General features: G+C 73.8%; 52 protein-coding genes. 15 read left to right on the top strand and 37 right to left on the bottom strand.

Going from position 1 to position 54714, the window contains the following annotated elements; translation table 11 throughout:
- The 3 genes from EF903_RS01185 to EF903_RS01195 all read left to right on the top strand — a co-directional run.
- On the top strand, positions 1-555 hold a 555-nt coding region (locus EF903_RS01185), incomplete at its 5' end, for a cytochrome P450 (RefSeq protein WP_125540722.1).
- A 49-nt stretch (positions 556-604) separates the two neighbouring features.
- The gene (locus EF903_RS01190; protein ID WP_125540723.1) at positions 605-1456 is read left to right on the top strand and encodes a hypothetical protein; all 852 of its coding nucleotides are present in this window, start codon (positions 605-607) and stop codon (positions 1454-1456) included.
- Positions 1453-1686, top strand: a complete 234-nt coding sequence (locus EF903_RS01195; RefSeq protein WP_125540724.1) for a hypothetical protein — start codon at positions 1453-1455, stop codon at positions 1684-1686. Before EF903_RS01190 ends, EF903_RS01195 begins: the two co-directional genes overlap by 4 nt.
- Before the next feature lie 19 nt (positions 1687-1705).
- Here EF903_RS01195 and EF903_RS01200 read toward each other — a convergent pair whose 3' ends face one another.
- The 4 genes from EF903_RS01200 to EF903_RS01215 all read right to left on the bottom strand — a co-directional run bounded on the left by EF903_RS01200 (position 1706) and on the right by EF903_RS01215 (position 5072).
- On the bottom strand, positions 1706-2209 hold the full coding sequence (locus EF903_RS01200) for a gluconokinase (protein ID WP_125540764.1): 504 nt from the start codon (positions 2207-2209) through the stop codon (positions 1706-1708).
- A gap of 32 nt (positions 2210-2241) precedes the next feature.
- Positions 2242-2592: a hypothetical protein gene (locus tag EF903_RS01205; RefSeq protein ID WP_125540725.1), complete on the bottom strand. Its 351-nt coding sequence runs from the start codon at positions 2590-2592 to the stop codon at positions 2242-2244.
- Between the two features lie 96 nt (positions 2593-2688).
- Entirely contained in the window at positions 2689-3072 is a 384-nt protein-coding gene (locus EF903_RS01210) for a VOC family protein (protein ID WP_125540726.1), read from the bottom strand.
- Between the two features lie 116 nt (positions 3073-3188).
- Complete coding sequence (locus EF903_RS01215) at positions 3189-5072, bottom strand: ABC transporter ATP-binding protein (RefSeq protein WP_125540727.1); 1884 nt, start codon at positions 5070-5072, stop codon at positions 3189-3191.
- Positions 5073-5309: 237 nt separating this feature from the next.
- Between EF903_RS01215 and EF903_RS01220 the strand changes: the two genes are divergently transcribed.
- The gene (locus EF903_RS01220; protein WP_125540728.1) at positions 5310-5732 is read left to right on the top strand and encodes a DUF350 domain-containing protein; all 423 of its coding nucleotides are present in this window, start codon (positions 5310-5312) and stop codon (positions 5730-5732) included.
- An 88-nt stretch (positions 5733-5820) separates the two neighbouring features.
- Here EF903_RS01220 and EF903_RS01225 read toward each other — a convergent pair whose 3' ends face one another.
- The 4 genes from EF903_RS01225 to EF903_RS01240 all read right to left on the bottom strand — a co-directional run bounded on the left by EF903_RS01225 (position 5821) and on the right by EF903_RS01240 (position 10311).
- Positions 5821-7041, bottom strand: a complete 1221-nt coding sequence (locus EF903_RS01225) for an acyltransferase (RefSeq protein WP_125540729.1) — start codon at positions 7039-7041, stop codon at positions 5821-5823.
- Positions 7038-8087: an alpha/beta hydrolase gene (locus EF903_RS01230; protein ID WP_125540730.1), complete on the bottom strand. Its 1050-nt coding sequence runs from the start codon at positions 8085-8087 to the stop codon at positions 7038-7040. Before EF903_RS01230 ends, EF903_RS01225 begins: the two co-directional genes overlap by 4 nt.
- A 140-nt stretch (positions 8088-8227) precedes the next feature.
- Positions 8228-8908, bottom strand: a complete 681-nt coding sequence (locus EF903_RS01235; RefSeq protein WP_125540731.1) for a response regulator transcription factor — start codon at positions 8906-8908, stop codon at positions 8228-8230.
- Positions 8905-10311, bottom strand: a complete 1407-nt coding sequence (locus EF903_RS01240; RefSeq protein WP_125540732.1) for a sensor histidine kinase — start codon at positions 10309-10311, stop codon at positions 8905-8907. The genes EF903_RS01235 and EF903_RS01240 overlap by 4 nt, the downstream gene beginning before the upstream one ends.
- A 120-nt stretch (positions 10312-10431) precedes the next feature.
- Between EF903_RS01240 and EF903_RS01245 the strand changes: the two genes are divergently transcribed.
- Positions 10432-10980: an HXXEE domain-containing protein gene (locus EF903_RS01245; protein ID WP_260614693.1), complete on the top strand. Its 549-nt coding sequence runs from the start codon at positions 10432-10434 to the stop codon at positions 10978-10980.
- Positions 10981-11185: 205 nt separating this feature from the next.
- Positions 11186-11581: a hypothetical protein gene (locus EF903_RS01250; RefSeq protein WP_185902488.1), complete on the top strand. Its 396-nt coding sequence runs from the start codon at positions 11186-11188 to the stop codon at positions 11579-11581.
- On the opposite strand, the gene EF903_RS01255 is transcribed toward EF903_RS01250, so the two are convergent.
- The 4 genes from EF903_RS01255 to EF903_RS01270 form a co-directional block, all read right to left on the bottom strand.
- Positions 11535-12467: a trypsin-like peptidase domain-containing protein gene (locus tag EF903_RS01255; protein WP_125540733.1), complete on the bottom strand. Its 933-nt coding sequence runs from the start codon at positions 12465-12467 to the stop codon at positions 11535-11537. The two genes, EF903_RS01250 and EF903_RS01255, sit on opposite strands and share 47 nt — an antisense overlap.
- 24 nt (positions 12468-12491) lie before the next feature.
- Positions 12492-14036: an FAD-binding oxidoreductase gene (locus EF903_RS01260; protein WP_125540734.1), complete on the bottom strand. Its 1545-nt coding sequence runs from the start codon at positions 14034-14036 to the stop codon at positions 12492-12494.
- Positions 14037-14169: 133 nt separating this feature from the next.
- Positions 14170-14880 carry a class I SAM-dependent methyltransferase gene (locus tag EF903_RS01265; RefSeq protein WP_125540735.1) on the bottom strand — a complete coding sequence of 237 codons (711 nt, stop codon included), beginning with the start codon at positions 14878-14880 and terminating at the stop codon, positions 14170-14172.
- 11 nt (positions 14881-14891) lie between these two features.
- The gene (locus EF903_RS01270; protein ID WP_125540736.1) at positions 14892-16436 is read right to left on the bottom strand and encodes an IucA/IucC family protein; all 1545 of its coding nucleotides are present in this window, start codon (positions 16434-16436) and stop codon (positions 14892-14894) included.
- Between the two features lie 122 nt (positions 16437-16558).
- On the opposite strand from EF903_RS01270, the gene EF903_RS01275 reads away from it, so the two are divergent.
- The 3 genes from EF903_RS01275 (at position 16559) to EF903_RS01285 (ending at position 20030) form a co-directional block, all read left to right on the top strand.
- Positions 16559-18118, top strand: coding sequence for an IucA/IucC family protein (locus tag EF903_RS01275; protein ID WP_125540737.1), 1560 nt, complete (start codon positions 16559-16561; stop codon positions 18116-18118).
- A gap of 122 nt (positions 18119-18240) precedes the next feature.
- A complete protein-coding gene (locus tag EF903_RS01280) occupies positions 18241-18498 on the top strand; it encodes a GntR family transcriptional regulator (protein ID WP_125540738.1) in 258 nt (85 codons plus the stop codon).
- Positions 18499-18713: 215 nt separating this feature from the next.
- Positions 18714-20030 (top strand): M28 family metallopeptidase, encoded by a 1317-nt coding sequence (locus tag EF903_RS01285; RefSeq protein ID WP_125540739.1) that lies wholly within the window; start codon positions 18714-18716, stop codon positions 20028-20030.
- 15 nt (positions 20031-20045) lie between these two features.
- On the opposite strand, the gene EF903_RS01290 is transcribed toward EF903_RS01285, so the two are convergent.
- The 3 genes from EF903_RS01290 to EF903_RS01300 form a co-directional block, all read right to left on the bottom strand.
- Positions 20046-20462, bottom strand: a complete 417-nt coding sequence (locus EF903_RS01290; protein WP_260614694.1) for a hypothetical protein — start codon at positions 20460-20462, stop codon at positions 20046-20048.
- Positions 20459-20662 (bottom strand): plasmid partition protein ParG, encoded by a 204-nt coding sequence (locus tag EF903_RS01295; RefSeq protein WP_114053686.1) that lies wholly within the window; start codon positions 20660-20662, stop codon positions 20459-20461. The genes EF903_RS01290 and EF903_RS01295 overlap by 4 nt, the downstream gene beginning before the upstream one ends.
- 121 nt (positions 20663-20783) lie before the next feature.
- Positions 20784-21989, bottom strand: a complete 1206-nt coding sequence (locus EF903_RS01300; RefSeq protein ID WP_125540740.1) for a DUF2092 domain-containing protein — start codon at positions 21987-21989, stop codon at positions 20784-20786.
- Positions 21990-22308: 319 nt separating this feature from the next.
- On the opposite strand from EF903_RS01300, the gene EF903_RS01305 reads away from it, so the two are divergent.
- Positions 22309-24195, top strand: coding sequence for a DUF11 domain-containing protein (locus EF903_RS01305; protein WP_125540741.1), 1887 nt, complete (start codon positions 22309-22311; stop codon positions 24193-24195).
- Between the two features lie 266 nt (positions 24196-24461).
- On the opposite strand, the gene tnpB is transcribed toward EF903_RS01305, so the two are convergent.
- From tnpB to EF903_RS01325, 4 genes are read right to left on the bottom strand one after another with little or no spacing between them, the layout of a single operon-like run.
- Positions 24462-25919: an IS607 family element RNA-guided endonuclease TnpB gene (gene tnpB, locus EF903_RS01310; RefSeq protein ID WP_125540742.1), complete on the bottom strand. Its 1458-nt coding sequence runs from the start codon at positions 25917-25919 to the stop codon at positions 24462-24464.
- Positions 25916-26500, bottom strand: a complete 585-nt coding sequence (locus EF903_RS01315; protein WP_125540743.1) for an IS607 family transposase — start codon at positions 26498-26500, stop codon at positions 25916-25918. Before EF903_RS01315 ends, tnpB begins: the two co-directional genes overlap by 4 nt.
- Before the next feature lie 26 nt (positions 26501-26526).
- A complete protein-coding gene (locus EF903_RS01320) occupies positions 26527-26742 on the bottom strand; it encodes a hypothetical protein (protein ID WP_125540744.1) in 216 nt (71 codons plus the stop codon).
- Positions 26743-26800: 58 nt separating this feature from the next.
- The gene (locus EF903_RS01325; RefSeq protein WP_114053681.1) at positions 26801-27811 is read right to left on the bottom strand and encodes a polyprenyl synthetase family protein; all 1011 of its coding nucleotides are present in this window, start codon (positions 27809-27811) and stop codon (positions 26801-26803) included.
- 367 nt (positions 27812-28178) lie between these two features.
- Here EF903_RS01325 and EF903_RS01330 point away from each other — a divergent pair, with 367 nt between their 5' ends.
- Positions 28179-30206, top strand: a complete 2028-nt coding sequence (locus EF903_RS01330; protein ID WP_125540745.1) for a CocE/NonD family hydrolase — start codon at positions 28179-28181, stop codon at positions 30204-30206.
- 74 nt (positions 30207-30280) lie between these two features.
- Here the strand turns inward: EF903_RS01330 and EF903_RS01335 are convergent, their stop codons facing one another.
- Positions 30281-31099, bottom strand: a complete 819-nt coding sequence (locus EF903_RS01335) for an HAD family hydrolase (protein ID WP_125540746.1) — start codon at positions 31097-31099, stop codon at positions 30281-30283.
- A 141-nt stretch (positions 31100-31240) separates the two neighbouring features.
- Between EF903_RS01335 and fahA the strand changes: the two genes are divergently transcribed.
- Both fahA and EF903_RS01345 read left to right on the top strand, forming a co-directional pair.
- Positions 31241-32464 (top strand): fumarylacetoacetase, encoded by a 1224-nt coding sequence (fahA, locus tag EF903_RS01340; RefSeq protein WP_125540747.1) that lies wholly within the window; start codon positions 31241-31243, stop codon positions 32462-32464.
- A gap of 166 nt (positions 32465-32630) precedes the next feature.
- Positions 32631-33224 carry a Uma2 family endonuclease gene (locus tag EF903_RS01345; protein WP_125540748.1) on the top strand — a complete coding sequence of 198 codons (594 nt, stop codon included), beginning with the start codon at positions 32631-32633 and terminating at the stop codon, positions 33222-33224.
- Positions 33225-33283: 59 nt separating this feature from the next.
- Here EF903_RS01345 and nuoN read toward each other — a convergent pair whose 3' ends face one another.
- From nuoN to EF903_RS01415, 14 genes are read right to left on the bottom strand one after another with little or no spacing between them, the layout of a single operon-like run.
- Positions 33284-34939 carry an NADH-quinone oxidoreductase subunit NuoN gene (gene nuoN / locus EF903_RS01350; RefSeq protein WP_125540749.1) on the bottom strand — a complete coding sequence of 552 codons (1656 nt, stop codon included), beginning with the start codon at positions 34937-34939 and terminating at the stop codon, positions 33284-33286.
- Entirely contained in the window at positions 34936-36528 is a 1593-nt protein-coding gene (locus EF903_RS01355) for an NADH-quinone oxidoreductase subunit M (RefSeq protein ID WP_125540750.1), read from the bottom strand. Before EF903_RS01355 ends, nuoN begins: the two co-directional genes overlap by 4 nt.
- A gap of 1 nt (position 36529) precedes the next feature.
- Positions 36530-38470, bottom strand: coding sequence for an NADH-quinone oxidoreductase subunit L (gene nuoL / locus EF903_RS01360; RefSeq protein ID WP_125540751.1), 1941 nt, complete (start codon positions 38468-38470; stop codon positions 36530-36532).
- A gap of 12 nt (positions 38471-38482) precedes the next feature.
- Positions 38483-38782 carry an NADH-quinone oxidoreductase subunit NuoK gene (nuoK, locus tag EF903_RS01365; protein ID WP_125540752.1) on the bottom strand — a complete coding sequence of 100 codons (300 nt, stop codon included), beginning with the start codon at positions 38780-38782 and terminating at the stop codon, positions 38483-38485.
- On the bottom strand, positions 38779-39591 hold the full coding sequence (locus tag EF903_RS01370) for an NADH-quinone oxidoreductase subunit J (RefSeq protein ID WP_125540753.1): 813 nt from the start codon (positions 39589-39591) through the stop codon (positions 38779-38781). The genes nuoK and EF903_RS01370 overlap by 4 nt, the downstream gene beginning before the upstream one ends.
- Positions 39588-40184: an NADH-quinone oxidoreductase subunit NuoI gene (gene nuoI, locus EF903_RS01375; protein WP_125540754.1), complete on the bottom strand. Its 597-nt coding sequence runs from the start codon at positions 40182-40184 to the stop codon at positions 39588-39590. Before nuoI ends, EF903_RS01370 begins: the two co-directional genes overlap by 4 nt.
- On the bottom strand, positions 40177-41547 hold the full coding sequence (gene nuoH / locus EF903_RS01380; RefSeq protein WP_125540755.1) for an NADH-quinone oxidoreductase subunit NuoH: 1371 nt from the start codon (positions 41545-41547) through the stop codon (positions 40177-40179). The genes nuoI and nuoH overlap by 8 nt, the downstream gene beginning before the upstream one ends.
- The gene (locus tag EF903_RS01385; protein WP_125540756.1) at positions 41544-44051 is read right to left on the bottom strand and encodes an NADH-quinone oxidoreductase subunit G; all 2508 of its coding nucleotides are present in this window, start codon (positions 44049-44051) and stop codon (positions 41544-41546) included. The genes nuoH and EF903_RS01385 overlap by 4 nt, the downstream gene beginning before the upstream one ends.
- The gene (gene nuoF, locus EF903_RS01390; RefSeq protein WP_125540757.1) at positions 44048-45397 is read right to left on the bottom strand and encodes an NADH-quinone oxidoreductase subunit NuoF; all 1350 of its coding nucleotides are present in this window, start codon (positions 45395-45397) and stop codon (positions 44048-44050) included. The genes EF903_RS01385 and nuoF overlap by 4 nt, the downstream gene beginning before the upstream one ends.
- Positions 45397-46155 (bottom strand): NADH-quinone oxidoreductase subunit NuoE, encoded by a 759-nt coding sequence (gene nuoE / locus EF903_RS01395; RefSeq protein WP_125540758.1) that lies wholly within the window; start codon positions 46153-46155, stop codon positions 45397-45399. The genes nuoF and nuoE overlap by 1 nt, the downstream gene beginning before the upstream one ends.
- The gene (locus tag EF903_RS01400; protein WP_125540759.1) at positions 46152-47477 is read right to left on the bottom strand and encodes an NADH-quinone oxidoreductase subunit D; all 1326 of its coding nucleotides are present in this window, start codon (positions 47475-47477) and stop codon (positions 46152-46154) included. Before EF903_RS01400 ends, nuoE begins: the two co-directional genes overlap by 4 nt.
- A complete protein-coding gene (locus EF903_RS01405; protein ID WP_260614695.1) occupies positions 47477-48172 on the bottom strand; it encodes an NADH-quinone oxidoreductase subunit C in 696 nt (231 codons plus the stop codon). Before EF903_RS01405 ends, EF903_RS01400 begins: the two co-directional genes overlap by 1 nt.
- On the bottom strand, positions 48169-48723 hold the full coding sequence (locus tag EF903_RS01410; protein WP_114053664.1) for an NADH-quinone oxidoreductase subunit B family protein: 555 nt from the start codon (positions 48721-48723) through the stop codon (positions 48169-48171). Before EF903_RS01410 ends, EF903_RS01405 begins: the two co-directional genes overlap by 4 nt.
- Before the next feature lie 14 nt (positions 48724-48737).
- Positions 48738-49097: an NADH-quinone oxidoreductase subunit A gene (locus tag EF903_RS01415; protein ID WP_114053663.1), complete on the bottom strand. Its 360-nt coding sequence runs from the start codon at positions 49095-49097 to the stop codon at positions 48738-48740.
- A 773-nt stretch (positions 49098-49870) separates the two neighbouring features.
- Between EF903_RS01415 and EF903_RS01420 the strand changes: the two genes are divergently transcribed.
- Positions 49871-50692, top strand: coding sequence for a C40 family peptidase (locus EF903_RS01420; protein WP_125540760.1), 822 nt, complete (start codon positions 49871-49873; stop codon positions 50690-50692).
- Between the two features lie 304 nt (positions 50693-50996).
- Here EF903_RS01420 and EF903_RS01425 read toward each other — a convergent pair whose 3' ends face one another.
- A complete protein-coding gene (locus tag EF903_RS01425) occupies positions 50997-52280 on the bottom strand; it encodes a geranylgeranyl reductase family protein (RefSeq protein ID WP_125540761.1) in 1284 nt (427 codons plus the stop codon).
- 96 nt (positions 52281-52376) lie between these two features.
- On the opposite strand from EF903_RS01425, the gene EF903_RS01430 reads away from it, so the two are divergent.
- Positions 52377-52928 carry a GNAT family N-acetyltransferase gene (locus EF903_RS01430; RefSeq protein WP_125540762.1) on the top strand — a complete coding sequence of 184 codons (552 nt, stop codon included), beginning with the start codon at positions 52377-52379 and terminating at the stop codon, positions 52926-52928.
- A 16-nt stretch (positions 52929-52944) separates the two neighbouring features.
- Here the strand turns inward: EF903_RS01430 and EF903_RS01435 are convergent, their stop codons facing one another.
- Together EF903_RS01435 and EF903_RS01440 are read right to left on the bottom strand one after the other, a co-directional pair.
- On the bottom strand, positions 52945-53856 hold the full coding sequence (locus EF903_RS01435) for a glutaminase (protein WP_125540767.1): 912 nt from the start codon (positions 53854-53856) through the stop codon (positions 52945-52947).
- A 34-nt stretch (positions 53857-53890) separates the two neighbouring features.
- A complete protein-coding gene (locus EF903_RS01440; RefSeq protein ID WP_125540763.1) occupies positions 53891-54583 on the bottom strand; it encodes a demethylmenaquinone methyltransferase in 693 nt (230 codons plus the stop codon).
- Positions 54584-54714 lie beyond the last annotated feature (131 nt).

The following is a 54714-nucleotide window of genomic DNA, read 5'->3' on the forward strand; positions in this document are numbered from 1 at the left end:
GCCCACCCCTGGGCACCCGTCCTCGACAGCGTTCCCGCGACCGTGCTGCGCACCCTGCTCCTGCTCGGCGCCCACCCCGCGGAGCAGGCGGCCGCCGCCGCCGAGGCCGCCGCCCGCCCGGACCCGCACGCACCGGCCCGGCTCCGGGCCTGCGTACGGGAGGCGCTGCGCCTCTACCCGGCGGTCCCCGACCTCGTCCGCACCACCCGCACCGAGACCGTGTGGCGGGGCGTGCACCACCCGGCCGGGACGCGCGTCCTGCTCCCCGCCCACTTCCACCAGCGCGACGCGGAACACGTCCCCGCCGCCCACGTCTTCGTCCCCGGACGGTGGAAGACGCCCGGGGCGGAGGAGGACCTCCGGATGGCCCCCTTCGGCCACGGGTCCGGCCGCTGCCCCGGCGAACGCCTGGGCCTGCTGATCACCACCGCACTGTGCGCCGAGGTGCTGCGCCGCAGCCGCATCACCGGCATCCGGCCGGTCCTCGACCCGCACGGGCCGCTGCCCGCGGTCCTCGACCCGCGCGGCATCCGGCTCACCCTCACCCGTCGCTGACGCACCGCCGGCGACGCCCTCCCCGCCACCGACTCCCCGCGAGGATCCCATGTCCGACGCCGTGACCTCCTCCGCGTCCACCGCACCGGACGCCGAGCTGCTGGGCGCCGTGTGCCGCGAACTCGCCGAGGCCGCCGACGCCGTCGCCGAGGCCGCCCGCTTCGCCACCGAACTCGCCCTGCGGCCCCGCTTCCCCGCCCGCCGGCCCGGCAGGCCCCGCACCGCCGGCGCCGGCCCCCGCAGGCCCGGCGGACACCGCCGGAGCCGGCGCGCCCGCCGCGCCCTGCTGCGCACCCTCACCGACCCCGCCGGCCTGGGATGGGCCCCGCGCGGCCGCGGCGTCGCCCGGGCCGGCTGGCTCGCGGGCGTCCTCACCGGCCGGGAGAGCCTCGCCGTCAGCCTCGCGGTCTGCGGATTGAAGGCCCGCATCCGCGCCGCCGGACTGGACCGCGCCGGACTGCTCGCCGACCCGGACGGGGCGGCCATCCTGCGCGCCGTGGACGAGGACCGGCAGGCGGCCGCCGTGCGGGGCTTCCGCCGCGTCATGCGGGAGCAGGGCGCGGAGCGGGCATTCGCGCTGCTGACACCCTCGTTCGCCGACCTGTTCGCGTGGAACGCGCTGACGGACGCGAACCCGTTCAACGACCACGCCGGCTGGCAGGTCGCGACCGGGCGCGCGGTGACCGCCGAACCGCTCCAGGGGCTCGGGGCCGCCGTACGCGCCTTCTTCGACCGCGGCGGCGGGCGCGCGAACGGCCCCCGGCGGGGGAGGGCGCGGCGCCGCCGCACCCCGGCCGGCGCAGCCGCGGCCCCCAGGTCGGGCCACCGCGGCTGCGTGCACACCCTCGGCCTCATCGGCACCGGCGGCCTGCTCCTCGTCCAGCCCTGGCGGGCCAGGTGACGGCCGCGCCCCGGCTCCGGGCGGCCGCACCGGACCCCGCCGACGGCCTGCGCGCCCACTGCGAGGCGCTGCGCGCGCACGCGGACCGGCTGCGGGCCGCCGCCGGGGAGCTGGAGCGGCAGGGGCCGCCCGCGGCGCCGTTCCGCGCCGAGGTCGCGGCCCTCGCCGAGCGCTGCTCCACCGCGGCGGACGGGCTGGCCCTGGCCGCGGCACGGCTCCAGGACCGCTGAAGGCTGCCGCCCAGGGAGTTCAGGAGGACCGGAAGCGGTCGCTCCACGCGGCGGCGAGCGCCGCCAGAGCACGGGCCGCCGTCTCCTCGGGGGTGCCGGAGACGTCGACGACGGCACCGGGCTCGTCCGGACCGAGCGGCTCCAGCGCCGCGAACTGCGAGTCCAGCAGGGCGGCGGGCATGAAGTGCCCGGTGCGCGCCGCCATCCGGTCCCGGATCAGCCGGCGGTCGCCGGCGAGGTGCACGAAGACGGCCTCGGGAACGGCCGCACGCAGCCGGTCGCGGTAGGCGCGCCTGAGCGCCGAGCAGGACACCACGGCGCCGGTGCCGGGGGGCCGCTCGCGCAGCCGGGCGGCGATGGCGTCGAGCCACGGCCGGCGGTCCTCGTCGTCCAGCGGGATCCCGGCGGTCATCTTCGCGACGTTCACCGGCGGGTGGTGGTCGTCGCCCTCCGCGAACGGGACGCCGAGCGCCTCCGCGAGGAGCCCCCCCACGGTCGTCTTCCCGGTACCGGCCACGCCCATGACGACCACGACGCGCCCACCGCCCGCCGTGCTCACCGGGCGGCCGCGTCCAGGGCGCCGGCCCGTTGCCGGAGGCCGGCGGCGAGGTCGTCCCGGTCGGGTCCGTGCAGGTGGAGGCTGTCCGCCGCCTCCCGCATCAGCGCCGGCTCGTCCGGCCTCCGGAGGAGGACGAGCCGGTACGCGAGGTTGCGGATCCGCACGGGCAGGTACCCGTCGACCAGGTGCGGGGAGAGCTGCCTCGGCATGTCCGGGATCGCCTCGGCGTCCGCGAACGTCAGCTCCTCGAGGAAGTGGGCCTCATCGTGCCCGCGGTCGCACGGCGGTGCCGCCCGGTACTCGTCCCGGAAGAGGCAGCGGGCATGTTCCGTCAGGGTGGTGTGCACGCGCCCGAGCGTACGGCGCCGTGCTCCGCCGGAGGAGTCGGGGCGCCGGCCCTGCCGGAGGGCCGGCGCCCCGAAGGCGCGCGCCGTGTCAGGCGCTCACCCCTGCGCCGCGGCGTTGCGCGGGGTGGTCTGCTGGACGGACCAGCGGTTGCCGTCCGGGTCGCTGAAGTAGACGAACGACCCCCAGGGCAGGTCCTGGATGCCGGTCGTCTCCACCCCGCGTCCCCTGAGGTCGGCGTGGGCCTCCTCGATGTCCTTGACGACGACCTGCAGGTTGTCGAGCGACCCCGGGGCCATGTGGGTGAGGCCCCGCCCCACCGCGATCGAGCAGGCCGACCCGGGCGGGGTCAGCTGCACGAACCGGATGTCGTCGCTGACCGTGACGTCGTGGTCGGCGTGGAAGCCGACCTGCTCGTAGAAGGCCTTCGCCCGGTCGACGTCGGTGACGGGGACGGCGACCAGTTCCAGCTTGATGTCCATCGCTCACTCCATGCGTGGGGGATCGGGGTCCTTGCGGCATCATGCGCCGCCGGCCGGCCCGCCGCCCGGCGGCGGGCCGGCCGGGGGGGCCGGGGGGCCCGCGGCCGCGCCGCCGGTCACACGGCGGCCGGGGCGCCCTCGCCCGCCGCGAACTGGGTCCGGTACAGCTCCTCGTACCGCCCGCCTTCCGCGAGCAGTTCGGCGTGCGTGCCGCGCTCCAGGATCCGGCCGTCCTCGACGACCAGGATCAGGTCCGCCGCCTGAACCGTCGAGAGCCGGTGCGCGATGACGACGGCGGTCCGCCCGGACAGCGCCTCGGCGAGGGCGTCCTGCACGGCGGCCTCCGAGGTGGAGTCCAGGTGCGCGGTGGCCTCGTCGAGGATGACCACCCGCTGCCGGGCCAGCAGCAGGCGGGCGATCGTCAGCCGCTGCCGCTCGCCGCCCGACAGCCGGTACCCGCGCTCCCCGACGATCGTGTCCAGGCCGTCCGGGAGCGCGGCGACCAGGTCGTCTAGCCGGGAGCGGCGCAGGGCCTCCCACACCTCCTCCTCGGTCGCGTCCGGCCGGGCCAGCAGCAGGTTCGACCGGACGGACTCGTGGAAGAGGTGGCCGTCCTGCGTCACCATGCCGACCGTGTCCCGGATCGACTCGGCCGTCAGGTCCCGGACGTCGGTGCCGCCGATGCGTACGGCGCCCTCGTCGGCGTCGTACAGCCGCGGCAGGAGCTGGGCGATGGTCGACTTGCCGGCCCCGGAGGAGCCGACGAGGGCGACCATGCGGCCGGGTTCGGCACGGAAGGACACCTCGTGCAGCACCCGGGTGCCGCCGCGGCTGTCGAGCGCCGCGACCTCCTCCAGGGAGGCGAGGGAGACCTTGTCGGCGGAGGGGTAGCCGAAGGAGACCCGGTCGAACTCGACGGAGACGGGCCCGTCCGGGACTGCCACGGCGTCCGGCTTCTGCGCGATGAGCGGTTCGAGGTCGAGGATCTCGAAGACCCGCTCGAAGCTGACGAGGGCGCTCATCACCTCGACGCGCGCCCCGGCCAGCGCGGTCAGCGGGGCGTACAGCCGGGTCAGGAGCAGCGCGAGGGCGACGACGCTTCCGGCGTCGAGGCTGCCGCGCAGGGCGTGGTAGCCGCCGAGCCCGTACACGAGGGCGAGGGCCAGCGCCGAGACCAGCGTGAGCGCGGTGACGAACACCGACTGGGCCATCGCGGTGCGGATGCCGATGTCGCGGACCCGGCCGGCCCGGGCCGCGAACTCCGCGGACTCGTCGGCGGGCCTCCCGAACAGTTTGACGAGGGTGGCGCCCGGGGCGGAGAAACGCTCCGTCATCTGCGTGTTCATGGCGGCGTTCAGCGCGGCCGCCTCGCGCTGCATCGCCGCCATCCGCGTCCCCATCCGGCGCGCCGGCACGACGAACACGGGCAGCAGGAGCAGCGCCAGCAGGGTGATCCGCCAGGAGATGCCCAGCATGACGGCCAGGGCCAGCAGCAGGGTGACGGTGTTGCCGACGACCCCGGAGAGGGTGTTGCTGAACGCCCGCTGCGCGCCGATCACGTCGTTGCCGAGGCGGCTGACGAGCGCGCCCGTCCGGGTCCGGGTGAAGAACGCGACCGGCATGCGCTGCACGTGGTCGAAGACGGCGGTGCGCAGGTCGAGGATCAGGCCTTCGCCGAGCGAGGCCGACAGCCTCCGGGCGAGCAGCCCGAGCCCGGCCTCGGCGACGGCGGCGACGGCGATGAGCAGGGCCGCCCGGACCACGGTGGAGGCTTCCCGGCCGTCGACGACGGCGCTGACGACCCTGCCGGCGAGGATCGGGGAGGCCACCGCCAGCAGGGCGGTCACGCTGCTGAGGGCGAGGAACAGGCCGAGCCTGCGGCGGTGCGGGCGGGCGAAGGCGGCGATGCGGCGCAGGCTCGCCCGAGAGATCCGGCGGCGCTCCTGCCGGGCGTTGACCATGCCGTGCATCGAGGTCCAGGCGGTGACTTCCATGTCCATGCCTCGAACGCTAGGACCTCGATCTGACTTGAGGTCGACGCGTGGTACCAACCCGGCCTGCACCGGGCCCCGTTGAGGTGCGGCGACCGGGGCCGTGCGGAGTCGGGCCCGGCCCGCTCCCCACCCCTGCCGACCTGCCCATGGTCCACGGCGGATGCGTGCGATAGATTCGGCCACTGCTCCGGCACCTGCCACCGGAACCGACGATCCCCCGACCCCGCGAAGACAGGCTTCTCAATGAGCGACATCATCGACGGACTCGGCCGCACCAGCGCCTACGGCGCGCTCGGCCTGGTCCTGCTGATCCTCGGCATCGTGCTGGTGGACGTGCTGACGCCCGGGAAGCTTCCGAAGCAGATCTGGGAGGAGCGCAACCGCAACGCGGCGATCACGCTCAGCTCGGCGCTCCTCGGCATCGGCGGCATCGTCTTCACCTCGATCTGGACGACGTACGACGACTTCGGCAAGGGCCTGATGTCCACGGCAGCGTTCGGCCTGCTCGGCCTGGTCCTGATGGCGATCGCGTTCGTCGTCCTGGACTGGGTCACCCCCGGCAAGCTCGGTGCCATAGTGGTCGACCCGGAGCCGCACCCGGCGGTGTGGGTGACGGCCTGCTGCAACCTGTCGGTGGCCGCGATCGTCGCCGCCTCCATCGCCTGAAGCCCGGCGGACCGCACGGGCAGAGCGCCGCCCCCGGCAGGGGAGCGGCGCTCTCGCACGTCCGGGCCCGCCCGCCGGTCCGGTGGCGTCAGGCCAGGCCCAGCGCGAACACCCCGAAGCCCGCCGCCAGCAGGGCCGCGGCCGCCCGCCACGCCGCCGACACCCGCGTCCACGGCTCCTCGAACCGCCGCGCGTACCGGGCGATCAACACCAGCAGCAGCGCGAACACCGGCAGCCACAGCGCCCGCGCCGCGATCCAGGCCACGCCGTCGGGGGCCGTCGTCAGCCCGGGCACCCCGCCCGCGAACGCCGCGCCGGGCACGGCCGCCGCCAGCATCGCCGTCTGGTGCCAGCACAGCACCGTCATGGCGCACAGGTTGACCGCCACCACCGGCGCCCAGAGGGCGGGCCGGGCCAGCAGCCGCGCCAGCCGCTCCCGCAGCAGCACCGCCGCACCGGACTGCGCCGCGGCCAGGGCGAGCACGAGAAGGGACGGCGGGTGCGAGTTCGTCCGCGCCGCCCCCGGCACGCCGACCATCGACACCGGGTAGTGGAAGACCAGCAGCAGCACCGCGAACAGCGCCGCCCCGCCGGCCAGCAGCAGCCTCGCGCCCCGCCGCCCGATCCGCCCCTCGCCCCACGCGACGCCCAGCTGGTAGGCGAACAGCCAGCCCGGCAGCACGTTCAGCACCGCCACCCAGCCGGGCACCGACGCGGCGAACGGCCCGTACCGCAGGAAGTCCACCACGGCCACCGAGGCGAGCAGCGGGGCTGCCGCCCACCCGCCGAGGCGCCGCGCGGCCCGCACGCAGTACGGGGTCAGCGCCGTCACGACCAGGTACACGCCGACGAACCACAGCGGCTGCACCACGAGCGTCGCCGCGGTCCGCAGCGTCGCCTCCGGCACACCGGCGGCGTAGAGGACCGGCGCGGCGACCGCCCACACGGCGGCGACCCCCAGCACCGGCCGCCCCAGCCGGGCGGCCCGTCCGCGCAGCCACGCCCCGCCCGAGCCCGGGCGCCGGCGGTACGACAGCACCGACGCGTATCCGCCGACCAGGAAGAAGACACCGAGCATCTGCAGCACCCAGCTCGCCGGCGCCAGCGCACCGACCGCCGACAGGGGGCTGGCGTTGTGCAGGCCGCCCTCCGCGTCGCGGGTGAACCCGCCGAGCAGCCAGTGCCCGACGGGCACGGCCAGCAGGGCCAGCGCCCGCAACCCGTCCACGGCCCGGTCCCGGTGCGCCGGCGTACGCCGGTCGATGCGCTCGGCGGCCCGCCGGAAGGCGGCCGCGGCGACCGGGCTCACCGGGCACCGCCCCGCGCGATCGAGGCGAACGCCGCCAGCGTGCCCGTACCCGGGACGAGGTAGCCGCTGTGGCCGCGGACGTCGCCGGCGGGCACCCGCCGGGCACCGAACCCGGCAGAGACCGGGTCGGCGCCGTGGCCCAGCCCGGCGAACCGGACGTTCGGCACGTCCGCGATCCAGTCGGACGGCCCCCGCGCCGCCCACACGCGGGCGCCGGTGCGCAGCCCCGCCGCCGACCCGGCGCGCAGCCCGGGAGAGCCGAAGACCACCACGTCCGCGGCGTCCGTGTCCCGCACCGCCAGGCCGCACACCACCGAGCCGTAGCTGTGGCAGAACAGCACCGGATCGGGCGCCCCGACCGCGTCCAGTCCCCGGGCGAACCGCACCAGCCGCGCCGCCCCCGCCTCCGCGAGCCGGCCGGTCGCCGCGTCCAGTCCCACCCCGACGGGCGTGGTGTACCCGACCCAGGCCACCACCGCCGTGTCCTCCCCGGCCGCCGCCCGCAGCGAACGGGCCATGCCGGCCGGGCCGGTGTACGGGGCCCGGCCCGCCTCGTCGTGTGTGGCGGCGTCGCTGTCGGAACCCGGTACCACCACGGCGACGTGCCGTGCCCGCTCCAGATCCCCGAACACCTCGGCGACCAGGCCGCGCCCGCGCGGGTCGAAGGCCAGCACCTGCCGCCGCGGCGACGCGAACGCCGCCCACCGGGCCTCGCCCGTCGCGAGGGCGGCCCGCCGGTTCGCCTCGTACCGCAGGGTTACGGGCGCCCCGTCGAGGTTGCCGAGCACCAGCGGGTGGCGGCGGAGCAGCTCCTGCCGTCCCGCCCCGTCCAGCCCGGCGAAGAACCGGGCCACCTCCTGCGGTGAGGCCGCCGCCGGATCCGGCAGTGCACGCCCCGACACCGTGTCGGCCCGCCAGGCGGAGGCACCCGGCGGCGGGCCGGAGACCACCGCCTGCCGGTCCTCGCCCGCGGCCCAGCCGGCGCTGCCCGCCACCACGGCCGACGCCAGTGCGGCCGCAGCCATGGTCCTCGCGAAGCGGCCCATGTCCCCATCCCCTTTCCTCGTGGTGCCGAGGAAGGTAGGAAGGAGGTGCCGGCGGGCACGTCAGACCGGGGAGCCAACCCGTATGTCATACCCCGGTAGGGGGTGGAGGAGGCGCCGGGGCGGCGGGACCGCCGGCGGGATCAGCGCGCGCCGCCCGGACGCACCAGTCCCGCCTCGTACGCGAAGACCACCGCCTGCGCCCGGTCCCGCAGGTCCAGCTTGGCCAGCACCCGCCCGATGTGCGTCTTCACCGTCTGCTCGGCCACCACCAGGCTCCCCGCGATCTCCTGGTTCGACAGGCCCCGGGCGATCAGCTCCAGCACCTCCGTCTCACGGGGCGTCAGCCCGTTCAACCGGAGTGCGGGGTCCTTCCGCGGCGCCGGCCGCTGCTGCACGAAATCCGCGATGAGCCGCCGCGTCACCGACGGCGCCAGCAGCGCCTCGCCGGCCGCCACCACCCGCACCGCCGAGATCAGGTCGGCGGGCGGCGCGTCCTTCAGCAGGAACCCGGACGCCCCGGCCCGCAGGGCCTCGTACACGTAGTCGTCGATGTCGAAGGTGGTCAGCATCAGCACCTTCGGCCGGTGCACCACCCCGGGCGGCGGATCGAGGATCTCCCGCGCCGCGCCGAGCCCGTCCAGCTCCGGCATCCGCACGTCCATCAGCACCACGTCGGGCCGCGTCGCCCGGGCCACGTCGACGCCCCGGCGCCCGTCCGCGGCCTCGCCCACCACGTCGATGTCGGACTGCGCGGACAGCAGGGCGGCGAACCCCGCCCGCACCATGGCCTGGTCGTCGACGATGATCACTCGGATGGTCAACTGGCTTCCTCGGTGGGCGCGTCAAGGGGCAGGCGGGCGGCGACCCGGAAGCCGCCGTCGGGCAGCGGACCGGTGTCCAGCGTGCCTCCCGTCAACCGTACGCGCTCCCGCATCCCCACCAGCCCGTGCCCCGTCCCGCCGCCCGAGTCCTCCACCGCCGCTGCGCCGCCCTCCGACGGCCCGTTGGCGACGACGACGAGCACCTGCCGGGCGTCGTGCGTCACCGACACCCGGGTCCGCGCCCCCGGAGCGTGCCGCACCACGTTCGCGAGGGCCTCCTGCACGATCCGGTACGCCGACAGGTCCACGGCCGGCGGCGCAGCCCGCTCCGCGCCGGCCGCCAGCGACAACTCCACCGGCTGCCCGGCCCGCACCGTCGCCTCCACCAGCTGCCGGATCCGGCCGATCCCCGGCTGCGGGGCCCGCTCCCCGTCCGCCCCGCCGCTGCCCGCCCCGTCGCTGCGCAACACCGACAGCAGCCGCCGCATCTCGCCCAGCGACTCGCGCGCACCGGCCGCGATCGCCGCGAACTCCTCCCGCACCGGCTCCGCCATGCCCGGCAGCCGGTACGGCGCCGACTCCGCCTGCACCGTGATCACGGACATGTGGTGCGCCACCACGTCGTGCAGCTCGCGGGCGATGCGCGCCCGCTCCTCCAGCAGGGTCCGCCGCGCCCGCTCCGCCTCGCTGATGCTCTCCTGCTCGGCGATCCGCCGCTGGGCGTCGCCGAGTCCGCGCAGCACCCCGGCCAGCGCGAGCAGGCACCCGGCCAACACGAACAGCAGGGCGGTGGTCTGGGACACCCCGTCCGGCGCCGCGAAGCCCAGCGCGACGCCGACGGCGCCGGTCGCCAGCCACACCCCGACCATGGTCCGCGCCGGTTCGCGCAGCCCGAGGAACACCATCAGCGCCAGATAGCCGACGACGGTCATCGGCGGCCACGGCCAGGAGTGGCCCGCGACCCGGTCGGCGCCCGTCAGCACCAGCGCCCCCACCGTGTCGGCGCCCAGGACCAGCGCCCACGCGGGCAGCGGCCGGGACACGGCCAGCAGCAGCGGCACCGTCTGGGCCACGCCGAGCGCACCCGCCCAGCCGCCGTCCAGCCCGTAGTCGCCGAGGAGGACGGTGATCGTCACCGGCAGCAGCGACGCGACGAACCCGGCGGCGACGGCGTACGGCAGCATCCGCTGCCACGCCTTCGGGGCCTGCGCGAACAGCGGCTCGCCGGGGCGGGCCGGCGCACGCAGCACCGCCGCGAACCGCCCCGGCCCGCGCGGCGGGGGACCGGAGCCCGGCCCGGAGCCCACCGCGGCGGGTTGCAGGAGGCGACGGGAGGGACGGGGGGTACGGGAGGTACGGGAGAGGCGGGAGGTGCTGCGTGGCTCGTCGTGGCGATCACTCATGGTCCGACCAGCCTATGCGCCGCCGCCCGCGTCTCGCGTGCGTCGCACCAGCCCCTGGGGACACGCCAGTTGTCCGAAAACACCACCCGTCCCAGCTCGCTGCCCGGCAGACTGAACCCCGTGAAGGAATCGAACACGGTGACGGCCTCCGTCACGCTCGGCCTGCTCGCCGCGTGGGCCCTCCACGACGCCGAAGAGGTCGTGGCGATGGGCCGCTGGTCCCGCGAGCACGTGCCCGTACTGCGCGAGCGCCGCCCCGGCCTGCTGCCCGACCGCGTCTGGGACCGCCTCGGCTCCGTGGACGGCCGCGAGTTCGCGGCGGCCGTCGGCGTGATGGCCCTCGTGGTCGGCGCGGCAGCGGCCGACGGCCACCGCACGGGCGGCCGGTCCGCCTTCTACCAGGCCTCGCTGACCGGCTTCGGACTGCACGGCCTCGTCCACCTGGGACAGGCCGCAGCCGTCCGCGGCTACACGCCGGGCGTGGTGACCTCGCCGCTGATCGTGGTCCCGTTCAGCCTGTGGGCCCGCGGCAGGCTGCGCCGCGCCGGAGTGCTCCGGCCCACCCGGCCCCGGGACGCACTGCGGGGCCTCGCGCTCGCGGGCGCCGCCGCCGCGGGCGCGAACATCGCGGGCCGGGTGCTGCTGCGCAGACTCCGCGCCACCCGCTGAGCACGGAGGGCCGGCCCTCGTCCGGACGGCTCCGGCACCCGGTGAGCCGCGCACTCGGCAGAGCCCGCCCGCGCGAGGAGCAGCTGCGGCCGATCGCTCCGGAGGCCGCGCCGGAGCACCGGAGGCCCGGCCGCGCCGCCCCGGCGCCGGACGATCCGGGGACCCCCGGTCGTTCCCCGGACCGGGGGACGCTCGTTGAGGCGGCATGGAGCAGTTGCCGATCACCGCGGCGCCCGGTGTCGGGGAGCGGGCCGACGCCGCGGCCGATGCCGCGTGCCACCTCTACGACGCCGTCGCGCCCTGGAGCGGCTCCGGGGCCGGCGGGTGGAGCCGTACGGCGGCCGAGGACGCCGCCGAGGCCATCGAGACGACCGCGCACGCGCTGGCACACGCCCACCCCCGTGCGGAGGTCATCCTGGCGCCCGTCCACGCCGCCCTCGCCGACCTGCGCCGGCAGCTCGCCCTGCCGCCCGCCGACCCGCTGATTGCGGAGCAGGCCCCGGCCCTGCCCCGCTCCGTCGGCAACCCGCGGCGGACCCGGTGGGTGCGGGTCGTCACCCCGACGCTGCCCCGGCAACCGCCTGTCGGTACAACGTCCTGACCTCCGCGCCGAAGTACGGGCTGTAGGAGGTGTCGGCGGTGTCCCCGCCGGTCTTCCAGCCGCCGATCACGCCCACCACGTCCCCGGTCTCGGTCCGCTTGTCGAAGCGCGTCAGGAACGGGCCGCCGCTCGTCCCGCCCGGGTAGCCGGTGCAGTCGATCCGCAGGAACGATCCGGGGATGCCCGGATCGGAGCTGGTGAAGCGCGTCGTGCGGTTCACGCACAGCCGGGGGCGCGCGGCGGAGGCCGGATAGCCGATCAGCGTCACCTGCGGGTGCGCGAACGGCCCGCCCGTCACCAGGCGGTTGCCGCCGACGACGTCCTCCACTTTGAAGCCGTCCGCGTCCGGCCCGACCTGCGCGAACGCCACGTCCAGCGTGGCCGCCAGGTCCGCGCCCATGCTCCGGTAGCGGGGGTCGATCCACACCTTCGACCGGCCCTGCGCGTCGCGGAGCACCGGGAACATGCCGTACGGCTGCGGGTTCTCGGCCGTGTACCGGGGGACGAAGGCCACCTGCCGGGCGTCCGTGCCGAGCAGGCAGTGGGCGGCGCTCAGCACGAGGTTCCGGCCGGGGGAGGAGACCACGCTCGCCGTGCAGAAGTAGGCGCCGCCTCCCTTCATGACGAACATGCGGCCGACCGACGGGATCCCGTCGAAGTCCTTGCCCGTGCCCGGTTCGGCCGCCGCGGCGGCCGCGGCCGGCCCGGCCGGGTTGACGGGGGCCGCCGACGCCATGCGGTCGGCCGTCCAGAACCGTTCCGCCTCCTCGGCGGACCAGCGGCCGGTCGCGGCGGGCCGGCCGCTGCCGGCCTCGGCCACGGGCGTCGGCCCGCCGGGCAGCAGCAGGGCGGCCACCAGCGCCGCCACCGTCAGCGTTCGTCGCATGCAGGACTCCTCGGTGCTCCTCGTTCAGACGGCCTGGGGGAAGCGGAACAGCCGGTCGGGGTCGCGGGCGCGCCGCACCGCCTCCAGCCGGGCGAGGTTCGGCCCGTAGTACGCCGTGCGCCAGTCCCGCAGCCCCGGGTCGGGGTAGTTCTGGTACGCGCGCCCGCTCGCCCAGGGGCGCAGGTCCTGCCAGAGGCGGTCGAGCCACGCCAGGTGGCGGGCCGTCTCGGCCGCGGCGGCGGTGGCCGGCCAGTAGGCGAGGTACTGGGCGAGGAAGGCGCTGTCGCGGTGGGCGAACGCGGTGGCGCCCGCCGCCGGCCGGTTCAGGGCGCCGCCGCACTCGCCGGTGAACTGCACGACCCCGGCACCGCCGGGCGGCACCCGGTCCGCGTACGACCGCACGGCGGCCAGCACGGTGGCGATGCCGGCGGCGGGCAGTCCGGCCGCGGGCCAGAAGTCCGAGCGGGCCCCGTACGACTCGCGGGCGACCCTGCCCGCGGGGGAGCGGCCCGGCAGCCTGCCGGGCAGCCGGCACTGCTCGGCGGTGTCCTGCCCGCAGCCGGACATCTCCCGCAGGGTGTCCCCGTATCCGCGCACGGTCGTGCGGACGTCCTGCGGGGGGCGGCCGACGAGGGCGGCGAGCCGGTCCAGCCGGCGGTCGAGCTCGGCGGGACCGTCCAGGCACAGGACGCGGACGGCCGGCGGCGCGGGCGGGCCGCCGTCGAGGAGGAACTCGATACGGCTCCAGAACGGTTCGGGCAGGTCCGCCAGCCAGCGCTGCCAGCCGTGCAGCAGCGCCGCGCTGTCGCCGTCCGCCCAGCGGAGCTCGGCGAGGGCGCAGTCGGGGGCCGGGTGGGCCGCGAAGCGGAACTCGGTGACGACGGCGAAGTTGCCGCCCCCGCCGCCGCGCAGGGCCCAGAACAGATCCGGGTCGGCGCCTTCGCCGACCTCCCGGACGCGGCCGTCCGGGAGGTCGGCGGTCGCGCCCGTGAGCCGGTCGCAGGTGGCCCCGTAGGCGCGGGAGGAGGGCCCGAGGCCGCCGCCGAGGGTGAGCCCGGCGATGCCGACGGTGGGGCACAGCCCGGTCGGGATGCCCAGGCCGCGCGCGGCCAGGGTGCGGTTCACGTCGCCGATGCGGGCGCCGGCCCCGATGCGGACGGCCGTCCCCTCGGCGGCGCTTCCCTCGACGGCGGTCCGGTCGAGGGCGCCGAGGTCGACGACGAGCCCGCCGGCGCGGGTCGACCACCCGGCGTAGCTGTGGCCGCCGCCGCGGGGGACGACGGGCACGCGGGAGCGGCGGGCGAAGTCCAGGCAGGCGGCGACGTCGCCGGCGTGCGCCGGGTACGCGACCGCGGCCGGGGCGATGCCGTCGTAGCGCGGCTGGAAGAGCTGCCGGGCCTCCGGGTAGTCCGGGTCGCCCGGGAGGACCACGCGGCCGTCGAGCCCGCGGGCGAGGGCCGCGCAGTCCGGGCCGCGGGAGGAGCCGGCCGCCGCGGGCCGGCCCGCGGCGACGGCCGCGAGGACCGCGGCGGGCGCGCTGCCGAGGAGCCGGCGTCGGTGGAGGGCCATTCCTCCTTCCTGCCATCGCCCGCGCCGATCCCGGCGCAGGCGGCCCCGGGCCCGCCGCACAGCCCCCCCGAACGGCCCATGCCGCGGCCGGTCGGGCGTACGGCGGCCCGCCGGCCGGGTCCCGTCCGGCGGATCAGGGACGCGGCCCCGGCCCGGATCCGCCGGACGGGGTCCGAGCGGCGGGGGAGGCCTTGCGGGCCAGGAGGAAGCACTGCGGGCAGTCCTCGCCGGCCTCGGGCTGCCGGACGAGGCGGGCCGACTCCGCCAGCCCGGCCTCGGACAGAAGTTCGGCGACCCGGTCCGGCTGCATGCGGTGGACGGTCAGGTCGACGGCGTGACCGTAGGCGCGGTCGAGGCGCACCAGGCCCTCGCCCGCCCCGAAGGCGAGCAGCAGGTGCCCGCCGGGAGCCAGGACACGGGCGAACTCGCCGAACAGGGACGGGAGTTCCTCCGGCGGGGTGTGCAGGGTGGAGTTCCATGCCACGGCCCCGCCGAGGGCGCCGTCCGCCGCGTCCAGGGCGCCCATCGCGCCCACCTCGAACCGCAGCCCCGGGTGGCTCCGCCGCGCCACCGCCACCATGGCGGGCGAGAGGTCCACGCCGAACGCCCGCACCCCGAGCCGGTTCAGGTACGCCGTGATCCGGCCCGGCCCGCAGCCGAGGTCCGCGACCGCCGGGCCCGCCGCCCCCCGCGGTGCCCCGGCCCGTACCGATTCGGCGAACGCCGCGAGCAGGGCCCGGTCGAGCGGTCTGCCGTCCAGGGCCGTCCCGAGCAGCCGGGCGCAGTCGACGGCGACGGCGTCGTAGGACGCCCGTACGGAGCTCAGGTACGCGGTCTCGCTCATGCCCCCGGAGACTAGCCCGCCCGGACTGCCCGCTCACCCCCCCCAAGGGGGTTGTCCAGGGCCGTCCACCGGTCGCCCGGGACCTCCGGGCTCAGCCGCATCAGGGTCAGGGCCTTCGCCGGCAGCGGGTCCGCCAGCAGCGCCGCCGTGTCGTCCGTGGCGGGCAGCTCCGGTGCCGCCGCGGCCAGGACCCGGCCGAGGGCCTCCGCCGAGCCGGCGGTCGCCGCGAGGGCGCCCGCGACGAGGGAGCCGAACAGCTTCCGGCGCAGTGCGACCGGGTCGTCGGTCACCAGCCGGCCCGCGACCGGCGGCGCCGCGATGCCGTGCCGGGCGAGCCGGGCCGGGCTGATCCGCACGTCGGCGAGGTCCCGGTAGACCAGCCGCAGCGGCTCCCCGCCGGGGGAGAGGACGACGAGCAGGTTCTGCCCGTGCGCCTCCAGGGCCACCCCCAGCTCCAGCACCCGCAGGCACACCGGCAGCGCGAGGCGCGCGAAGCGGGCCTGCCAGTGGGCCGATCGGGCGAACGGGGCGATGGCCAGTGCCGCGACCGGCACGACCTGCTCGCCGGCCGCGGCGTCCGCGTACGCCTCCGGGGGCTCGCGCAGCACCGCGGCCAGGTCCGGGCCGTGGGCGGTGACCGCGGCGAGCGTCCGGGTGAAGTGCAGCCGCCCGTCCAGCCGGGCGGCGAGCTCCTGGGCGAACGCCGACACCGCGGCGGCCGTCTCCACCGAGTAGCGGGAGATGTCCCGGACGGAGGAGGTGAGCCGGGTGCTCAGCGCGGTCTTGACGTGCGGCCCGCCGCCGACCGGGCTCAGGGTGCGCAGGGCCATCAGCGGGTGGTGGGCCGCGGCGCCCGGCAGCGGGACCCGGTCCGCCTGCTTCAGGACGTGCTCGGCCTGCCACGGGTGCACGGGCAGCAGGATCCGGCCGCCCTGGCGCAGCCGCGCCGGCCACTCGCCCGTGACCAGGCATTCCGCGGCCGGCACGGGCACCGCGGCGAGCTCCACGACCGGCCGGTGCTCCGGCGCGTACGCCAGCTGCTCGGCCACCGTGAAACCGGGACGGGATCGGCAGTTGGGGTGGTACGGGTGGCCGTCGACGATCCGCTGCTCCCACTCCCAAGCGGCCGCCGGTGCCTCCTCGGGCCCCTCCGGCCGGTCGGCCAGGGACAGCGCCAGCGAGGCCGTGCTGTCGTCCAGCTCCGCGGCGAACGCCTCGCCGTGCGGCACGCCCAGCGCCCTCACGAGCCGTCCCGCCTGCGAGAACACCGACCCGTCGAGGCGGAGCCCGGTGACGTGCGGCGCGGTGGCGTACGGGTCCGCCGGCGGGCCCTCCAGGCGCCGGCCGTCGGCGAGCAGCACGGCCGTGCCGCCGGGCCCCCGCTCGCGGCGCACCACCCACGGCAGGGGTTCGGCGGCCAGGGCCCGCCAGAGCCGGGTCAGCACGGCGGCCCGGGCGCCGCCGAGCGCCGCCCCGTACGCGGCGACCAGGTCGGGGCGCACCTCGGCCAGTTCGGCGGAGACGGCCTCCTCGGCCGGGGAATCGGGGAGGTTCATGCTGGGGTGCGACACCCTGTTCCTCTCACGGGACGTTGTGGTGATCACGTCATCATCGCGGATACTGAAGATCACGGCCGGGGACGCGCGCAGCGGACCTCCGGCACACAGGATGGACCCGAATGGAATCCGTGGACCTCAACGCCGCAGCCGACGAACTCTCCGCAGCCCCCCTGCTCAACTGCCTGCTCAGGGAGGCGGCCGACCCCGAAGGCGGAGGTGTCCACCGGCTGCGCGCCACCGGGCGGCTGCTGCGGGTCCGCGGCGGCCGCCGGCCCGTGCGCCCCGAGCTGCGCACGCCGGAGGGATGGCGGTGCCTCACCCACAGCGAGCTGGTGAAGCTCACCGCCGACGAGCTGTACCGGTACACGGGCGTTCCGAACGACGAGCTGCCCGTCGAGATCGCCGACAGCCGCGCCGCCGTGGCCGCGCTGCTGGCCGCCCGCCGGGCCGCCGAGCCGCCGCAGGACGCGTACGTCCGCTCCGAGCAGGCCCTCGTCATGGGCCACCCCCACCATCCGGCCCCCAAGGCCCGCGGCGGGGCGCCGGCGGCCCGCTGGCTGCCGTACGCGCCGGAGGCGCACGGCCGGTTCCCGCTCGTCTTCCTCGCGCTGCGCGAGGACCAGGCCGCCGAGGAGGGCGGGGCCGCCGCGGCCGGCGCGGTCGACGCGCTGGCCGGCCTCCTGGACGGGCCGCGCCCGCCCGCCGGCTACCGCCTGCTGCCCGCCCACCCGTGGCAGCTGGAGTTGGTCTCGGGGTCGCCGGCGGTGCGGGCGGCGTTCGCCGACGGGCGGCTGCTGCGGCTGGGCGAGAGCCGCCTGCCGGCGTGGCCGACCGCCTCGGTCCGCACCCTGTACGTGCCCGGGGGAGGCGGGCCCGGCGGCGGGCCCGGCGACCTGTTCGTGAAGTTCAGCCTCGACGTGCGGATCACCAACGACGTCCGCCGGCTGTGGCGGCACGACCTGGTGAAGCTGCGCCGCACGGACGAGGCCGCCCGGGCCGGGTTCGAGGCGCTGCGCCGGGCCGGCTCGTCGGCGGCCTGGCTGTCCGACCGCGGCTACCGCACCGCCGTGTTCGCCTTCGAGGAGCTGGCGGTGCTGGTCCGCGACGGGCTGCGGCAGCACCTCGTGCCGGGCGCGGCGCCGGTGCTCGCGGCGGCCCTCGCGGAGGGGTACGAGGGCAGTCCGCTGGCCGCCGCGGCCGACCCGGAGGCCTGGTGGCGGGCGTATCTGCGCCATGTCGTGCCGCCGGCGCTGGAGCTGTTCGCCCGGCACGGCGTCGTGCTGGAGGCGCACGCGCAGAACACCGTGGTCGCGTTCGACGCGCACGGCATGCCCGTCCAGGCCCTGTTCCGCGACGCGGAGGGCGTGAAGCTGCCGGCGGAGGGGGACCGCGCGGCCGCCTGGCAGCGGCTGGTCTACTGCCTGGTCGTCAACCACCTGGGCGGGGTGGGGGCGGCGCTCGCGGAGGCGCACCCCCGGGCTGCCGGGGCGGTGTGGCCGGCGGTGCGCGAGGAGTTCCGGAGGCAGGCGGCCGAACGGGGCCTGCCCGAGGCGGCGGAGCTGCTGACGGCGCCGTCCCTGCCGGCGAAGACCAACCTGCTGCTGCGGTGGACCCGCGCCGACGGCGCGGACGCCCGCTACATCCCGCTGCCGAACCCGCTGCTGGCGGAAGGGAAGTAGCAGGGCGGCGGGATCCGGCCAAGGTGGAGGCGGGGCCCCTCTCCCGCCTCACCAAGAGGTATAGACCAATGCTACGTTGGTGGGGACCGCGCAATCCTTGACCGACCGTCAGAGGAGAAGCCATGTCCTCGTCCCCGCGGGACGGCGGCCCGGCCGCCGTGCCCAAGTACCAGCGGATCGCCGCAGCGCTGCGGCAGGAGCTCCAGGGCGCCGCCCAAGGCCCCGGAGGCAGACTCCCCTCCGAGCGCGCCCTGGCCGCCCGGTACCGCGTCAACCGGCAGACCGTCCGCGCCGCGCTCCAGCAGCTGCGCGACGACGGCCTGATCGTCACCGAGCGCCGCGGCACCCGCTCGGCCGCCCCGGCGCCCGAGCGCGCGTAGGACGGCGCCTCCCGCGCCCCACGGCCCCCACGATCCCCGTCACGCCACCCGCGTGACGGGGATCGTCCGTTTTCCGAACGACCCTGACCGGATCGCGGTCTTGACGGATGGTCATACCCTCACTCAACATCGGGCTCGCACTGACGCACGACTGCTCACTCGCGCCATCCCCGCACGTTCCGTTCAATCCCCAACGGAATCCCCGGAGCCCCCACATGAGCCTGTCCGTCTCCAGGCGTCTTGCCGCCGCGACCGCGCTCGCGCTCGCCGGCCTGTTCGCCGCCACCGCGCCCGCCGCCCACGCCTCACCGACAGCGGCGGCCGCGGCCCCCACGCCGCCCGACATCCCGCTGGCCAACGTCAAGGCCCACCTGTCGCAGTTCCAGACGATCGCCACCAACAACGGCGGCAACCGCGCCCACGGCAGGGCCGGCTACAAGGCCTCGATCGACTACGTGAAGGGCAAGCTGGACGCGGCCGGCTTCACCACCACGCTGCAGACCTTCACGTACAACGGCACCACCGGCTACAACCTGATCGCCGACTGGCCCGGCGGCGACCCCGACTCGGTGCTGATGGCCGGCGCGCACCTGGACTCGGTCAGCTCGGGGCCCGGCATCAACGACAACGGCTCCGGATCCGCGGCCGTCCTGGAGGCCGCCCTGGCCGTCTCGCGCGCCCAGCTGCAGCCCACCAAGCACCTGCGGTTCGGCTGGTGGGGCGCGGAGGAGCTCGGCCTGGTCGGGTCGAAGCACTACGTCAACAACCTGCCGTCCGCCGAGCGCGCGAAGTTCTCCGGGTACCTGAACTTCGACATGATCGGCTCCTCGAACGCGGGCTACTTCGTCTACGACGACGACCCGGCGATCGAGCAGACCTTCAAGAACTACTTCTCCGGCATCGGCATCCCGACGGAGATCGAGACCGAGGGCGACGGGCGCTCCGACCACGCCTCCTTCAAGAACGTCGGCATCCCGGTCGGCGGCCTGTTCACCGGCGCCAGCCGCACCAAGACCTCGGCGCAGGCCCAGAAGTGGGGCGGCACGGCCGGCCAGGCCTTCGACCGCTGCTACCACTCCTCCTGCGACACCACCTCGGCCATCAACGACACCGCCCTGGACCGCAACAGCGACGCCATCGCCTACGCGATCTGGCACCTGGGCGCCTCCACCCCGGTCCCGCCGGGCCCGTCGTTCGAGAACACCGCCGACGTGAACATCCCCGACTACCCGGGCTCCGCGGCGAACTCGCCGATCACGGTGTCGGGGGTCGCGGGCAACGCGCCGGCCACCACCAAGGTGGACGTCAACATCGTCCACACCTACCGCGGCGACCTCGTCGTCGACCTGGTCGCCCCGGACGGCAGCGTCTACAACCTGCACAACCGCAGCGGCGGCAGCGCCGACAACCTCGTCGGGTCCTACACGGTCAACGCCTCCTCCGAGACGGCCAACGGCGTGTGGAACCTCCGGGTCAAGGACGCCGCCGCCCAGGACGTCGGCTACGTCAACAGCTGGAAGATCACCTTCTGACGCAGTCCCCCCGCTCTACGCCTCCCCGCCGCGCGGCCCCGGGGAGGCGTCGAGCGGCTCCCGGATGAGGGCGCGCAGCTCCTCGGCCACGGCACCGACGTCGGCCCGGCCCAGCTTCGCCGCCTCCACGAGGTCGCCGAGCTCCTCGGGCGAGGGCAGCTGCTTGGCCCCGGCGACGCGCAGGTAGGAGCGGGTGGCGGCGGCCGCGTAGAACTCGTTCATCGGCGATTCGAGCGCCGGGCACACCGCGAGGGTGTGCAGGAACGCAGCGGCCCGCCACGCGGTGTCCGGGGCGGGCTGTTCGGGCACCAGGACGAGGTCGTTCTGGTGGCGGGCGACGGCTGCGGCCACCCCTGAGGGATCCCACACGGCGGGATCCGACGGCAGATGGTGGGCCAGAGCGGTCCAGGCCCACTCCATGGTGATCTTCAATTGCCGAACCGCTCCTGGAAGTAGCCCCAGTGGACGGCGAACTCCTCTATTCCGGAGAGGAAGTTGCTCCGGTCCTCGTCGAGTTCCCGCTCCGTGACCTCGGTGATCAGCGCGGTGACCGTCGTCCCCATGGCCGCCGCTCGCGCCTTCAGGCGGTCGTGGAACTCCTCGTCCAGGCGGATGGTGACGTGTCTCGACATGCCTGACACGGTACAGCGGCCCCGCTGTACGCGGGACCGGAACGGGCCAGGGGTGGGCGGGGACACAGGCCCCGCCCACCCCCGGTGCGCGCCGCGCGGCCCGTACGGCCGCCGCTGCCGGCTACCTGTCGGCGTTCGCCGCCTTCAGCAGGGCGTCCTTGGTGACGGCACCGGCGTAGACGCGGCCGTCGTCGGTGATCAGGGCGTTGACCACGCGGGTGGAGAAGACGCGGCCCTCACCGAAGGAGCCCTTGACCTTGTCGCCCAGGGAGTCCAGGAACTGCTTGGCCTCCTTCGGCGCGTTCTTGTCGTTCTCGATGTCCTTCAGGCCGCGGCCCGCGCCGGTGTCGATCCGGGCGATCGCCGACCAGCCCTCGCCTATGACCTTCGAGGGGCCTTCGGCACCGGCGCCGCCGGTGACGGCCTCCAGGCCGGGGAAGGACTCCAGGCCCTTGAACTCCTTCTCACCGCCCGGGCCGCGGCCGCCGGGCGTGCCCTCGGTGACCTTGGCGCCCTTGGGCGCGGTGAAGGCGAAGGTGTCCGCGGCGGGCTTGGCGAAGTCGACCTTCGTGAAGCCGGCGTCCAGGATCGGCTTGCCGCCCTCGGCCGAGAGCACCTGGACGCGCAGCGGCACGCCGTTCTGCGCGTCGACCGCGATCTTGGCGGAGGAGAGGGTCGAGCCGCCGTGCTTGGGCTTGAGGACCAGCTGGTACGCGTCGCGACCGGCGACCTGGGCGGTCTCGCCGACGCTGACCTCGGTGGTCGGGCCGGCGGCCTCCAGCACCTCCTTGGCCACCTGCTGCGGGGAGGCACCGGCCCGGTCGGCCGTCTTGTGGCGGTCCCGGCCGGCCGCCCCGCCCGCCCCGGCGTCCTTCTCGTGCCAGACCTCGTTGGCCTTGCTGTCGTAGGCCCAGACCTCGGCGCCGTTGTGGATCAGGCTGTACTCGTCCTTGCCGTCGACGAACGTCAGCTTCTGGCGGTCGGGGCCGTCGGCCGCGACGCGCAGCGTGTGCGTGCCGTTCGCCAGCTGCGCGAGCTTCTCCTGCGGGTCGGCCGAGCCGCCCGCGACGCCCCCGCCGCCGCCGAGCAGGCCGCTCGCGAAGGACGGCAGCCCCAGGTCCGTGGTGATCTTCGCGCTGCCGGAGAACTGCTGCACATCCGACGCGGCGATCTTCTCGATCAGCTGCTGGGCCGTCACCTTCGGCAGCTCGGGGCTGCCGGCGTTCGCGAAGGCCGGGACCATCGCCACGGTCGCGGCGGCCACACCCGCCACCGCGACCGGTACGGCGTACCGGGCGGCCTTGCGGGTCTTGTCGTTCGTTGCCATGTCTGCCCTGCCTCTTCGTCTACGGGGGCTCTTCGTCGCTGCCGGTGGGGTGTCTCCATAGGACCAAACGGGCGGGGTCCGGGGCGTCACCCCTCGGACTCAACTACGCGTACGCCCAGGGGATGACACGGCGCGGGCTTCCCCTCCCCCACCCGTAGGGGGCGGGGGGCCCGGTACTCCACGCGGGTGCTGATGATCCTTTTATGTGTCATATGTCTTCTTCGCGGCTTACGGCGTGAGTAAATCGCCACCGGCCCACCGGCGGACGGCGGGCCGGGCGCGGCGCCGGCGCGGCGCCGCAGCGAGAAGTGGAGGACTGATGACCCTGCTCCCACGAGGTGCCACGCGGCACCGGCTGACGGCCTCGGCCGTCGCTCTGGTCCTGGGGTTGACGGGCACCGGAGCGCTGCTGGGCGCTCAGGCCGCCGCAGCCCGGCCGACCCCGGCCCGGCATGCGGTGGCGGGCGCCTCGGCCGCCGGCGCCCGGACGGCGCTCGCGGACTGTCCCCCCGGCCCGCTGTGGGCGAACACCGGCGGCACCGCCCGCCGGCTCATCCAGTACGACACGGAGGGCAACGTCCTCTCCTCCACCGCGGCGGTCCGCGACTACGGCGACATCGCCTTCGGCGCGGACGGCACGAGGCTGTACGGGGTCGACTTCCCCGGAGCGGGGTCCACGACGCTGTACACCCTCGACCCGGTGACCGGGGCGGAGACCGCGAGCGTGCCGGTCACCGGTCCGATCGCGGACCTGAGCGCGCAGGGCTCGTCCGCCGTCAACGGCCTGACGGCGCGGGCGGACGGCATGCTGATCGCCGGCTCCTTCGGGACCCACCAGATCTTCCTCATCGACCCGGCCACCGGCGCGAGCACCGCGGCGCCGTACGCGTTCCCCGCCGGATTCGTCTCCGCGGGCGACTTCCTGACCCTGGCCGACGGCGACGTCCTGGCCTTCGCCTCACCCGCGGGCCGGCCGAGTGCCCCGTCCGCGGTGTTCCGCATCCACCCGGACAACACCGTGACCCAGATCGGGACGATCCCCCAGATGTTCGGGGGCGCACTGTCCGGCGGCAGCGTGTACGCGTTCGGCTCGGCGGGGGACATCTACCGGCTCACCGGGCTGCCGACGGCTGAGTCGACGGAGCCGCTGCCGGTCACCGTCGTCGAGGCGACCGGCAATCCCTTCTTCGGGGCCACCGCGCTCCAGGACGCCGGGCAGTGCCCCGAGCCCGCGTACACGGTGGAGAAGGCCGCGTCGACCGCCGGGCCGGTGGACCCCGGCGACACCGTCTCCTACACCGTCACGGTGGCCAACACCGGCGAGGTCCTGGCCAACGCCGCCTTCAGCGACGACCTGTCCGGCATCCTCGACGACGGCGCCGTGGTCGCGGGCTCGGTGAACGCGTCGACGGGAACGGCCGAGCTGAACGGCCGTACGCTGACCTGGAGCGGACTGCTGGCCGCCCGGGCCACGGCCACGGTGACCTACCAGGTCCGGGTCGACTCGCCCGCCGCCGGCGACCACCGCCTCCGCAACACCGTCACCCCCACCTCCCAAGGCGGCACCTGCACCGCGGCAGGCAGGTGCACGGTCACCGTGCCCGTCACGTCCGCCGAGCCGAGGCTGCGGATCCGCAAGGACGTCGAGGAGAGCGCCTTCACCAAGGCCGGCGAGGTCCTGCACTACACCTTCGAGGTGACGAACACGGGCACCGTGCCGGTGAGCGGCATCCACCTCACGGACAACGGTCCCGGGACCCCGCCGGTCACCTGCCCCGCCACCACCCTGGCGCCGGCGGCGTCCATGACCTGCACCGCCACCTACACGACGACCGAGGCCGACGTGAAGGCCGGCCGCATCAAGAACACGGCGACCGCCACCGGCCGGGGCCCCGACGGCACGACGGTGACCACGACGAGCAACCGGGTCACCCTCGTGGCCTGCCCCTGCAAGGACGACTGCTCGCACGTCGAGCGGCACAAGGTGAAGATCGCGTCCAAGAAGCCGGTGAAGATCCACAGCGGCCCGGGCAGCGACCAGGAGCCCACCGGCACGCTCAAGGCGCACGCCCACACGTCGGTGATCTGCCAGACGAACGGCGAGGACGTCGAGGGCAACCCGGTCTGGTACCGCCTGGCCGACGGCCGCGGCTGGATCCCCGCCCGCCACGCCCAGGCCGACTCCGCGATCCCGCCCTGCAGCTGACGCCCCGTCGGACCTCCGGACCGCACGACGGCCCGGGGGCCCGCTCCCTGTCAGGGCGTCAGATCGAGCAGGCAAAACGCGAAGTGTCGTCCGGGGCGATGTGCCCGGCGCCACTCATCGGGCGGCCGCACGGGCCAGGCGGCGGTCCATCTCGCTGTCGAGTTCCTCCTCGGCGGGGGGCGGTGGCGCGCAGCCGCTCCATTCCGTTGCGGAGCCGTAGTCAGGTCTCAGCATTCCGGGCATTCCGGCCCGGAAGGTCCGTCACATCACCAAAGCGTGAGGGCTTCGGCTTGAGTACGGTCTCTCGTTTCCGTCTGCTGCTGGTGCGGCAGGGTTGCGCCACCTGCCCGCCCCGCCTCCGCCTTGCGGCGGGGGCGGGTAGCGCGGGTCTTACGGTCGGCTCCACGAGGATTCGACGCCGCCGGGGCGGTGTCCTGGTCTCCGGCCACTCCGGTACCAGTGGTGCAGGCCACCGCGAGGGCGGCGAGGTTGAGCGCGGCGTTGTCGTCCCGGTCGATGACCAGGTTGCAGGCGTCGCATTCGTACGTCCGGATGTGCAGCGGCAGCTTGGCTTTCACCGCGCCGCACCCGGAACAGGTCTTGGAGGAGGGGTACCAGCGGTCGGCTGCCACGAGGCGGGTGGCGTGGCGCTGGCGGGTCTTGTAGGCGAGCCGGCGGCGGATCTCGCCGAATCCGGCGTCGGCGATCCGGCGGGCCAGGCGCCGGTTGCGGAGCATGCCGGCGACGTTGAGGTCTTCGACCACGACGGTGCCGTACTCGGCGGTCACGGCGGTGGTGAGCTTGTGGAGGGCGTCCTCGCGGAGGTTCGCCACCCGGTGGTGCACGTTGTTCCGCTGGGCGTTGGCCTTCTCCCAGCGGCGGGACGGCTTCTGTCCGGTCCTGCGGTCGGGGCCGCGGCGCCGGGACATGGTCCGGGAGGCGCGGCGCAGCCGCTTGAGCGCGGCGTCGTAGTGCTTCGGGTTGGTGACGGTGCGGATCTCGCCGGTGCTGTCGGCCATGACCGCGAGAGTCTTCACGCCGAGGTCGATGCCGACCGCGACATCCGGCCGGGCGACGCGGACCAGGTCGCGCCTCACCTCGGCCTGGAAGGAGACGAACCAGCGTCCGCGTTCGTGCCGGACGGTCGCGGACAGGATCCGGGCCGTGCCGGCCTGGACGCGGCCGAGGAGCTTCACCGTGGGTTCGTGGGTGCGGATCATGCCGAGGCGGGGCAGCGTGACGTGCCGGCCGCCGGTGTCCACGCGAATGGTGCCGGTGGTGAACCGGCAGGCCAGACGCGCCTTCCGCTTCGACTTGAACCGAGGCGAACCCATCCGCCTGCCGCGCCGCTTGCCCTGCTTGGACTTCGCGTAGTTGTCGAAAGCGGCGGCGGCGTTCGCGAGACCGGTGGAGTATGCCTCCTTGGAGTTCTCCTCCCACCACCCGGCGAACCGGGAGTCGGTGTGCTTGGCCTCGTTGAACGCCTTCCGCAGCGACGGAAGCGACCATGGCCGCCACTCGGTCAGCCCGGCCTCGGCGATCCCGTAGGTCTCCTCCGCCTTGCGCTGCCACCAGGAGGCGGTCACCCAGCCGACTGCCCAGTTGTACGCGGCTCGCGGGGCACCGCAGTGCGAGCGCAGCGCTGTCTCCTGGGAGGCGTTCGGGTCCAGGGCGAACCGGAACGCCTGCACCTGGAAACCCGGCTGCGGGCGGAACTTCTTCACTCGGCGTCCTCGCCGGTCGCCACGGCCACCGCGCGTGCGGCCCGGTTCTTCGCGGCCCGCCGCCCGTACAGGCGCGCGCACATTGAGGTGAGCACCTCGGTGATGTCCCGTACGAGGTCATCGGCGGTCTCTGTGGGGTCGAGGACGACCAGGCGCCGCCCGGACGCCGACAGGACCGCTTCGAGGTGCTCGACGCCGAACCGGGCCAGCCTGTCGCGGTGCTCGACCACGATCACCGCGGCCTGCGGGTCGGACAGCACCCGGTGCAGCTTGCGGCGCCGGCCGTTCAGACCCGAGCCAACCTCGGTGACGACCTCGGCCACGGCCAGGCCCAGCCCGTTCGCGCCCGCCACGACCCGGGCCACCTGCCGCTCAAGATCGGCCCTCTGGTCAGCAGACGAGACACGGCAGTACGCGACAACCAGCCCCGCCTCCATGACGGCGGCCGGAGCGGGCTCATCGACCAGCCACGTCCCAGACGGCGCCTGGCGGACCGGGACGGGCATCTTCCCGTCCTTCACCCACCGCCACGCGGTCTGGTAGCTCACGCCCTGCTGTCGGGCCCACTCCGAAAGCTTCACAGAACCAACGTACGCAAGATATTCGACTAGAGGTGATTACGAATGACTAGGAAACCTGTAGCAGCTTTCACCCCCGACGCGACGTCGGCCGATTCGGCCCGCACGGCTCCTTCCTGCGGGACGGGCAGGGTTGCCGCGAGCCGGACCAGGTAGGCGCGCAGCGACATGCCCTCCCCTGCCGCCGCTGCGGCGAGCCGGTCACGGGCTTCCTCGGGGATGCGGACAACGACGTCGGGCCTCATGAGGCTCCCTCCACCCGGGCGCGTACCCGTGTGATCCACGGTAGGCGCTGCCGCGGAGCTAGCCCGCGCGGTGGACCACCGCGTCGCAGAGTTCCTCCAGGGCCGACTTCGCGAAGCACTCCGGCAGGGGGGCGAGCGTGGCCCGGGCCTCCTGCGCGTAGCGGACGGTGTCGCGGCGGGCCTGCTCCAGCGCGGGGTGGACCCGCAGCCGGGCGAGGACCTCGGCGTGGCGGGCGTCGTCGGCGAGGTCGCCGTCGAGGAGGCGTACGAGGTCCAGGTCGGCGGGGTCGCCGCCCTGCTCGGCCCGCTCCCGCAGCAGCAGGACGGGCAGCGTCGGGATGCCCTCGCGCAGGTCGGTCCCCGGGGTCTTGCCGGACTCGTGCGAGTCGGAGGCGATGTCGAGGACGTCGTCGGCGAGCTGGAAGGCGGTGCCGAGGCGCTCGCCGTACTGGGTCAGGATGTCGACGACGGAGTCGTCGGCGCCGGACATCAGGGCGCCGAACCGGCCGGAGACGGCGATCAGCGAGCCGGTCTTGCCGGCGATGACGTCGAGGTAGTGGGCGACCGGGTCGCGGCCGTCGCGCGGGCCGGCCGTCTCCAGGATCTGGCCGGTCACGAGGCGCTCGAAGGCCTCGGCCTGGATGCGCACCGCCTCGGGGCCGAGGTCGGCGAGGATGTGCGAGGCACGGGCGAAGAGGAAGTCACCCGTGAGGACGGCGACCGAGTTGCCCCAGCGGGCGTTGGCGCTGGGCACGCCGCGGCGCACGTCCGCCTCGTCCATGACGTCGTCGTGGTAGAGCGTGGCCAGGTGGGTGAGCTCGACGACCACCGCGGAGGGGACGACCCCGGGCGCGTACGGGTCGCCGAACTGGGCGGCGAGCATCACCAGCAGCGGCCGGAACCGCTTGCCGCCGGCCTTGACCAGGTGCTGCGCGGCCTCGGTGATGAAGGGGACTTCACTCTTGGTGGCCTCCAGCAGACCCGCCTCGACGGCGGCCAGTCCGGCCTGGACATCGGCTTCGAGAGCCTGGTCCCGCACGCTCAGTCCGAACGGCCCGACGACGGTCACGAGGGGTACTCCTGTCTGCTGACGATCACGCTGACGATCACCTGGATTGTCGATGTGTCGCTGCCATCACTCAAGCCAGCGTATCCGGTCTGATTTCGATCACGGAGAGCACCCGTCGCGCCGCCACCCCCGCGCTGCCCGATCCATACCGGTATGTTCGGAAAAAGCCGAAAGAAACCGGAGCGCACGCCTTGCCCAGACCCGCGATCGACACGGCGGAGCCCGGGGAGCCCGCGGAGCCGGCGCCCGCGGGAGCCGGACACCCCGGCCTCCGCCCCCATGGTCCCGCGCGCCCGCACCGCCGGCGGACGGCTCGCCGACCGCACCGCGGCCCCGCGGCGGCCGCGAGTCCGCAGGAGGCCCCCGTATGAGCGTCCGCACCGACTTCCCGTACGGGACGGCGCGCGAAGATGTCCGGATCCCGATGCCCGACGGGATCCCCCTGTACGCCCGGATCTGGCGCCCGGTGACCCCGGAGCCGGTGCCCGCCCTGCTGGAGTACGCGCCGCACCGGCTGACCGACCGCACCGCTCCCCGCGACGCCCGCCGCCACCCGTGGTACGCGGGCCACGGCTACGCCTCGGTCCGGGTGGACGTCCGCGGCCACGGCTGCAGCGGCGGCGTGCCCGGCGGCCCGTACGCGCCGTACGCCCGGGGCGGCGACGGCCCGGAGGCCGCCGACGGGGTCGCGGTGGTGCGGTGGCTGGCGGCGCAGCCGTGGTGCACGGGGGCGGTGGGGATGTTCGGCATGTCCTGGGCCGGCGCGCTGGCCCTGCGGATCGCCTCCCTGGCGCCCGACGCGCTGCGCGCGGTGGTCGCGGTGTGCGCGGCGGACGACGGCTTCGGCGGCGCCGCGCCCTACCTGGGCGGCTCGGTGGTCGCCGCGGACGGCCACGCCGGGTCGGCGGCGCTGCTCGCCCTGGCCGCCCGGCCCCCGGACCCCCGGTACGCCGGCGGTGACTGGCGCGAGCAGTGGCTGACGCGGCTGGACGCGCTCGAACCGCCCTCCCGCACCTGGCTGGCCCACCAGACCCGGGACGCCCACTGGGCGCACGGCGGCCTCTGCGAGGACCCCGCAGCCGTCCGGGCGGGCGTCCTCGCCGTGGGCGGCCTGCACGACCCGTACCGGGACACCGTGCTGCGGCTGGTGTCCCGACTGCCGGCCGGCCGGGTCCGCGGGCTGCTCGGCCCCTGGCCGCACGCCTACCCCGACCGCGGGCTGCCGCCGGGTCCGGCGATCGGCTTCCTTCAGGAGACCCTGCGCTGGTGGGACCACTGGCTGCGGGGTGCGGCCAACGGGGTGATGGACGAGCCGCTGCTGCGGGCCTGGATCTGCGCCGCCCGCCCGCCGGCCACCGCGTACGGGGAGCTGCCGGGGAGGTGGGCGGGCGAGTCCGCCTGGCCGCCGCCGGGCGTCGCGCCGGTCACGTACGCGCTGCGGGGCGAGCCGGTGGAGGTGGCCTCGCCGCAGCACACCGGGCTGGACGCGGGCCGGTTCGTCCCGCGCGGCGACGACGCCGACCTGCCGCCCGACCAGCGGGAGGAGGACGCGAAGTCCGCGTGCTTCGAGTTCCCCGTCGCGGCCGGTGAGCCGGTGGAGGTGCTGGGCCGGCCGCGGGTGACGCTGCGGCTGCGGATGGACGTCCCGCACGGGCAGGTGGCGGCCCGGCTGTGCGACGTCGCCCCGGACGGCTCCTCGACTCTGGTCACGCGCGGCGCGCTGAACCTGTCCGCGCGGCTCGGCCCGGAGAAGGCGGTGCCGTGGCCTGCCGGCGCGTACGAGGACGTCGTCTTCGACCTGGGCGCCGCCGCGTACGCGTTCCCGCCCGGGCACCGCATCCGGCTCGCCCTCTCCTCCGCGTACTGGCCGTGGCTGTGGCCGCGGGCCGGTTCGGAGGCGGGCTGGACGCTGGACCCGGCAGGCAGCGCGCTGGTCCTGCCCGTCCGCGGCCCGGCGCCGCCGGCCGACGCCGGAGTCGGCTTCGCGCCGCCCGAGCAGGCGCCGCCGCTCGGGGCCGTCGTCCCGGAGACCCTGGACCCGCCGCGCCCGCCGCGGCGGGTCGTCCGGGACGTCGCGGCGGGGACGTGGCGGCTTCAGGCGGCGCCCCGGCCGGAGTGGCGCAGGATCCACCCGGACGGGCTGGAGTACGCCGAGGACGCGGACGAGGAGTACGGGATCCGCGACGGCGACGCCCTGTCGGCCCGCGTCCGCTGCACGTGGCGGATCCGGCTGCACCGGCCCGACCTCGGCTGGGACACCGTGGTGGAGGCCCGCTCGGAGACCTCCTGCGACGCGGACGCCTTCCACACGGAGGACGAGCTGCTGTGCCGGGAGGGCGGGGAGGCCGTCTTCCACCGCACCTGGCGCCGGAGCCACCCGCGCACGGCGGGCTGAGGCCGCGCGCCCGGCGGCGCCCGGCGCGCGCCGCGCGCCGCCCTTCTTCCACCGCGCGCCGCCCGCCGGAGGGATCAGCCGTAGAGGCGCTCCAGCACCACCGCGATGCCGTCGTCCTCGTTCGACAGCGTCACCTCGTCGGCGACGGCGAGGAGTTCGCGGTGGGCGTCGGCCATGGCCACCCCGTACCCGGCCCACTCGAACATGGGGACGTCGTTCGGCATGTCCCCGAAGGCGATCGTGCCCGGCCCCCCGACGCCCAGGAGCTCGGCCGCCAGCGCCAGCCCGCTCGCCTTGCTCACCCCCGGCGGCTGGAGCTCGACCGTGTGCTCCCCCGCCATCGTCACGTTGACCATGTGCCCGACGACCCCGCGGGCGAGCCGGGTCAGCTCGTCGTCGTCGAGCTCCGGGTGCTGCAGGAGCACCTTCGTGATCGGCGCCGCCCAGAGGTCCGCGCGCCGCCCCACCCGGACCGTCGGCAGGTGCGGGTGCGGCATCCGGTAGCCGGGCCCTATCAGCATCGCCGCGTCGACCCCCTCCTGGTCGACGGCCGCGTACACCTCGCCGATCTCGGCCTCGATCTTGCCGAGCGCCACCTCCGCCAGCTCCCGGTCCATCTCGACGGAGTGCAGCAGGGCGCCGCGCGCCGTGTCGTACAACTGCGCGCCCTGCCCGCACACCGCGAGCCCCGTATATCCCAACCTGTCAAGAACATGGCGGACCTGCGGTACGGGGCGCCCCGTGACGATGATGTGCTGTGCGCCCGCAGCGCGCGCCGTCGCGAGCGCCGTGTACGAGCGGGCGGAGACGGTGTCTCCGGCGCGCAGCAGGGTCCCGTCCAGATCAGTGGCGATCAGAGAGAAGGGGAGGGCCGAAAGCGGGGCGGAAGTCACGGCGCAAGGATACGGACCCCATTGGACAAGTCCTACAAATAGCGCCCGAATCCGGCCTCCCGCAGGCCCCACCAGCCACGTAACGTGTCAACAAGCCCCCGGGACACCCCCCGGGCCGCATCGAAAGCGAGGCAGTACCCCATGCCCCAGCAGAGCCCCCTCGATGTCCCCGAGGGCGACCCGTTCGGGCCGCACAACCTCCCGTACGGCGTCTTCTCCACCGGCGGCGACAGCCGCCGCCGGATCGGCGTGCGCATCGGCGGGCACGTGCTCGACGCCGGGGCCGCCGCCGAGGCGCTCGGCTCCCCGTACGCCGGCCTGCTCGGCCACCCCTCGCTGAACCCGCTGCTGGCCGCCGGCCGCACCGCCTGGCGCGACGTGCGCCGCGCCCTGACGGCCTGGGTGACCGACCCCGGCCACCGGGAGGCCGTGGAGCCGCACCTGCTGCCGCTGGACGCGGTCACCCTGCACCTGCCCTACGAGGTCGCCGACTACGTCGACTTCTACGCCAGCGAGCACCACGCCACCAACGTGGGCCGCATGTTCCGCCCCGACGGCGAGCCGCTGACCCCCAACTGGAAGCACCTGCCGATCGGCTACCACGGCCGCTCCGGCACCATCGTCGTCTCCGGCACGGACGTCGTCCGCCCCTCCGGGCAGCGCAAGGCCCCCTCCGACCCGGCGCCGGTCTTCGGCCCGTCCGTCAAGCTCGACATCGAGGCCGAGGTCGGCTTCCTGGTCGGCACCCCCTCCGAGCCGGGCAGCCCCGTCGCGCTGGGCGACTTCGAGGACCACGTCTTCGGCCTCTTCCTCCTCAACGACTGGTCCGCGCGGGACATCCAGGCCTGGGAGTACGTCCCGCTGGGCCCCTTCCTCGGCAAGTCCTTCGCCACCTCCGTCTCGGCGTGGGTGACCCCGCTGGAGGCCCTGGACGCGGCCCGCACCGCGCCGCCGGCCCGCGACTTCCCGCTGCTGCCCTACCTCGACGACGCCGACGCCGACCGGCCCGGCGGCTTCGACCTGCACATCACCGTCTCCCTCAACGGGCAGGAGGTCGCGCACCCGCCGTTCGCGACGATGTACTGGACCGCCGCGCAGCAGCTGGCCCACATGACGGTGAACGGCGCCTCCCTGCGCACCGGCGACGTGTACGGCTCCGGCACCGTCAGCGGCCCCGAGGTCGGCCAGCGGGGCTCCCTGCTGGAGCTGACGTGGAACGGCCGCGACGCCATCGAGCTCGCCGACGGCAAGCGGACGTTCCTGGAGGACGGCGACACGGTCACCCTCACGGCCTGGGCCCCGGGCCCGGGGGGCACCCGCGTCGGCCTGGGCGAGGTCACGGGCCGCATCACCGCCTCCCGCTGACGTCCCCGTCCGGCGGGGCGGCGTCCTGCCCCGCCGGACGGCAGGCACATATGCCCTCCGCCGATGACCGCGGCACGGTCAACACGCAGGGACCCCGGCCACCCGTGCGGGTGGACACCCGCGGTTTTCCCGGCAGCGGTCCGCCCCCGGGCTCGAGACTCCGCCCGTGGAAGCACCGACGGACCCGGAATACCCCTGGCCGCGCCCTCCTGACGGCGGCTGGTGCGCGGACGACCTCGACACGCTTCCGAACCTGCCTCCGCACACGGAGCTGATCGACGGCAGCCTGGTCTTCGCGACCCGGCAAAACCTCTTCCACGTGTTCGCAGTGGACTTCCTCCAACAGCAGCTGAGCGCCGCGGCCCCGGACGGCTTCGACGTCCTCCGCGAGTTCACCATCGACATCGACCGCTGGAACCGCCCCGAACCGGACGTGATCGTGGTGCCCGGGGACGAGGTGGAGGACCTTGACCAGACCCGCCTCCCTGCCGAGTCGGTCCTGCTCGCCGTCGAGGTGGTCTCCCCCGGCGGCGTCACCCGCGACCGCGAGACGAAACCGGTCAAATACGCCCGCGCTGGTATCCGGCACTTCTGGCGGGTCGAGAACCAGGACGGCCGCGCCGTGGTGTACGTCTTCGAACGCGAGCCGGCCACCGGCGCCTACACCAGTACCGGCATCTTCCACGACCGCCTCAGGTTGTCCGTCCCCTTCCCCGTCGACACCGACCTCACCGACATCACCTCGGACCACTGGAGCTGAAACACACCGGGGCCCGGCTCCCCGAAGGGAGCCGGGCCCCGGCGCGTCCACCCGACGGGTCAGCGCACGAACGTGCTCGCCTGCCCCGCCAGGTCCAGGAAGTACTGCGGCGCCAGGCCCAGCACCAGCGTGACCGCCACGCCGACCGCGATCGTCGTCATGGTCAGCGGCGACGGCACGGCCACGGTCGGCCCGTCCGCCTTCGGCTCGCTGAAGAACATCAGGACGATCACCCGGATGTAGAAGAACGCGGCGATCGCGGACGAGATGACGCCGACCACGACCAGCGCTCCCGCGCCGCCCTCCGCCGCCGCCTTGAACACCGCGAACTTCCCGGAGAACCCGGAGGTCAGCGGGATGCCCGCGAAGGCCAGCAGGAACACCGCGAACACCGCCGCCGTCAGCGGCGAACGCCGCCCCAGCCCGGCCCACTTCGACAGGTGGGTCGCCTCGCCGCCCGCGTCGCGGACCAGCGTGACCACCGCGAACGCGCCGATCGTGACGAACGCGTACGCGCCCAGGTAGAAGAGCACCGACTGGACGCCCTCCGCCGACGTCGCGATGACACCGGCCAGGATGAACCCGGCGTGCGCGATCGACGAGTACGCCAGCAGCCGCTTGACGTCGGTCTGTGTCACCGCGATCACCGCGCCGGCCAGCATCGTCACGATCGCCACGCCCCACATCACCGGCCGCCAGTCCCACCGCAGACCCGGCAGCACCACGTACAGCAGGCGCAGCAGCGCACCGAACGCGGCCACCTTCGTCGCCGCGGCCATGAAGCCGGTCACCGGCGTCGGGGCGCCCTGGTAGACGTCCGGGGTCCACATGTGGAAGGGCACCGCGCCCACCTTGAACAGCAGCCCCGTCAGCACCAGCGCCCCGCCGATCAGCAGCAGCGCGTCGTTGCCCATGGTGTCGGCGAGCGCCGGGTCCATGTGGGCCACGGTGCCGTCGACCACGTCGGCGATGGCCGCGTACGAGACGGAGCCCGCGTAGCCGTAGAGCAGGGCGATGCCGAAGAGGAGGAACGCCGACGAGAAGGCGCCCAGCAGGAAGTACTTCACCGCGGCCTCCTGCGACATCAGCCGGTGGCGGCGGGCCACGGCGCAGAGCAGGTACAGCGGCAGCGAGAAGACCTCCAGGGCCACGAACAGCGTCAGCAGGTCGTTGGCCGCCGGGAAGATCAGCATGCCGGCGACGGCGAACATCGCCAGCGGGAACACCTCGGTGGTGGTGAAGCCCGCCTTCACGGCGGCCTTCTCGCTGTCGCTTCCCGGTACGGACGCCGCCTGCGCGGCGAAGGAGTCGACCCGGTTGCCGTGCGCGGCCGGGTCCAGGCGCCGCTCGGCGAACGTGAACACCGCGACGAGCGACGCCAGCAGGATCGTCCCCTGGAGGAAGAGGGCCGGGCCGTCGACGGCGACGGCCCCCATCGCCGCGATCTGCGCCTTCTCCCCCGCGTGACCGCTGACGGCGAGCCCGACGACCGCCGCGAACGCGGAGGCGAGCGCGGCGACGGCGAGGAACACCTGGACCGGGTAGCGGCCGCGGCGCGGCACGAACGCCTCGACGAGGATGCCGAGGATCGCCGCGCCCACCACGATCAGCGTGGGCGACAGCTGCGCGTACTCGATGTGCGGGGCCGGGATCCGGTCCACCGGCGCCTGCGCGGCGAGCGCCCACAGGCCGTGGGCAGCAGTTGCGGTGCTCACTGGCCCGCCTCCCCGTTCTCGGCCCCGACCGCCACCTCGGGCTTCGGGTCCTTCTGCTTCACGTCGGACATGGTGTGCTCGACCGCCGGGTTGACGATCTCGGTCAGCGGCTTCGGGTACACGCCCAGCCCGATCAGCAGGGCGATCAGCGGGGCCACCACGAGGAGTTCGCGCGGCCGCAGGTCCGGCATCCGCCGGACCTCCTCCTTCACCGGCCCGGTCATCGTCCGCTGGTACAGGACCAGCGTGTACAGCGCGGCGAGGACGATGCCGAAGGTGGCGACGATGCCGGCGACCGGGTACCGGGAGAACGTGCCGACCAGGACGAGGAACTCGCTGACGAACGGCGCGAGTCCGGGCAGTGACAGCGTCGCCAGGCCGCCGATCAGGAAGGTGCCGGCCAGCACCGGCGCCACCTTCTGCACCCCGCCGTAGTCGGCGATGAGCCGCGAGCCGCGCCGGGAGATCAGGAACCCGGCGACCAGCATCAGCGCCGCCGTCGACAGCCCGTGGTTGACCATGTACAGCGTCGCGCCCGACTGCCCCTGGGACGTCATCGCGAAGATGCCCAGGATGATGAAGCCGAAGTGCGAGATCGACGCGTACGCGATCAGCCGCTTGATGTCCCGCTGCCCGACCGCGAGGAGCGCGCCGTAGACGATGCTGACCAGCGCCAGGACGAGGACCACCGGAGTGGCCCACTTGCTCGCCTCGGGGAACAGGCCGAGGCAGAAGCGGAGCATCGCGAAGGTGCCGACCTTGTCGACGACCGCGGTGATCAGCACGGCGACCGGCGCGGTGGCCTCGCCCATCGCGTTCGGCAGCCAGGTGTGCAGCGGCCACAGCGGCGCCTTGACCGCGAAGGCGAAGAAGAAGCCGAGGAACAGCAGCCGCTCGGTGTTGGTCGCCATGTCCAGGGTGCCCGCGGCGCGGGCGGCGGTGATCTCCTGGAGGGAGAAGTTCCCCGCGACCACGTACAGGCCGATCACCGCGGCCAGCATGATCAGGCCGCCGGCCAGGTTGTAGAGGAGGAACTTGACCGCCGCGTACGAGCGCTGCGCGGCGGCGTTCTCGTCGGTCCCGGCGTGCGCCCGGTCCCCGAAGCCGCCGATGAGGAAGTACATCGGGATGAGCATGGCTTCGAAGAAGATGTAGAAGAGGAAGACGTCGGTGGCCTCGAACGAGATGATCACCATCGCCTCGACCAGCAGGATCAGGGCGAAGAAGCCCTGCGTGGGCCGCCACCGCGGCGACCGGGTCTCCAGCGGGTCCGCGTCCTTCCAGCCGGCGGCGATGACGAACGGCACCAGCAGGGCGGTCAGCCCGATCAGTGCGACGCCGATGCCGTCGACGCCCAGCTCGTAGCGGACCCCGAAGTCGGCGATCCACGCGTGGGACTCGGTGAGCTGGTAGCGCTCGCCGCCCGGATCGAAGCGGGCCGCGACGAGCCCCGCGAGGGCGAGCGTGGCCAGCGAGAACAGCAGCGCCAGCCACTTGGCGGCGGTCCGGCGGGCGGCCGGGACGGCCGCCGTGAGGACCGCGCCGGCCGCGGGCACCGCGGCCGTCACCGTCAGAAGCGGGAAATCCATCTCACACCGCCCTCATCAGCAGGGTCGCGGCGATGAGGATCGCCGTCCCTCCGAACATCGAGACCGCGTAGCTGCGGGCGTAGCCGTTCTGGAGCTTGCGGAGCCGGCCCGACAGGCCGCCGACCGAGGCCGCCGTCCCGTTGACCACGCCGTCGACCAGGCTGTGGTCGACGTACACGAGGGAGCGGGTCAGGTGCTCCCCGCCGCGCACCAGCACGACGTGGTTGAAGTCGTCCTGGAGCAGGTCGCGGCGGGCGGCCCGGGTGAGCAGGCTGCCGCGCGGGGCGGTCACGGGGACCGGCCGGCGGCCGTACATCGCCCAGGCGATCGTGACGCCCACGACGAGGACCGCCATGGTGGCCAGGGTGACCGTGAGGGCGCTGACCGGCGGGTGCCCGTGCTCGTACCCGGTGACCGGCTCCAGCCAGTTCAGGAACCGGTCGCCGATGGCGAAGAACCCGCCGGCGAAGACGGAGCCGAAGGCCAGCACGATCATCGGGACGGTCATGGACTTCGGGGACTCGTGCGGGTGCGGCATCTCGCCGGAGCGGTGACCGGCGGACGGCTCCACGTCCGCGGCGGCGTCCGCGTCGGGCGCGGGCTGCCAGCGCTTCTCCCCGAAGAAGGTCATCAGCATTACCCGCGTCATGTAGAACGCGGTGATCGCCGCGCCGAGCAGGGCGACCGAGCCGAGGATCCAGCCCTCGGTGCCGCCCTTGGCGAAGGCCGCCTCGATGATCCGGTCCTTGGAGAAGAAGCCGGACAGGCCGGGGAAGCCGATGATGGCGAGGTAGCCGAGGCCGAACGTGACGAAGGTGACCGGCATGTAGCGGCGCAGGCCGCCGTACTTGCGCATGTCGACCTCGTCGTTCATGCCGTGCATGACGGAGCCGGCGCCGAGGAAGAGGCCGGCCTTGAAGAAGCCGTGCGTCACCAGGTGCATGATCGCGAAGACGTAGCCGATCGGGCCGAGGCCGGCCGCGAGGACCATGTAGCCGATCTGCGACATCGTCGAACCGGCCAGCGCCTTCTTGATGTCGTCCTTCGCGCAACCGACGACGGCACCGAAGAGCAGCGTGACCGCGCCCACGATCGCCGTGACGAGCTGCGCGTCCGGCGCGCCGTTGAAGATCGCGCCGGAGCGGACGATCAGGTACACGCCGGCGGTGACCATCGTCGCCGCGTGGATGAGGGCCGAGACGGGCGTCGGGCCCTCCATCGCGTCCCCGAGCCAGGACTGCAGCGGCACCTGCGCCGACTTGCCGCACGCGGCGAGCAGCAGCATCAGCCCGATCGCGGTCAGCATGCCCTCGGAGGTCTCGCCGGCCGAGGCCAGCACCGGCCGGAAGGCGAACGTGCCGAAGGTGGTGAACATCAGCATGATCGCGATGGAGAGGCCCATGTCGCCGACCCTGTTGACGAGGAAGGCCTTCTTCGCGGCGGTCGCCGCGCTGGGCTTGTGCTGCCAGAAGCCGATGAGCAGGTACGAGGCGAGGCCGACGCCCTCCCAGCCGACGTACAGCAGCAGGTAGTTGTCGGCGAGGACCAGCAGCAGCATCGCCGCGAGGAAGAGGTTGAGGTAGCCGAAGAAGCGGCGGCGGCGCTCGTCGTGCTCCATGTACCCGATCGAGTACACGTGGATCAGCGTGCCGACCCCGCTGATGAGCAGGACGAACGTCATCGACAGCTGGTCCAGCTGGAAGGCGACGTCCGCCTGGAAGCCCTCCACCGGGATCCAGCTGTACAGGTGCTGCCGCATGGTCCGGTCGTCGGCGCCGCGTCCCAGCATGTCGGCGAACAGGGCGGCGCCGATGCCGAACGAGGCGGCCGCGAGCAGGGTCCCGAGCCAGTGCCCGGCCCTGTCGAGGCGCCGGCCGCCGCACAGCAGCACCGCCGCTCCGAGCAGGGGCGCCGCCACGAGCAGCGCAATCAGATTCTCCACTGTGTACGCCCCTTACAGCTTCATCAGGCTGGCGTCGTCGACCGAGGCCGAGTGGCGGGTACGGAACAGCGACACGATGATCGCGAGGCCCACCACGACCTCGGCGGCGGCGACGACCATCGTGAAGAACGCGATGATCTGGCCGTCGAGGTTGCCGTGCATCCGGGAGAACGCGACGAACGCCAGGTTGCAGGCGTTGAGCATCAGCTCCACGCACATGAACAGCACGATCGTGTTGCGCCGGATCAGCACGCCCACGGCGCCGATGGTGAACAGCAGGGCCGCGAGGTAGAGGTAGTTGACCGGGTTCACTTCGAGGCCTCCTCACGGCCGAGCCGCTCCGCCGAGCGCCGCTCCAGCGCCTTGAGGTCGGCGAGCGCCTCGCCCGAGACGTCGCGGACCTGGCCGCGGGCGCGGAGCGTCTTGCTGACGGTCAGCTCCGAGGGGGTGCCGTCCGGCAGCAGGCCGGGCACGTCGACCGCGTTGTGCCGGGCGTACACGCCGGGCGCGGGCAGCGGCGGGAGCTGGACGCCCTCGCGGACGCGCCGCTCGGACAGCTCGCGCTGCGTCGCGGCCCGCTCGGTGCGCTCGCGGTGGGTGAGCACCATCGCACCGACGGCGGCGGTGATCAGCAGCGCGCCGGTGACCTCGAAGGCGAAGACGTAACGGGTGAAGATCAGCTGGGCGAGGCCCTCCACGTGCCCGGCCGAGTTGGCCCGGCCCAGCCCGTTAAACTGCTGCAGGGAGGCGTTGCCGATGCCCGCGATGAGCAGGATGCCGAAGCCCAGCCCGCACAGGGCGGCGAGCCAGCGCTGGCCCTTGAGGGTCTCCTTCAGGGAGTCGGCGGCGGTGACGCCGACCAGCATGACCACGAAGAGGAACAGCATCATGATCGCGCCGGTGTAGACGATCACCTGGACGACGCCCAGGAAGTACGCCCCGTTGGCGAGGTAGAACACCGCCAGGACGATCATCGTCCCGGCGAGGCTCAGCGCGCTGTGCACGGCCTTCTTCATCAGGATCGTCGCCAGCGCGCCGATCACGGCGACCGTGCCGAGGATCCAGAACTGGACGGCCTCGCCCGTGGAGGTGGCCGATGCCGCGGCGGCGACCGCGCTCATGCCCCCACCCCCTCGGCGGTGCCCCGGTCCTGCGGGGCCTCGCCCTTGGAGACGGCCGGCTGCCGCTCGGTGCCGGGGGCCGCCCCCGTCACCTGCCCGCGGTAGTAGTCCTGCTCGTCCGTGCCCGGGTACATCGCGTGGGGCGCCTCGACCATGCCCTCGGTCAGCCCGGCGAGCAGCTCCTCCTTGGTGTAGATGAGCGACTCGCGGCTGGCGTCGGCCAGTTCGAACTCGTTCGTCATGGTCAGCGCCCGCGTCGGGCACGCCTCGATGCACAGCCCGCACAGGATGCAGCGGGCGTAGTTGATCTGGTAGACGCGGCCGTAGCGCTCGCCCGGGGAGTAGCGCTCCTCCTCCGTGTTGTCCGCGCCCTCCACGTAGATGGCGTCCGCGGGGCAGGCCCACGCGCACAGCTCGCACCCGATGCACTTCTCCAGGCCGTCCGGGTGCCGGTTGAGCTGGTGCCGTCCGTGGAAACGCGGTGCGGTCGTCTTCTGCTGCTCGGGGTACTGCTCGGTGAGGCGCTTCTTGAACATGGCCTTGAAGGTCACGCCGAAGCCGGCCACCGGGTTCTGCCACTGTTCGTCAGGCATTCTCCGCACCCTCCTCTCGGTCGCTGTCGTTGTTCGCCCCGCCGCTGGCGATCAGTTCGCGCTCCCGGCGGGGCCGCCGGCGCGGTACGGGGGCCAGGTGCTGGCCGGGCTTGGGCGGTACGGGGAACCCGCCGGCGAGCGGGTCGAACGGCTCGGCCCCGGGGGCGCCGGCCTCCGCGGCCCCGGCGGCCTTCTCCCGCCGGTCGCGGAAGAAGTCCGCGACGAAGGACAGCAGCAGGACCGCGACGACCGCGCCGCCGACGTACAGGACGATCTGGGAGAAGTCGTACGCCTCGTTCCGCAGTGCCCGCACGGTCGCGACGAGCATCAGCCACAGCAGCGAGACGGGGATGAGGACCTTCCAGCCGAGCTTCATCAGCTGGTCGTAGCGGACGCGGGGCAGGGTGCCGCGCAGCCAGATGAAGAAGAACAGCAGCAGCTGCACCTTGACCACGAACCAGAGCAGCGGCCACCAGCCGTGGTTGGCGCCCTCCCAGAAGCTGCTGACCGGGTAGGGGGCCCGCCAGCCGCCCAGGAACAGGGTGACCGAGACGGCCGAGACGGTGACCATGTTGACGTACTCGGCCAGCATGAACATCGCGAACTTGATGGACGAGTACTCGGTGTTGAAGCCGCCGACGAGGTCGCCCTCGGACTCCGGCATGTCGAACGGCGCCCGGTTGGTCTCGCCGACCATCGTCACCACGTAGATGATGAACGACACCGGCAGCAGCACGATGAACCAGCGGTCCGCCTGCGCCTCCACGATCGCCGAGGTGGACATCGACCCGGAGTAGAGGAACACCGAGGCGAACGCCGCACCCATCGCGATCTCGTAGCTGATCATCTGGGCGCAGGAGCGCAGGCCGCCGAGCAGCGGGTACGTCGAGCCCGACGACCAGCCGGCGAGCACGATGCCGTAGATGCCGACGGAGGCGACCGCGAGGATGTACAGCATGGCGATCGGCAGGTCGGTCAGCTGCATCGTGGTGCGCTGCCCGAAGATCGACACCTCGTTGCCGGCGGGCCCGAACGGGATCACCGCGATCGCCATGAACGCGGGGATCGCCGCGACGATCGGCGCCAGCACGTAGACGACCTTGTCGGCGCGCTTGACGACGATGTCCTCCTTCAGCATCAGCTTCACGCCGTCGGCGAGCGACTGGAGCATCCCCCAGGGGCCGTGCCGGTTGGGGCCGATGCGCAGCTGCATCCAGGCGACGACCTTGCGCTCCCAGACGATGGAGAACAGGACGGTCACCATCAGGAAGGCGAAGCAGAACACCGCCTTGACGAGGACCAGCCACCAGGGGTCCCTGCCGAACAGGGACAGGTCCTCGGCAGCGAGCAGTACCGCGTTCACGCTCCCACCTCCGCAGTGGTGCCGCCGGCGCCGGCCGGGGTCGCCGGGCCGATCCGTACGAGGGTGCCCGGCAGGGCGCCGGTGTCGGCGCGGACCCCGGAGCCGGTGGAGTTCAGCGGGAGCCAGACCACCCGGTCGGGCATCTCGGTGATCCTCAGCGGGAGTGCGACCGTGCCGGACGGGCCGGTCACCGCGAGCAGGTCGCCGTCCTTGACGCCCGTCTCGGCCGCGGTGGCCGCGGAGAGCCGGGCGCTCGCCTCGTGCCGGGTGCCGGCCAGGGCGTCGTCGCCCTCCTGGAGCCGGCCGAGGTCGAGGAGCAGCCGGTGTCCGGCGAGGACCGCCTCCCCGGCCGCGGGCCGGGGCAGCGCCGCCGGTGAGCCGGGCTGGGCCGCGGGGCGCTCGCCGGCCCACCGGCCGAGCCGGTCGATCTCCCGGCGTACGGCGTGCACGTCGGGCAGGCCCAGCGGCCGGTCGGCGGCGTCGGCGAGCATGTGCAGGACGCGGGAGTCGGCCGGGGCGAGCGGGCGGGTCATCTGGTCGGGCTTGAGCGCGGCCTCGAACGGCCGCACGCGGCCCTCCCAGTTGACGAAGGTGCCCGTCTTCTCGGCGACGGCCGCGACGGGCAGGACCACGTCGGCGTGGTCGGTGACCTCGCCGGGCCGCAGCTCCAGGGAGACCGTGAACGCCTCCCGCAGCGCGGTCCGCGCCCGCTCCGGGTCGGGCAGGTCGGCGACCTCCACGCCCGCGACGAGCAGCGCGGTCAGCTCGCCGGCGGCCGCGGCCTCGACGATCTGCCCGGTGTCGCGGCCGTAGCGGTGCGGGAGTTCCTCCAGCCCCCAGGCGGCCGCGACCTCCTCGCGGGCCCGCGGGTCGGTGGCCGGGCGGCCGCCGGGCAGCAGCGACGGCAGGGCGCCCGCCTCGATCGCGGCGCGCTCCCCGGCCCGCCGCGGGATCCACACCAGCCGGGCCCCGGTAGCGGCGGCCGCCCGGACCGCGGCGGTCAGCCCGCCGGGCACGCCCCCGAGGCGCTCCCCGACGACGATGACCGCGCCGGGCTCGCGCAGTGCTTCGGCGGCGGCCTCGCCGCCCTGCTCCAGGCCGGTGCGGGAGGCGAGCGCGTCCAGCCACTCGGGCTCGGTGCCCGGTGCGGCGGCCAGCAGGGTGCCGCCCGTCTTGGCCAGGCCGCGCGTGGCGAACGGGGCCAGGGCGAAGGTCCGCTGGCGGCGCTTGCGGAAGGCCTTGCGCAGCCGCAGGAAGACGCCGGGGGCCTCCTCCTCCGCCTCGATGCCGACGAGCAGCACCGCCGGCGCCGCCTCCAGACCGGCGTACGAAACGCCCTGCCCGTCGAGGTCGACGCCGCGGCCCGCGACCTCCGCGGCCAGGAATTCGGCCTCCTCCGCGCTGTGCACGCGGGCCCGGAAGTCGATGTCGTTGGTGTCGAGGACGACCCGCGCGAACTTGGCGTACGCGTAGGCGTCCTCGACGGTCAGCCGCCCGCCGGTCAGGACGCCGGCGCGGCCGCGCGCCGCGGCCAGCCCGGCGGCCGCGGCGCCGAGCGCCTCGGGCCAGCTCGCCGGCTCCAGGACCCCGTTGGCGCCCCGGACCAGCGGCGTGGTCAGCCGGTCGGGGCGCTGCGCGTACCGGAACGCGAAGCGGCCCTTGTCGCAGATCCACTCCTCGTTGACCTCGGGGTCCTCGGCGGCCATGCGGCGCATCACCTTGCCGCGCCGGTGGTCGGTCCGGGTCGCGCAGCCGCCCGCGCAGTGCTCGCACACGCTCGGGGAGGAGACGAGGTCGAAGGGGCGGGAGCGGAACCGGTACGCGGCCGAGGTGAGGGCGCCGACCGGGCAGATCTGGATGGTGTTCCCGGAGAAGTACGACTCGAAGGGGTCGCCCTCGCCGGTGCCGACCTGCTGGAGCGCGCCCCGCTCCAGCAGCTCGATCATCGGGTCGCCGGCGACCTGCGTGGAGAAGCGGGTGCAGCGGGCGCACAGCACGCACCGCTCCCGGTCGAGGAGGACCTGCGTGGAGATCGGCACCGGCTTCTCGTAGGTGCGCTTGCGGCCCTCGAAGCGGGAGTCGGCGTTGCCGTGCGACATCGCCTGGTTCTGCAGCGGGCACTCGCCGCCCTTGTCGCAGACCGGGCAGTCCAGCGGGTGGTTGATGAGCAGCAGCTCCATCACCCCGCGCTGGGCCTTCTCCGCGACGGGGGAGGTCAGCTGTGTCCGGACGACCATCCCGTCGGTGCAGGTGATGGTGCAGGACGCCATCGGCTTGCGCTGGCCCTCCACCTCGACGATGCACTGCCGGCAGGCGCCGACCGGGTCGAGCAGGGGGTGGTCGCAGAAGCGGGGGATCTCCACCCCGATCTGCTCGGCGGCGCGGATGACGAGGGTCCCCTTGGGCACCGACAGCTCGACGCCGTCGATGGTCAGCGAGACCAGGTCCTCCGGGGGCACGGCGGCCCCTCCGCCACCGGTGGGGGCATTCGTGGTGACGGTCATGCGTTCACCTCCGTGTCGGCCCAGAGGACCGACTTCCTGGGGTCGAAGGGGCAGCCCTTGCCCGTGACGTGCTGCTCGTACTCGTCGCGGAAGTACTTCAGCGAGGAGAAGATCGGGCTGGCGGCGCCGTCGCCGAGCGCGCAGAACGACTTGCCGTTGATGTTGTCGGCGATGTCCTGGAGCTTGTCGAGGTCGGCCATGGCGCCCTTGCCGGCCTCGATGTCGCGCAGCAGCTGGACCAGCCAGTAGGTGCCCTCCCGGCAGGGGGTGCACTTGCCGCACGACTCGTGGGCGTAGAACTCGGTCCACCGGGTCACGGCGCGCACCACGCAGGTCGTCTCGTCGAAGCACTGGAGCGCCTTGGTGCCGAGCATCGAGCCGGCCGCGCCGACGCCCTCGTAGTCGAGGGGGACGTCGAGGTGCTCGTCGGTGAACATCGGGGTGGAGGAGCCGCCGGGGGTCCAGAACTTCAGCCGGTGGCCGGGGCGCATCCCGCCGCTCATGTCGAGGAGCTGGCGCAGGGTGATCCCGAGCGGCGCCTCGTACTGTCCGGGGCCGGCGACGTGCCCGGACAGCGAGTAGAGGGTGAAGCCGGGGGACTTCTCGGTGCCCATCGCCTTGAACCAGTCCTTGCCCCGGTTCAGGATCGCGGGAACCGAGGCGATGGACTCGACGTTGTTCACCACGGTGGGGCAGGCGTAGAGGCCTTCGACGGCGGGGAAGGGCGGCCGCAGGCGGGGCTGGCCGCGGCGGCCTTCGAGGGAGTCCAGCAGCGCCGTCTCCTCGCCGCAGATGTAGGCGCCCGCCCCGGCGTGGACGGTGATGTCGAGGTCCATCCCGCTGCCGAGGACGTCCTTGCCGAGGTAGCCCGCCTCGTACGCCTCGCGGACCGCCTCGTGCAGGCGGCGCAGGACGGGCACGACCTCGCCGCGCAGGTAGATGAACGCGTGCTCGGAGCGGATCGCGTAGCAGGCGATGACCATGCCCTCGATGAGGGAGTGCGGATTGGCGAAGAGGAGCGGGATGTCCTTGCAGGTGCCCGGCTCGGACTCGTCTGCGTTCACGACGAGGTAGTGCGGCTTGCCGTCGCCCTGCGGGATGAACTGCCACTTCATCCCGGTGGGGAAGCCGGCGCCGCCGCGGCCGCGCAGCCCGGAGTCCTTCACGTAGGCGATGACCTCGTCGGGGGTCATGGCGAGGGCCTTGCGCAGCCCCTCGTAGCCGTCGTGGCGCCGGTAGGTCTCCAGCGTCCACGACTGCGGCTCGTCCCAGAACGCCGACAGGACGGGGGCCAGCAGCTTCTCCGGGCTCGTTCCGTTCTCGTGCATGGCGGTCGCCACCGTCATCACTCCCCCTCCTCGCCGGTCGCAGCGGCCCGCGGGTGCACGATGCGCCCCTGGTGCGGGGCTTCGCCGCGCGCGATGCGCAGTCCGATCAGGGAGGCGGGTCCGGCGCCGCCGCTCGCCTCCACCGCGCCGGGCCTCTCGTCGGGGAAGCCGGCGAGGATCCGGGCGGTCTCCTTGTAAGTGCACAGCGGCGCGCCCCGGGTCGGCTCGACGGGGCGGCCGGCGCGGAGGTCGTCGACGAGGGCCTTGGCGGACTCGGGCGTCTGGTTGTCGAAGAACTCCCAGTTCACCATCACGACGGGCGCGTAGTCGCAGGCCGCGTTGCACTCGATGTGTTCGAGGGTGACCTTGCCGTCGGGGGTCGTCCCGTTGTTGCCGACGCCGAGGTGCTCCTGGAGCTCCTCGAAGATGGCGTCTCCGCCCATGACCGCGCACAGGGTGTTGGTGCAGACGCCGACCTGGTAGTCGCCCGACGGCCTGCGCCGGTACATCGTGTAGAAGGTGGCGACGGCGGTGACCTCGGCGGTGGTCAGGCCGAGGGTCTCGGCGCAGAACCGGATGCCGGTGCGGGAGACGTAACCCTCCTCGGACTGGGTGAGGTGGAGCAGCGGCAGGAGGGCGGAGCGGCTGTCGGGGTAGCGGGCGACGATCTCCGCGGCGTCCGCGGCGAGCCGCTCGCGCACCTCGGCCGGGTAGTCGGGGGCGGGCGGCTGGGGCATGCCCAGGCTCACCTCTCGACGGGCGGGGCTGGCTGTCATCGGTCGACGCCTCCCATCACGGGGTCGATGGAGGCGACGGCGACGATGACGTCGGCGACCTGGCCGCCCTCGCACATCGCCGCCATGGCCTGGAGGTTGGTGAAGGACGGGTCGCGGAAGTGGACCCGGTAGGGGCGGGTTCCGCCGTCGGAGACGACGTGGGCGCCGAGTTCGCCCTTGGGGGACTCGACGGCGGCGTAGGCCTGGCCCGCCGGGACGCGGAAGCCCTCGGTCACCAGCTTGAAGTGGTGGATGAGGGCTTCCATGGAGGTGCCCATGATGTTCTTGATGTGGTCGAGGGAGTTGCCGAGGCCGTCGGGGCCGAGGGCGAGCTGCGCCGGCCAGGCGATCTTCTTGTCGGCGACCATCACGGGGCCGGGCTCCAGCCGGTCCAGGCACTGCTCGATGATCCGCAGGGACTGGCGCATCTCCTCCAGGCGGATAAGGAACCGCCCGTACGAGTCGCACGTCTCCGTGGTGGGGACGTCGAACTCGTAGGTCTCGTAGCCGCAGTAGGGGTCGGCCTTGCGCAGGTCGTGCGGCAGGCCGGCGGAGCGGAGGATGGGGCCGGTGGCGCCGAGGGCCATGCAGCCGGTGAGGTCGAGGTAGCCGACGTCCTGCATGCGGGCCTTGAAGATGGGGTTGCCGGTGGCGAGCTTGTCGTACTCCGGCAGGTTCTTCTTCATGGTCTTCAGGAAGTCGCGGAGCTGGTCGACCGCGCCGGGGGGCAGGTCCTGGGCGAGGCCGCCGGGGCGGATGAACGCGTGGTTCATGCGCAGGCCGGTGATCAGCTCGAAGATGTCGAGGATCAGCTCGCGGTCGCGGAAGCCGTAGATCATGATCGTGGTGGCGCCCAGCTCCATGCCGCCGGTGGCGATGCACACCAGGTGCGAGGAGAGCCGGTTGAGCTCCATCAGCAGGACGCGGATGACGGTGGCGCGGTCGGGGACCTGGTCGGTGATGCCGAGGAGCTTCTCGACGCCGAGGCAGTACGCCGTCTCGTTGAAGAAGGGCGTGAGGTAGTCCATGCGCGTCACGAAGGTGGTGCCCTGCGTCCAGTTCCGGAATTCGAGGTTCTTCTCGATGCCGGTGTGCAGGTAGCCGATGCCGCAGCGGGCCTCGGTGACCGTCTCGCCGTCGATCTCCAGGATGAGCCGCAGCACGCCGTGGGTGGAGGGGTGCTGGGGGCCCATGTTGACGACGATGCGCTCGTCGTCGGCCTTGGCCGCGGAGCGGACGACCTCGTCCCAGTCGCCGCCGGTGACGGTGTAGACGGTGCCCTCGGTGGTCTCGCGGGACGCCGCGTGGTGGTTCGTGGACATCAGCTGTACGACCTCCGCTGGTCGGGAGCCGGGATCTGGGCGCCCTTGTACTCGACGGGGATGCCGCCGAGGGGGTAGTCCTTGCGCTGCGGGAAGCCCTGCCAGTCGTCCGGCATCATGATCCGCGTGAGGGCCGGGTGGCCGTCGAAGACGAGCCCGAAGAAGTCGTAGGCCTCGCGCTCGTGCCAGTCGTTGGTCGGGTAGACGGAGACCAGCGAGGGGATGTGCGGGTCGGCGTCCGGGGCGCAGACCTCCAGCCGCACGGTGCGGCCGTGGGTGATCGAGCGCAGGTGGTAGACGGCGTGCAGTTCGCGGCCGCGGTCGCCGGGGTAGTGCACGCCGCTGACCCCGGTGCAGAGTTCGAAGCGCAGGGCGGGGTCGTCGCGGAGGGTGGACGCCACCCGGACGAGGTGCTCGCGGGCGATGTGGAAGGTGAGCTCGCCGCGGTCGACGACCGTCTTCTCGATGGCGTTGGCGGGCAGGAGCCCCTGTTCCTCCAGGGCGCCTTCCAGCTCGTCGGCGACCTCGTCGAAGTAGGAGCCGTAGGGGCGGTGGCTCGGGCCGGGCAGGGCGACGGTGCGCACCAGGCCGCCGTAGCCGCTGGTGTCGCCGCCGGCCCCGAGGTGATCGGCGTCCGCAAGGGCATGTTCGGCGCCGTCGTCGCCCGGGGTGGTGCCGGGGGTGGTGTCGCTCACCGGAGCAGCCCCTTCATCTCGATGGTGGGCAGGGCCTTCAGGGCCGCGGCCTCCGCCTCGCGGGCCGCCTCTTCCCGGTTCACGCCGAGCTTGGAGCTCTGGATCTTCTGGTGGAGCTTGAGGATCGCGTCCACCAGCATCTCGGGGCGGGGCGGGCAGCCGGGGAGGTAGATGTCCACCGGGACGATGTGGTCGACGCCCTGCACGATCGCGTAGTTGTTGAACATGCCGCCCGACGATGCGCAGACGCCCATGGAGATGACCCACTTGGGAGCGGGCATCTGGTCGTAGACCTGCCGCAGCACCGGCGCCATCTTCTGGCTGACCCGCCCTGCGACGATCATCAGGTCGGCCTGGCGCGGCGAGCCGCGGAAGACCTCCATGCCGAAGCGCGCGAGGTCGTAGCGGCCGGCTCCGGTGGTCATCATCTCGATGGCGCAGCAGGCCAGGCCGAAGGTCGCGGGGAAGACGGAGGCCTTGCGCACCCATCCCGCGGCCTGTTCGACGGTGGTCAGCAGGAAGCCGCTCGGCAGCTTTTCTTCCAGTCCCATGGGAATTCAGCCCCTCAGTCCCATTCCAGGCCGCCGCGGCGCCAGACGTAGGCGTAGGCGACGAAGACGGTGAGCACGAAGAGCAGCATCTCGACGAGCCCGAAGATCCCCAGGGCGTCGAAGGTGACGGCCCAGGGGTAGAGGAAGACAACTTCGATGTCGAAGACGATGAAGAGCATCGCCGTCAGGTAGTACTTGATCGGGAAGCGACCGCCGCCTGCGGGCGTGGGAGTCGGCTCGATGCCGCACTCGTACGCCTCCAGCTTGGCGCGGTTGTACCGTTTCGGGCCGATCAGCGTGGCCATGACCACGGAGAAGATCGCAAACCCTGCGCCTAGGGCGCCGAGCACGAGGATGGGCGCGTAGGCATTCACGCTCCTCGCTCCTTCCAGTCGTCTCTGACCGTTGGACCGCTGCGCCGGCGCCTGGTGCCCCGCCCCTCGGGGATCTTGTGCATGTGAGGCAGTTCACAAGCCGGGCTGGTGCGCATCCTATGCCCGCCGATCTGTGATCTGCGACACGGGTGACAGGACAGAGTTTGTGATCTCCACCACCTGATGAACGATCATGAACCCCGATGAGGGGTGATCTTCGTACGCGAAGCAGCCAGTTGATCACCAACCGTGACATCCGGATGTGTTACCCCAGGTAGAAGCGGGGTTGCCCTATCAAATGATGAGGTGTGCAGGCAAATTTGGCCGGATCTCATCATGCGTGGTAAAGGGATCCGCTTCGCTCGACCGGGGGACGGACCGGGGACGGGAGTGGACGCGTGCATCTGTTCACGAGCCCCCGGGGTGCCGGCCGGCCGCCCGCGGACGATCTTTCGGCCTCCCCTCCGCCGATTTCGGGTCACGGACAGGCCACGGGCACCTCTCGGCGCGATTTCGGTGTGAGCTGTGTCACACCAGAATCAGGCGTTCCGAAGCCGGGCTTGGCCAACGGTGCATCGGGATGGTAGGCCCTGGATCAATTCGGACTTATTGCTGAAACGCCTTGATCACAGCCTTGTGAAGGCCTGTCTGATTTGTCCGTTACGGCGTCAATAAGACGCGTGCCGCGCCCGGTTCGAGCCCCTCCAGGCGCAACTGTGGCGCACACCACGTTTCTTGAAGGGATACCGGGCCCCCTGATAGCGGTTGTCCTCATGTCCCACACCGCTCACATACCCAGCCACCGGAAGCCCCGTCGCAGCGCCTCGAAGCTCGCGGTGCGCGCCGGAGTTGCCGGTGGCGTCCTCAGCACGCTGGCGATGGCCGGCACGGCGAGCGCGTCCCCCGCCGCCGAGCCGGTGACCGAGACGCTGGAGATGCCGGTCCTCGACATGGACCTGGCCTCCGAGGTCTCCACCGCCGTCGCCACCGCCGCCGAGAACACGCAGGCGGCCGCCGTCGACGGCGAGCTGAACGCCCAGGAGGAGAACGCCCGCACCGGCGCCGCCGCCGAGGCGAAGAAGGCCAAGGAGGCCGCGGAGAAGAAGGCGAAGGAGGAGGCGGACCGCAAGGCCGAAGCCGAGCGCGCCACCCGCAACGCCGAGCGCACCGCGCTCAAGAGCACCTCCGCCGCCGCCACCGCCGACAGCGGCCAGGGCGTGGGCACCGTGACCGCCCCGAAGGGCTCCGCCGCGGCCATCATCAGCTTCGCCCGCGCGCAGGTCGGCAAGGCCTACGTCATGGGCGCCACCGGTCCTTCCGCGTTCGACTGCTCCGGCCTGGTCCAGGCCGCGTACCGGCAGGCCAACGTCTCCCTGCCGCGCACCTCGCAGGCGCAGTCCTCGTACGGCACCTCGGTGTCGCTGAGCGCCCTCCAGCCGGGCGACATCCTGTACTGGGGCTCCAAGGGCAGCGCCTACCACGTCGCGCTGTACGTCGGCGGCGGCAAGTTCGTCGGTGCGCAGAACCCCAGCACCGGCATCGTCGAGCGCAGCCTGAGCTACGACCGTCCGACGGGCGCCGTCCGCGTCCTCTGACGCCCGACACCCCGTCACCCGCCGCACCGCGCACCGCGGTCGGCACCCCGTACGGCGAAGAGCCGGCACTCCCCCGCTCGGGGAAGGAGTGCCGGCCCTTCGGCGTGCCCGTACGCGCGTTCGCGGCGCCACCCCCGCCCCGCAGGCCCCGGTGGTCGCGGAAGGCCGCCACAGGGCCGCCCAGGCCCCTTCCCGGGCCCGCCCGGACTCCCGCCGGCCCGCAGGTCGGAACGCGGGCCTCCGCCGGACGCCGGAGCGGGCCGCGGCGGGGAACTCCCCGCCACGGCCCGCTCCGGGGACGGCGTCAGGCCTTCGGGGCCACCTTCGACAGGCCGTTGATGATGCGGTCCATCGCGTCGCCGCCCGTCGGGTCGGTCAGGTTGGCCAGCATCTTCAGCGTGAACCGCATCAGCACCGGGTGGGTCAGGCCGCGCTGCGCGGCGACCTTCATGACAGCCGGGTTGCCGATCAGCTTCACGAAGGCGCGGCCCAGCGAGTAGTAGCCGCCGTAGGTCTCCTTCAGCACCTTCGGGTACTGGTGCAGCGCCCGCTCCCGCTGGAGCGGCGTCGCCCGCGCCGCCGCCTGCACCACGACGTCCGCCGCGATCTTCCCGGACTCCATCGCGTAGGCGATGCCCTCGCCGTTGAACGGGTTGACGAGTCCGCCCGCGTCGCCGACGAGCAGCAGGCCCTTGGTGTAGTGCGGCTGCCGGTTGAACGCCATCGGCAGGGCCGCCCCGCGGATCGGCTGCGTCATGTTCTCCGGGGTGTAGCCCCAGTCCTCCGGCATGGACGCGCACCACGCCTTGAGGACCTCGCGCCAGTCCAGCTCCCGGAAGGCGGAGGAGGAGTTGAGGATGCCGAGGCCGACATTGGAGGTGCCGTCGCCCATGCCGAAGATCCAGCCGTAGCCGGGCAGCAGCCGGTCCTGCGGGCCGCGCCGGTCCCACAGCTCCAGCCAGGACTCCAGGTAGTCGTCGTCGTGCCGCGGCGAGGTGAAGTAGGTGCGCACCGCGACGCCCATCGGGCGGTCCTCGCGCCGGTGCAGGCCCATCGCCAGCGACAGGCGGGAGGAGTTGCCGTCCGCGGCGACCACGAGCGGCGCGTGGAAGGTGACCGGCGTCTTCTCCTCGCCGAGCTTGGCCTGCACGCCCGTGATGTGGCCGGTGCGCGGGTCGCGGACCGGCTCCCCCACGTTGCAGCGCTCGTACAGGCGGGCGCCCGCCTTCTGCGCCTGCCGGGCGAGGGTCTCGTCGAAGTCGTCGCGCTTGCGGACGAGGCCGTAGTCGGGGAAGGAGGCGAGTTCCGGCCAGTCCAGCTGGAGCCGCTGCCCGCCGCCGATGATCCGCAGGCCCTTGTTGCGCAGCCAGCCGGCCTCTTCGGAGATGTCGATGCCCATCGCGACCAGCTGCTTGGTGGCGCGCGGGGTCAGGCCGTCCCCGCAGACCTTCTCGCGCGGGAACGCCGTCTTCTCCAGCAGCAGGACGTCGAGTCCGGCCTTGGCGAGGTAGTAGGCGGTCGTCGAGCCGGCGGGCCCGGCCCCGACGACGATCACGTCCGCGGAGTGCTCGGAGAGGGGCTCGGTCACTGCGGGTCTCCCGAAGGCTCGATAAGGGGTGCCCATGGGCACAGGACATGTGCAGTCTATGCAGCGAGAGAGATCGTGAATCCGAAGGGTTACCCGATGACAAGCTCGCCGACCACGCCGACCACGCCGCTCCCGGCGGCCGCCCGGCCGCTCCCGGCGGTCCGGCTGCGCGTGCCCACCGACGAGGACGCCCACGCCTGGCACCGCGTCTTCGCCGACCCCGACGTCATGGAGTTCCTCGGCGGGCCCGCCGAGCTGTCCGCGTACGAGGAGATCACCGCCCGGCAGCGGATGCACGACGCCCGGCTCGGCTACTGCCTGTGGACCCTGCTCGACGCGGACGGCCAGGTCATCGGCTTCACCGGCGCCCAGCCGTGGCCCGAGGGCAAGGCGTGGGGGCCGGTCGGCGAGATCGAGATCGGCTGGCGCCTCGCCCGCCCCGCGTGGGGCAGGGGCTACGCGTACGCCGCCGCGCTGACCACCCTGGAGCGGGTCCGCGCGGCCGGCGTCCCCCGCGTCGTCGCCATGGTCGACGACGCGAACACCCGCTCGGCGGCGGTCGCCGAACGCCTCGGCATGACCCTGGAGGAGGTCTTCCCCCTCCCCGGAGGCCGCCGCACCGGCCGCCGGTACGCCCTCGCCCTGTGAGCCGGCCGCCGGACGGTCAGAAGACGGACAGTCCGGTCAGGGTCGTGAACCGGTCGAGCGCGGCCACGCCCGCCACCGAGTTGCCCCGGCTGTCCAGGCCGGGGCTCCACACGGCGAGCGCGCACCGGCCGGGGACGACCGCGACGATCCCGCCGCCCACCCCGCTCTTGCCGGGCAGGCCCACCCGGTAGGCGAACTCCCCGGCCGCGTCGTACGTCCCGCAGGTCAGCATCACTGCGTTGACCTGCTTGGCCTCGCTGCGGGTCAGCAGCCGCGAGCCGTCGGCACGCAGCCCGTGCCGGGCCAGGAACAGGCCCGCGCGGGCCAGGTCCGCGCAGCTCATCGCGATGGAGCACTGCCAGAAGTAGTGGTCGAGCAGGGCGGGCACCGGGTTGTCGATGTTCCCGTACGAGGCCATGAAGTGGGCCAGCGCGGCGTTGCGGTCGCCGTGCTCGTGCTCGGAGGCGGCCACCTCGGCGTCGAAGGAGACGTCCGGATTGCCGCTCTCCGCGCGGAGGAACTCCAGCAGTTCGCTGCTGGCGTCGCCGGTCAGGGTCTGGAGCCGGTCGGTGACGACGAGGGCGCCCGCGTTGATGAACGGATTGCGGGGGATGCCGTTCTCGTGCTCCAGCTGCACCAGCGAGTTGAACGGGTTGCCCGACGGCTCCCGCCCGACCCGACGCCAGAGGCTGTCGCCTCCCTCGGCCAGCGCCAGGGCCAGCGCGAACACCTTGGTGATCGACTGGGCGGAGAACGGCACCCGCCAGTCCCCCACCCCGTGGACGTTCCCGTCGAGGTCGGCGACCGCCATGCCGAAGTGGCGCGGGTCCACCTCGGCGAGGGCCGGGATGTACTCGGCGGGGGTGCCGCTGCCGATCAGCGGGGCGACGTCCGCCGCGATCCGCTCCAGCAGTCCCGCGAGGTCCAGGGCTCCGGTGTCCACCGCCGCCGCCACCGCCGGCTCAGGCCTTGAAGCCGCGGTGCAGGGCGACGATGCCGCCGCTGAGGTTGCGCCAGGCCACCCGGGACCAGCCTGCCTTCTGCAGCAGCGCCGCCAGCTCGGGCTGCCCCGGCCACTCGCGGATCGACTCGGCGAGGTACACGTACGCGTCGGGGTTGGAGGACACGGCCCGCGCCACCGGCGGCAGCGCGCGCATCAGGTACTCCGTGTACACGGTGCGGAAGGGCGCCCACGTCGGCTGGGAGAACTCGCAGATGACGACCTGCCCGCCGCGCTTGGTCACCCGGTGCATCTCACGGAGCGCGCCCTCGGTGTCCTGGACGTTGCGCAGCCCGAAGGAAATCGTCACGGTGTCGAAGACGCCGTCGGCGAAGGGCAGCCGGGTCGCGTCGCCGGCGGTCAGCGGCAGCCAGGCGTGGCGCTTCTTGCCCTCGCGGAGCATGCCGAGGGAGAAGTCGCAGGGGACGACGTACGCACCGGTCGCGGCGAACGGCAGGGAGGACGTCGCGGTGCCGGCGGCGAGGTCGAGCACCTTCTGGCCGGGGCGGGCGGCGACCGCCCGGGCGACCTCCCTGCGCCAGAGGCGGGCCTGTCCGAGGGAGAGCACGTCGTTGGTGAGGTCGTAGTTCGCCGCCACCCCGTCGAACATGGAGGCGACTTCGTGCGGCTGCTTGTCCAGGGATGCGCGGGTCACTGGCGTGGGCCCCTCAGATGGTCCGGAGTACGTACTCCCCCATCCTCTCAGGCCGCCCGCCCCCGCCGCGGCGGGGGCGGGCGGCCTGAGAGGATGGGGGAGTACGTACTCCGGACCATCTGAGGGGCCCA

This window comes from Streptomyces sp. WAC05292 (assembly GCF_003949955.1).
In the GTDB taxonomy this organism is placed as follows: Bacteria; Actinomycetota; Actinomycetes; order Streptomycetales; family Streptomycetaceae; genus Streptomyces; species Streptomyces globosus.

Excerpts from the sequence above, each read along its gene's own strand:
- EF903_RS01190 (WP_125540723.1), top strand. The coding sequence starts at position 605 with ATGTCCGACGCCGTGACCTCCTCCGCGTCCACCGCACCGGACGCCGAG.
- EF903_RS01200 (WP_125540764.1), bottom strand. The coding sequence starts at position 2,209 with ATGGGCGTGGCCGGTACCGGGAAGACGACCGTGGGGGGGCTCCTCGCG.
- EF903_RS01210 (WP_125540726.1), bottom strand. The coding sequence starts at position 3,072 with ATGGACATCAAGCTGGAACTGGTCGCCGTCCCCGTCACCGACGTCGAC.
- EF903_RS01215 (WP_125540727.1), bottom strand. The coding sequence starts at position 5,072 with ATGGACATGGAAGTCACCGCCTGGACCTCGATGCACGGCATGGTCAAC.
- EF903_RS01220 (WP_125540728.1), top strand. The coding sequence starts at position 5,310 with ATGAGCGACATCATCGACGGACTCGGCCGCACCAGCGCCTACGGCGCG.
- EF903_RS01230 (WP_125540730.1), bottom strand. The coding sequence starts at position 8,087 with ATGGGCCGCTTCGCGAGGACCATGGCTGCGGCCGCACTGGCGTCGGCC.
- EF903_RS01240 (WP_125540732.1), bottom strand. The coding sequence starts at position 10,311 with ATGAGTGATCGCCACGACGAGCCACGCAGCACCTCCCGCCTCTCCCGT.
- EF903_RS01250 (WP_185902488.1), top strand. The coding sequence starts at position 11,186 with ATGGAGCAGTTGCCGATCACCGCGGCGCCCGGTGTCGGGGAGCGGGCC.
- EF903_RS01255 (WP_125540733.1), bottom strand. The coding sequence starts at position 12,467 with ATGCGACGAACGCTGACGGTGGCGGCGCTGGTGGCCGCCCTGCTGCTG.
- EF903_RS01260 (WP_125540734.1), bottom strand. The coding sequence starts at position 14,036 with ATGGCCCTCCACCGACGCCGGCTCCTCGGCAGCGCGCCCGCCGCGGTC.
- EF903_RS01265 (WP_125540735.1), bottom strand. The coding sequence starts at position 14,880 with ATGAGCGAGACCGCGTACCTGAGCTCCGTACGGGCGTCCTACGACGCC.
- EF903_RS01270 (WP_125540736.1), bottom strand. The coding sequence starts at position 16,436 with ATGAACCTCCCCGATTCCCCGGCCGAGGAGGCCGTCTCCGCCGAACTG.
- EF903_RS01275 (WP_125540737.1), top strand. The coding sequence starts at position 16,559 with ATGGAATCCGTGGACCTCAACGCCGCAGCCGACGAACTCTCCGCAGCC.
- EF903_RS01280 (WP_125540738.1), top strand. The coding sequence starts at position 18,241 with ATGTCCTCGTCCCCGCGGGACGGCGGCCCGGCCGCCGTGCCCAAGTAC.
- EF903_RS01285 (WP_125540739.1), top strand. The coding sequence starts at position 18,714 with ATGAGCCTGTCCGTCTCCAGGCGTCTTGCCGCCGCGACCGCGCTCGCG.
- EF903_RS01295 (WP_114053686.1), bottom strand. The coding sequence starts at position 20,662 with ATGTCGAGACACGTCACCATCCGCCTGGACGAGGAGTTCCACGACCGC.
- EF903_RS01300 (WP_125540740.1), bottom strand. The coding sequence starts at position 21,989 with ATGGCAACGAACGACAAGACCCGCAAGGCCGCCCGGTACGCCGTACCG.
- EF903_RS01305 (WP_125540741.1), top strand. The coding sequence starts at position 22,309 with ATGACCCTGCTCCCACGAGGTGCCACGCGGCACCGGCTGACGGCCTCG.
- EF903_RS01320 (WP_125540744.1), bottom strand. The coding sequence starts at position 26,742 with ATGAGGCCCGACGTCGTTGTCCGCATCCCCGAGGAAGCCCGTGACCGG.
- EF903_RS01330 (WP_125540745.1), top strand. The coding sequence starts at position 28,179 with ATGAGCGTCCGCACCGACTTCCCGTACGGGACGGCGCGCGAAGATGTC.
- fahA (WP_125540747.1), top strand. The coding sequence starts at position 31,241 with ATGCCCCAGCAGAGCCCCCTCGATGTCCCCGAGGGCGACCCGTTCGGG.
- EF903_RS01355 (WP_125540750.1), bottom strand. The coding sequence starts at position 36,528 with ATGGATTTCCCGCTTCTGACGGTGACGGCCGCGGTGCCCGCGGCCGGC.
- EF903_RS01370 (WP_125540753.1), bottom strand. The coding sequence starts at position 39,591 with ATGAGCGCGGTCGCCGCCGCGGCATCGGCCACCTCCACGGGCGAGGCC.
- nuoI (WP_125540754.1), bottom strand. The coding sequence starts at position 40,184 with ATGCCTGACGAACAGTGGCAGAACCCGGTGGCCGGCTTCGGCGTGACC.
- EF903_RS01385 (WP_125540756.1), bottom strand. The coding sequence starts at position 44,051 with ATGACCGTCACCACGAATGCCCCCACCGGTGGCGGAGGGGCCGCCGTG.
- nuoF (WP_125540757.1), bottom strand. The coding sequence starts at position 45,397 with ATGACGGTGGCGACCGCCATGCACGAGAACGGAACGAGCCCGGAGAAG.
- nuoE (WP_125540758.1), bottom strand. The coding sequence starts at position 46,155 with ATGACAGCCAGCCCCGCCCGTCGAGAGGTGAGCCTGGGCATGCCCCAG.
- EF903_RS01400 (WP_125540759.1), bottom strand. The coding sequence starts at position 47,477 with ATGTCCACGAACCACCACGCGGCGTCCCGCGAGACCACCGAGGGCACC.
- EF903_RS01410 (WP_114053664.1), bottom strand. The coding sequence starts at position 48,723 with ATGGGACTGGAAGAAAAGCTGCCGAGCGGCTTCCTGCTGACCACCGTC.
- EF903_RS01420 (WP_125540760.1), top strand. The coding sequence starts at position 49,871 with ATGTCCCACACCGCTCACATACCCAGCCACCGGAAGCCCCGTCGCAGC.
- EF903_RS01430 (WP_125540762.1), top strand. The coding sequence starts at position 52,377 with ATGACAAGCTCGCCGACCACGCCGACCACGCCGCTCCCGGCGGCCGCC.